At 43.8% G+C, this 57,671-nt stretch carries 42 protein-coding genes, 1 other RNA gene and 1 pseudogene; 16 read left to right on the top strand and 28 right to left on the bottom strand.

Features of this window, described 5'->3' with window-relative positions:
* Positions 1-342 precede the first annotated feature (342 nt).
* The 18 genes and pseudogenes from LZF95_RS19075 to LZF95_RS18990 form a co-directional block, all read right to left on the bottom strand.
* Complete coding sequence (locus tag LZF95_RS19075; protein WP_233756626.1) at positions 343-1,470, bottom strand: endo-1,4-beta-xylanase; 1,128 nt, start codon at positions 1,468-1,470, stop codon at positions 343-345.
* A 414-nt stretch (positions 1,471-1,884) separates the two neighbouring features.
* On the bottom strand, positions 1,885-3,006 hold the full coding sequence (locus LZF95_RS19070; protein ID WP_233756625.1) for an alpha/beta hydrolase-fold protein: 1,122 nt from the start codon (positions 3,004-3,006) through the stop codon (positions 1,885-1,887).
* A gap of 367 nt (positions 3,007-3,373) precedes the next feature.
* Positions 3,374-5,512, bottom strand: a complete 2,139-nt coding sequence (locus tag LZF95_RS19065) for an endo-1,4-beta-xylanase (protein ID WP_233756624.1) — start codon at positions 5,510-5,512, stop codon at positions 3,374-3,376.
* 18 nt (positions 5,513-5,530) lie between these two features.
* On the bottom strand, positions 5,531-6,559 hold the full coding sequence (locus LZF95_RS19060; RefSeq protein WP_233756623.1) for a DUF5627 domain-containing protein: 1,029 nt from the start codon (positions 6,557-6,559) through the stop codon (positions 5,531-5,533).
* Positions 6,560-6,614: 55 nt separating this feature from the next.
* Positions 6,615-8,372 (bottom strand): RagB/SusD family nutrient uptake outer membrane protein, encoded by a 1,758-nt coding sequence (locus LZF95_RS19055; protein WP_233756622.1) that lies wholly within the window; start codon positions 8,370-8,372, stop codon positions 6,615-6,617.
* 23 nt (positions 8,373-8,395) lie between these two features.
* Entirely contained in the window at positions 8,396-11,440 is a 3,045-nt protein-coding gene (locus LZF95_RS19050) for a SusC/RagA family TonB-linked outer membrane protein (protein ID WP_233756621.1), read from the bottom strand.
* A gap of 40 nt (positions 11,441-11,480) precedes the next feature.
* Positions 11,481-13,376 carry a RagB/SusD family nutrient uptake outer membrane protein gene (locus LZF95_RS19045; protein WP_233756620.1) on the bottom strand — a complete coding sequence of 632 codons (1,896 nt, stop codon included), beginning with the start codon at positions 13,374-13,376 and terminating at the stop codon, positions 11,481-11,483.
* A 13-nt stretch (positions 13,377-13,389) separates the two neighbouring features.
* Positions 13,390-16,836, bottom strand: a complete 3,447-nt coding sequence (locus tag LZF95_RS19040; protein WP_233756619.1) for a TonB-dependent receptor — start codon at positions 16,834-16,836, stop codon at positions 13,390-13,392.
* A gap of 154 nt (positions 16,837-16,990) precedes the next feature.
* Positions 16,991-18,019 (bottom strand): FecR family protein, encoded by a 1,029-nt coding sequence (locus tag LZF95_RS19035; protein WP_233756618.1) that lies wholly within the window; start codon positions 18,017-18,019, stop codon positions 16,991-16,993.
* 23 nt (positions 18,020-18,042) lie between these two features.
* Positions 18,043-18,726: an RNA polymerase sigma factor gene (locus tag LZF95_RS19030; protein WP_233756617.1), complete on the bottom strand. Its 684-nt coding sequence runs from the start codon at positions 18,724-18,726 to the stop codon at positions 18,043-18,045.
* Positions 18,727-18,980: 254 nt separating this feature from the next.
* Entirely contained in the window at positions 18,981-19,610 is a 630-nt protein-coding gene (locus LZF95_RS19025; RefSeq protein WP_233756616.1) for a pyridoxamine 5'-phosphate oxidase family protein, read from the bottom strand.
* Between the two features lie 37 nt (positions 19,611-19,647).
* Positions 19,648-20,568 (bottom strand): alpha/beta hydrolase, encoded by a 921-nt coding sequence (locus LZF95_RS19020; RefSeq protein ID WP_233756615.1) that lies wholly within the window; start codon positions 20,566-20,568, stop codon positions 19,648-19,650.
* A 211-nt stretch (positions 20,569-20,779) separates the two neighbouring features.
* Positions 20,780-21,649, bottom strand: a pseudogene (locus LZF95_RS19015) (alpha/beta hydrolase); the annotation flags it as partial.
* A gap of 52 nt (positions 21,650-21,701) precedes the next feature.
* Complete coding sequence (locus LZF95_RS19010) at positions 21,702-22,580, bottom strand: sialate O-acetylesterase (RefSeq protein ID WP_233756614.1); 879 nt, start codon at positions 22,578-22,580, stop codon at positions 21,702-21,704.
* Positions 22,581-22,601: 21 nt separating this feature from the next.
* Complete coding sequence (locus tag LZF95_RS19005) at positions 22,602-23,486, bottom strand: ThuA domain-containing protein (RefSeq protein WP_233756613.1); 885 nt, start codon at positions 23,484-23,486, stop codon at positions 22,602-22,604.
* Positions 23,487-23,655: 169 nt separating this feature from the next.
* Entirely contained in the window at positions 23,656-26,139 is a 2,484-nt protein-coding gene (locus LZF95_RS19000; RefSeq protein ID WP_233756612.1) for a glycoside hydrolase N-terminal domain-containing protein, read from the bottom strand.
* A 116-nt stretch (positions 26,140-26,255) separates the two neighbouring features.
* Complete coding sequence (locus LZF95_RS18995) at positions 26,256-27,266, bottom strand: zinc-binding alcohol dehydrogenase family protein (protein WP_233756611.1); 1,011 nt, start codon at positions 27,264-27,266, stop codon at positions 26,256-26,258.
* Entirely contained in the window at positions 27,263-28,309 is a 1,047-nt protein-coding gene (locus tag LZF95_RS18990) for an aldo/keto reductase (protein WP_233756610.1), read from the bottom strand. Before LZF95_RS18990 ends, LZF95_RS18995 begins: the two co-directional genes overlap by 4 nt.
* Before the next feature lie 408 nt (positions 28,310-28,717).
* On the opposite strand from LZF95_RS18990, the gene LZF95_RS18985 reads away from it, so the two are divergent.
* Complete coding sequence (locus tag LZF95_RS18985; protein ID WP_233756609.1) at positions 28,718-29,764, top strand: LacI family DNA-binding transcriptional regulator; 1,047 nt, start codon at positions 28,718-28,720, stop codon at positions 29,762-29,764.
* 67 nt (positions 29,765-29,831) lie between these two features.
* Here LZF95_RS18985 and LZF95_RS18980 read toward each other — a convergent pair whose 3' ends face one another.
* Positions 29,832-31,175 (bottom strand): Gfo/Idh/MocA family protein, encoded by a 1,344-nt coding sequence (locus LZF95_RS18980; protein WP_233756608.1) that lies wholly within the window; start codon positions 31,173-31,175, stop codon positions 29,832-29,834.
* Positions 31,176-31,686: 511 nt separating this feature from the next.
* On the opposite strand from LZF95_RS18980, the gene LZF95_RS18975 reads away from it, so the two are divergent.
* On the top strand, positions 31,687-32,859 hold the full coding sequence (locus tag LZF95_RS18975; RefSeq protein ID WP_233756607.1) for a sorbosone dehydrogenase family protein: 1,173 nt from the start codon (positions 31,687-31,689) through the stop codon (positions 32,857-32,859).
* 24 nt (positions 32,860-32,883) lie between these two features.
* On the opposite strand, the gene LZF95_RS18970 is transcribed toward LZF95_RS18975, so the two are convergent.
* The 3 genes from LZF95_RS18970 to LZF95_RS18960 all read right to left on the bottom strand — a co-directional run bounded on the left by LZF95_RS18970 (position 32,884) and on the right by LZF95_RS18960 (position 36,416).
* Positions 32,884-33,993 carry a hypothetical protein gene (locus LZF95_RS18970; RefSeq protein WP_233756606.1) on the bottom strand — a complete coding sequence of 370 codons (1,110 nt, stop codon included), beginning with the start codon at positions 33,991-33,993 and terminating at the stop codon, positions 32,884-32,886.
* A gap of 12 nt (positions 33,994-34,005) precedes the next feature.
* Positions 34,006-35,385, bottom strand: a complete 1,380-nt coding sequence (locus LZF95_RS18965) for an FAD-dependent oxidoreductase (RefSeq protein ID WP_233756605.1) — start codon at positions 35,383-35,385, stop codon at positions 34,006-34,008.
* A 467-nt stretch (positions 35,386-35,852) separates the two neighbouring features.
* The gene (locus LZF95_RS18960) at positions 35,853-36,416 is read right to left on the bottom strand and encodes a DUF3109 family protein (protein WP_233756604.1); all 564 of its coding nucleotides are present in this window, start codon (positions 36,414-36,416) and stop codon (positions 35,853-35,855) included.
* Between the two features lie 198 nt (positions 36,417-36,614).
* On the opposite strand from LZF95_RS18960, the gene rnpB reads away from it, so the two are divergent.
* Together rnpB and LZF95_RS18950 are read left to right on the top strand one after the other, a co-directional pair.
* Positions 36,615-37,038, top strand: an RNA gene (rnpB, locus tag LZF95_RS18955) — RNase P RNA component class A.
* Positions 37,039-37,054: 16 nt separating this feature from the next.
* Positions 37,055-38,212: a sigma-54 dependent transcriptional regulator gene (locus LZF95_RS18950; RefSeq protein WP_233756603.1), complete on the top strand. Its 1,158-nt coding sequence runs from the start codon at positions 37,055-37,057 to the stop codon at positions 38,210-38,212.
* Between the two features lie 210 nt (positions 38,213-38,422).
* Here the strand turns inward: LZF95_RS18950 and LZF95_RS18945 are convergent, their stop codons facing one another.
* Complete coding sequence (locus tag LZF95_RS18945; protein WP_233756602.1) at positions 38,423-39,418, bottom strand: acyl transferase; 996 nt, start codon at positions 39,416-39,418, stop codon at positions 38,423-38,425.
* A 67-nt stretch (positions 39,419-39,485) separates the two neighbouring features.
* Between LZF95_RS18945 and LZF95_RS18940 the strand changes: the two genes are divergently transcribed.
* Positions 39,486-40,157 carry a hypothetical protein gene (locus LZF95_RS18940; protein ID WP_233756601.1) on the top strand — a complete coding sequence of 224 codons (672 nt, stop codon included), beginning with the start codon at positions 39,486-39,488 and terminating at the stop codon, positions 40,155-40,157.
* A 67-nt stretch (positions 40,158-40,224) separates the two neighbouring features.
* On the top strand, positions 40,225-40,725 hold the full coding sequence (locus tag LZF95_RS18935) for a DinB family protein (protein ID WP_233756600.1): 501 nt from the start codon (positions 40,225-40,227) through the stop codon (positions 40,723-40,725).
* Positions 40,726-41,174: 449 nt separating this feature from the next.
* Here LZF95_RS18935 and LZF95_RS18930 read toward each other — a convergent pair whose 3' ends face one another.
* A complete protein-coding gene (locus LZF95_RS18930) occupies positions 41,175-43,589 on the bottom strand; it encodes a thiamine pyrophosphate-dependent enzyme (RefSeq protein ID WP_233756599.1) in 2,415 nt (804 codons plus the stop codon).
* 430 nt (positions 43,590-44,019) lie between these two features.
* Here LZF95_RS18930 and ald point away from each other — a divergent pair, with 430 nt between their 5' ends.
* On the top strand, positions 44,020-45,138 hold the full coding sequence (gene ald / locus LZF95_RS18925) for an alanine dehydrogenase (protein ID WP_233756598.1): 1,119 nt from the start codon (positions 44,020-44,022) through the stop codon (positions 45,136-45,138).
* 73 nt (positions 45,139-45,211) lie between these two features.
* Here ald and LZF95_RS18920 read toward each other — a convergent pair whose 3' ends face one another.
* Both LZF95_RS18920 and LZF95_RS18915 read right to left on the bottom strand, forming a co-directional pair.
* Positions 45,212-45,832, bottom strand: coding sequence for a LysE family translocator (locus LZF95_RS18920; protein ID WP_233756597.1), 621 nt, complete (start codon positions 45,830-45,832; stop codon positions 45,212-45,214).
* On the bottom strand, positions 45,829-47,379 hold the full coding sequence (locus LZF95_RS18915) for a GH3 auxin-responsive promoter family protein (RefSeq protein WP_233756596.1): 1,551 nt from the start codon (positions 47,377-47,379) through the stop codon (positions 45,829-45,831). The genes LZF95_RS18920 and LZF95_RS18915 overlap by 4 nt, the downstream gene beginning before the upstream one ends.
* A gap of 48 nt (positions 47,380-47,427) precedes the next feature.
* Between LZF95_RS18915 and LZF95_RS18910 the strand changes: the two genes are divergently transcribed.
* Positions 47,428-48,096 carry a YggS family pyridoxal phosphate-dependent enzyme gene (locus tag LZF95_RS18910; protein WP_233756595.1) on the top strand — a complete coding sequence of 223 codons (669 nt, stop codon included), beginning with the start codon at positions 47,428-47,430 and terminating at the stop codon, positions 48,094-48,096.
* A gap of 190 nt (positions 48,097-48,286) precedes the next feature.
* Here the strand turns inward: LZF95_RS18910 and LZF95_RS18905 are convergent, their stop codons facing one another.
* Both LZF95_RS18905 and LZF95_RS18900 read right to left on the bottom strand, forming a co-directional pair.
* Complete coding sequence (locus LZF95_RS18905) at positions 48,287-48,499, bottom strand: hypothetical protein (protein ID WP_233756594.1); 213 nt, start codon at positions 48,497-48,499, stop codon at positions 48,287-48,289.
* Between the two features lie 57 nt (positions 48,500-48,556).
* Positions 48,557-49,270: a hypothetical protein gene (locus LZF95_RS18900; protein WP_233756593.1), complete on the bottom strand. Its 714-nt coding sequence runs from the start codon at positions 49,268-49,270 to the stop codon at positions 48,557-48,559.
* A gap of 268 nt (positions 49,271-49,538) precedes the next feature.
* On the opposite strand from LZF95_RS18900, the gene LZF95_RS18895 reads away from it, so the two are divergent.
* The 8 genes from LZF95_RS18895 (at position 49,539) to LZF95_RS18855 (ending at position 57,546) form a co-directional block, all read left to right on the top strand.
* Positions 49,539-49,898: a VOC family protein gene (locus LZF95_RS18895; protein WP_233756592.1), complete on the top strand. Its 360-nt coding sequence runs from the start codon at positions 49,539-49,541 to the stop codon at positions 49,896-49,898.
* Between the two features lie 384 nt (positions 49,899-50,282).
* Complete coding sequence (locus LZF95_RS18890) at positions 50,283-51,704, top strand: sodium:alanine symporter family protein (protein WP_233756591.1); 1,422 nt, start codon at positions 50,283-50,285, stop codon at positions 51,702-51,704.
* A 502-nt stretch (positions 51,705-52,206) separates the two neighbouring features.
* The gene (gene pelA, locus LZF95_RS18885; protein ID WP_233756590.1) at positions 52,207-53,304 is read left to right on the top strand and encodes a pectate lyase; all 1,098 of its coding nucleotides are present in this window, start codon (positions 52,207-52,209) and stop codon (positions 53,302-53,304) included.
* A 132-nt stretch (positions 53,305-53,436) separates the two neighbouring features.
* A complete protein-coding gene (locus tag LZF95_RS18880) occupies positions 53,437-54,729 on the top strand; it encodes an erythromycin esterase family protein (RefSeq protein ID WP_233756589.1) in 1,293 nt (430 codons plus the stop codon).
* A gap of 122 nt (positions 54,730-54,851) precedes the next feature.
* The gene (locus tag LZF95_RS18875; protein ID WP_233756588.1) at positions 54,852-55,148 is read left to right on the top strand and encodes a hypothetical protein; all 297 of its coding nucleotides are present in this window, start codon (positions 54,852-54,854) and stop codon (positions 55,146-55,148) included.
* A 22-nt stretch (positions 55,149-55,170) separates the two neighbouring features.
* On the top strand, positions 55,171-55,935 hold the full coding sequence (map, locus tag LZF95_RS18870) for a type I methionyl aminopeptidase (RefSeq protein WP_233756587.1): 765 nt from the start codon (positions 55,171-55,173) through the stop codon (positions 55,933-55,935).
* A gap of 308 nt (positions 55,936-56,243) precedes the next feature.
* Positions 56,244-56,681 carry a VOC family protein gene (locus tag LZF95_RS18860; RefSeq protein WP_233756586.1) on the top strand — a complete coding sequence of 146 codons (438 nt, stop codon included), beginning with the start codon at positions 56,244-56,246 and terminating at the stop codon, positions 56,679-56,681.
* Between the two features lie 376 nt (positions 56,682-57,057).
* Positions 57,058-57,546 (top strand): hypothetical protein, encoded by a 489-nt coding sequence (locus LZF95_RS18855; RefSeq protein WP_233756585.1) that lies wholly within the window; start codon positions 57,058-57,060, stop codon positions 57,544-57,546.
* Positions 57,547-57,671: the final 125 nt, after the last annotated feature.

Genomic DNA, 57,671 nt, shown 5'->3' with positions numbered 1-57,671 from the left:
AATCATATTGCAATTGAAAATTCCAGAGGTTGAAAACTCTGACTAGATTATGAATCATCCCGATGCGACTCACTAGTTGATTTATCGGAACATAGCCTATGATTTGTCACTGGAGAGCAGCCAGGCTATAGGGTGCAATAGGTATGGTAATGATGCCGTGGGCCTGCCAGTAGGAAATCATGGTCTAAATAAATTAATCTAATCCCAGCCCACTAGTGGCCTTAATAAAAACAAGAGGCCCATTTTCTTTGTGCAAAACAGATACTTTGGGTTTGCAACAAAAACAGCGGGCCTCTCATGGAAACTAGTATATTGTCTTATCAGGTTATTAATATTATCCGTTCAATTTTTAGGTTGACTTTTTACCACACTGGCTATTTTTTCGATCACATCAGTTTTAGGATCCAGATTTCTGTCGAATAACAAAGGATAATTTGTCCTGCCACGAACCGGGAAATTGTTTAGCCAGCTGTTTCTATCTCCTAATCCCCAGAACGTAACTCTTGTAATCTTATCTTTATGCCTTTCATAAATCTCAAAGATATCGGCATATCGCTTGGCTAATCTGGCCTCTGCTTCCGGAGTGATACCATCTTTGAAGGGATTATACTCATCCGAATTGGCAAAGTTCATATTGAGATCCGCACCTTCAGCTCTCCTCGGTCTTGGAAGTACATCGACATCCAGTTCAGTGATCATCACCTTGAAACCAGCTTCGTGGATGTCAATAATTCCCTGCTCGATTTCTTCCAAAGTCGGGGTGTCAAGTTGATAATGTCCCTGCATTCCTATCGCATCCACTTTGATTCCTTCCGCCACCATTTCTTTGGCGAAGTCAAGAATCCCTTTACGCTTGGATGCTCTCCATACATTGTAGTCATTGTAGTATAACTCTGCCTCCGGATCCACCTCATGAGCCTTGCGGAAGGCGGCTTTCATAAAGTCCTTTCCGGCTATTTTATACCAATCGGACTCCCGATAAGACCCATCTTCATTAAACGCTTCATTGACTACATCCCAACCATGGATTTTACCCTTATATCTCCCTGCAACAGTTTCAATATGCTCCTCCATCCTGTTGATCAATGCTTCCTTTGACAGCTTTTCCTGATTCTCATCCACAAACACCCAACGCGGGACCTGCTGATGCCAGACTAGGCAATGGCCAATAGTGAACGCTCCTATTTTTTCACCCAGCGCGACATATTCGTCACCAAATTCGAAATTGTACCGATCTATTTCAGGATGCACCAATTGCCATTTTAGGCCATTTTCCGGGCTTAGACTATTGAAGTTATTCTGAATAACAGCATTGACTTTCTCATCAGAACTGTTCACTTGCCATGAGTTAAGTGCCACCCCGATGTGGTAGCTTCCTGAGAATATGTCTTTCAACCCCTCATTTTTCGGAGGATTGGCCGAAAACAGTAGGCCAAGTAATACAAAGGTAAATGAGCTTTTTAATATCATAGTTAAGATTATTTATAATGTATATCCGCTTTTCTACCAGTAATCAGGGTAAAGAATAATAGAATTTGGTTAACGCTAGCATTTAGGCCGCTTCGGTCACCCGTCTTCAGTCTTCTGTCTGGCTGAGCAAAGAAATTATGGCTACTGGCATCATTCCGTATATCCATTTTATTTATAGATTTGAATCAATTGGATTGAATTTTTCATGAGTGGAGCAGCTCCCAGATTCTCCTGTGAAATTATTTATTACGTATATCCGCTTTTCTGCCAGTAAAACAATAAAAGCATCATTGGATTCGGAAAACACTAGCGTCAAGGCCTCTTCGGTCTTCCGTCCAGTAAAGCAAAGAGAATATGGTTACTGGCATCATTGCGGATAATCACATTATTTATTACACCGGACTGATTTAACGATCATTTTGAAAACAACATGGGAGCCAACTCATATAAGCTCCGTCTCCAAGTCTGGAATTCATGGGCAGTACCTTCAGATACATAGGAGACGGCATTGAAACCGGCTTCTTTCAAGGCCGTGACCGCAGTTCTCACCCGGTCAGGGTTTTCCTTGCTTCCTGCACTAATAAAGATCAAATCCGGCTTAGGGGAGTCCTTCAATTCTTCGGGGGTATAGATTCCTCCACTGAGCAAAGCATAACGGGAAAAAACCTCTGGCCTGTTCAGTGTAATCGAATGAGTTTCCATTCCCCCCATAGAAAGTCCGGCCATAGCCCGGTGATCCTGGTCAGCAATTGTCCTAAAATTGGCATCCACATAAGGAATCAATTCATCTACCAGCACAGTCTGAAAGGGCTCGATTTTGAAATCTCTCAATCCTCCAAACTTCACTTCATTGGTCATCCCGTAGGTCATCACGATAAGAAAAGGATCGATTTTTCCTTCAGCAATCAGGTTATCCATAATGAGATTCGCATGCCCCTGATTGCTCCAGGCTGTCTCATCCTCACCCCACCCATGTTGTAGATAAAGCACAGGATACCGCTTGGATGATTCCGCACTATATCCCGGAGGAGTATAGACAAATGCCCTTCGAGAGGTATTGGTACTAGGTGATGGGAATAGAACTTGCTGAACATGGCCATGGGGAACATTCTTAAGCGCATAAAAGTCCTGGTCATGTGCGGGGATTTCTATGCCACTTTCCCAACGGGTAGAACCATAGTAATTTTGGGCACCGGGATCATTGAACACCCCTCCGTCTATGGTAAGGTGGTAGTAGTGAAACCCTTCGTCCATGGGGCCTGCCGTAGTCCCAGTCCAGACTCCCTCGGCATCCTTGGTGAGGTCAGTCCCTCCTCTACCCCCTAGCCCCAAACTCACATTGACACTTTGGGCATCCGGAGCCTCTACCCTGAACCGGGCATATCCCTGGGAATTTACCTGGGGGTACTCCTTACCCGGCTGGTTCTTGGATGAGGGCTTGAAATCCTCCTTTATCGGAGGGTTTTCCATCTGGGAATAGCATATTGAACTACTGAAAGTCAAAATGAAAATTAAAATAAATGGAATCTGTTTCATGGTTATTTAGGTTTTAGGTTTGATTTAAATGTGTTACATAGTTGTTTTTTTACTGAAAAAGCATTTTTGAATCTAAAGACGTACTTTTCAACATAAATTTACTTTATCTAATCTACTGATTTTAAATACTATAATTAAACAAAAGACATACTAAATCCTTTACCATTCTCAATAAAAACATTCATCAATTGGGGCTTCACAACGGAGATGAAAGAATAACTTTCTTTATTTATGAAATCTACGCTGATCTGCGTCTTTAGCTACGAAAAACCTGCCTGGACGACAGTCAGGTCTGCGGGAACTATTCTAGACTTTCAGAAAAAAGGCCTATGCACAGCATCCGTGCACAGGCCAGTTTCAAACCAAGCTACATTCCTTCAAGCCCTTCAGCAAATCCGGCGTAAGCAGGCTTTCTGTTCAGGTTGATATCCCAAAGCCCCTGTTTTTCCCCCGGAAGCCAGTTGGCATTATCCGGGCTATCGGTAACTCCCCAAACAGTAATTCCATAGCGTTGTGCCGCGGGGATATGTTCCGCATACATTTCTGCCACGAACTTGTACATCTCCCGCTGTAGCTGAAGTGCTTCTGAGGAAGGGTTGGTAGAGTTTACCCGCACGTCCAGCTCAGATACTTTGATCAGTTTTCCGGTTGCGGCCAGCATTTTGAACATGGAGACAATCTTCTCCTTGTCCGAATCTATGCTGATGTGCATTTGTGTACCTATACCATCCACCGTCACACCTTTGTTTTCGATATACTTCACATAATCGATCAACCCTTGGCATTTTTCCAGGCTATACTCCAGATTATAATCATTCACAAACAGAACATCATCAGGGTTCCCGTATTGCTCGGCCAGTTCAAAAGCCTTGACGGCATAATCCTTGCCAAGGTAATCTTGCCAAAAGAAGAGGTCGGCAGGCATATCAGACATACCGATTCCAGATTTAAGCTCAGAAGGATTAGCGTCATCCATTGGCTCATTCACTACATCCCAGGCTTTTACATAGTCCTTGGAGGCTGTCAGCATCCCCTCCATCCACCGCTCAAATTCCCCTGTAACAATGGAAGACTTCTCCTCCTCGGTTTTGGGTACCAAAGTAGTGGATCCACCTGTGGCCTCTGCGCTGCTCAGTACTACGTTGTCCAGATAGACTGTGCCGGCAAATTCCCCGTAAGAAATGACAAACCGCTGACGGTCAGCCGCTGTCACCATGGTAGTCAGTTGCACCTGTTTCCACTCCTTAGTCACCCCTACCTGTCCAAAGCCATTGGAAGAATAATCCGGGCTCTGGAGCTCAGGTCTGATGATGCCTTCCGCATCGCCTTTCACCCAGAATGACAATTTATATTCCTGCCCATTTGCCAGAGGTTCGGCAAGCTCATAAGCCGTCTGCACCTCCCAGAAACCTCCCGTAATAGAAGGGTTTGTGACGTAGAAGGCTTTGCCCGAACCACCAAAACCCATCCCATCCTCCGTGATGCCTCTACTGGAATCATTGCCCCAGCCACCCCATCCGGTACCGTTCTCAAAATCCCCGTCGGCAATCAAATTGCTGATCACTGGATCCCCGTTTGTATCATACACATATAGATTATTGATATCAATGGAGTAAGAGGAGGAAGGTATATAGCCGAAATTAAATTTCATTTTAAAAGAATCCCCTTCAAAATCGCTGACCTTAAATCTGATTTCCTGCCAGGAAATACTAGTTTCGAATGCGGTGCTATCCACTCCGGTATCCATCCAGTCGATTTCCGGGTTATTATCAGTCAGCCCTTCGAAAGTAATCCCGCCCAGACCAGGGGCATCAGATTTGACATAGACGATCACCTCATACTCCTTTCCCGCAATCACGGGAATAGCGGGAGTGATCAACTGTACGCTTTCAGGGGAAGAACCGGAACCTGAAGTAAGTACAAAGGCATCAGTACCCTCTCCCATTCCTTTTCCCAGTCCAATTTCCACATCTCCGGTAGTCTCCCAACCTTCCCATTCCCCGTTCATAGGTGCTGACAAGTCCAGATCATTTTTGAAAGGAGGTGAGACCACGATCAAAGGTTCTAAAAGACTGTTTAGATAGGTTGCGTTTTGGTTGGCATGCCAGACTAGGGTATGTCCAAATATACTTGTCCCGGCAGCCTTGGCCGCTTCGATAGTGGCATTCAGGCCTGAAAAATCCATATTTCCATTGGCTTGGACTATTGCGCCATGCTTCATGCCATAGCCGGCGGTGATCTCATCGAAGTTGCTGTTGATAAGCCGGTACATCACTCCCCTGCTTGAGTATTGGGACATTTCCACCGCACCCCCCAACTTGAAATTGGGATAGGCAACAGAGTCCACATAAGTGCGCAGTACTCCATAAGCATTCAATTCCTCTTGGGCAGCTATGCTTGCCGGCTTCTCCACCTGATAATTATCTGTTTCTATATGCTCCACGCACGAACCAAGTCCTGCTGAAATAGCTAAAACGCTAAAATACTTGACATACAATTGTTTCATGATTTTACTGCGTTTAGGTTAGTTGTTCATCAATAAAGGAGTGAAGGTCTCGAAACCAACTCCCCTGTCCCGAACCACCAAGGTATCCTTGGTTTCCACTTGCATCTCAGGTAGGTTGATCTGGTACTCCAGGTATAGCACATCTCTGTCCTGGTTTCCCCAGCTGTTCTTTTCTCCTTTGGAGATAAACTTTCCTGTCCCGCTTGCGGTATAACCGTTTCTCAAAGCGGAGACGGTACAGTTTCCGGCTTCATCGAAGGTCAAAAGCAGATCCGCAGGGATATTCTCCCCGTCTTCTCCAGGAAACGCAAGGGGGAATTCCACCTCGCTCATGGATATGGTATGAAGCGAATTGATCTCATCATTTACTACGAAGTCGGCGTGACGGACTACCGTTTCGTCCAAAGAGCCTCCGGGACTCTTGATCACATCCTGCCCCCTTCGCAGATAGTTTCCATGCCAAGGGTTCACATATTTCAAAGCATACAACACGAAATCCTTAGGCTGTACTGCCCAGTTGTTAGGATTATTTCTGTTCGGATTGTCTGCTTGGGGCACACCGGAAAGAATAGAATCTGCATTGTTGATCTGCGTGATTCTCAGAGGCAGCACATAGGTGTTTTTGATTGATTTGGGATCATTGAAAAACCCACTGTTCAGCTGGATCTCCACTCCGCCAGTCACTTCTCCTTTGGGGATTACAATGCTTTCGGCAGCCAACTGATAATATTCTGAAGGAAGAGTCTCCACCACGCTGCCATCTGTATCAAACATCAGCCCTTCAACAAGGCTCTCGTCCACGGTAAAATCCAGATGGACATCCTGAGGTGAGGAATATACCCCTCCCGTAGTGGCGACAATTTTAAATTTCCATTCGTTGTCCAAGGCTGTCCCAAAGATATCATCGCCCAAAGTCAATGTTCTTACCGGATACTGGTATGCAAAATAGACTGTCTGATAATCAAAGTTCGGGAAATCCCAATCTTCATTTTTACAGGAAAACAGGAACAGGCAAAGTGCCAATATTTTATAAGGAATGTATTTCATAGTTGCTTGTGATTAGGTTCATCAAAGGTGACCATCGTACTTAATTCTATCGTGATCACCATCCGTTATTTTGCTTGAGTTCGGAAAACTTCAAGGTTTCACTGTACGGAATAGGACCATAGATCATATGATCTTGGTACACCCTATTCTCCACATTCATCGGATCATGGTTTCCTTCCCGTATGGTGATACCTCTGGCAGTCTCAGTGAGATTAGCATTCCATCTCCTCAGGTCCCAGAACCTAAATCCCTCAAAGCTCAACTCCAGTCTGCGTTCATTGCGGATGAGTTCACGCATGGCTGCCTGGTCATTGCGTACAGATTCCAGATAAGGGTCTCCATTCTCCAACCCGATTCCGGCTCGTTGACGTATGGCCTTGATCACATCATAAGCGGAATATCCCGCAGTGCCTGTTCCGGAAGGACCATAAGCTTCGTTCGCCGCTTCCGCATAGATCAGGAAAATCTCGGTATATCTGATTCTCGGCTTTACATGCACTTGCTGGTTGGTAGAATTGGGATTGAGATTCACATCTTGGCGAAGAAGCTTGCGGAGGTAATAGCCTGTTCTTGTGGAAGTTTCCACTCTATTCAGCGCATCATTATTTCCTCCGTCTATAGCCGTAGTGATCACACTGTTATTAGGCCCGGCAGTGCTTCCGTTCACTACCACAAAGTGTCTCAGCCGGGGATCTCGACCTGAATAAGGGTCTTGGGGATTATAGCCACTTTCCTGTGCCCCAATAGGATACCCGTTCACCATAGGAAAAGCATCTACAAAATTTTGGGTAGGATTGATCAGCCCATTGCCAAATAATGTTGGCGGGTAGTTGTCCTGTTCCAGATTGTTGCTTGGTCCAATGGACGTCCTCCACAGGATCTCGGCAGGATTCACCCCTCCTCCCAGAGAATTTAGTTCAGATGTGTTGGTAAACCAGGTGACTCCATTCGGAGCCAAACCGCTTACCCCACCGATGGTGTTCAGGATGTACGCGGCATGATCCGCGGCCGTCTGCCACTTCTGTACATCGCCACTGGGATTAAATGCCGGACTGGCGGCGAGCAATGCCGCCTGAGCCATGACCGCACGGACAATTCTGCCAGATACCAGCTGTATGGCATCATCGCCAAATACCCTGTTGTATTGGCCAGTCCCGGCATTTTGATATTTAACTGGAATGAGAGAAGGATCGGTGATATTTCCCAAATCCAGGGGAAGTAAATCAAGGGCACGATCAGCATCAGCATATAACTGCGCCATACATTCCTCAAAGGTGTTCCTGGGCAGATTAAATTCTGATTCTACATTTTGGGATTCTGTCAATATGGGGACTCCTAGTAATTGTCCATCGGCCAGTCCGCCGTGCGCCTGCAGCAGATAATACATAAATAAAGCACGCAGTCCATAGGTTTCACCCTTCAACCTATCCACGAACATCTGGTTTACAATAGGGTCAACCGCAAAATCCACACTATCCACATCTTCCAGCATCACATTGAGGTATTGGATAGCTGACTGTGCGCTTGTCCACCGAGATACGGGATCATTATTCGAAGCCCATTGACCTGTGGCCATGTTTAGAAAACCGTTAGTTGGATTGCTGCTGACGGCATCATCTGTGGCCATTTCACTATAGGTCCAGCCATTGGTGGGAATCCTCAGATAAGCGTTGATCAGGAGACCCTGTGCCAGCCGAGGTCTGTCCAGCATATCCTCTCGTCCCTGTATGTTTTCTATGGCCGGCTCAATCAGATCCTGACATCCGGAAAATATGAGGAGCATGCCAAAGAATAATAATATTTTAGTATTCATGATTTTGAGTTTTTTGGGTCTTGTTAAAACATTGCCCGGATACCGAAATTGTAAAATCTCGTCTGCGGAGCACTTCCGATGTTCATTTCCAGGATATCCCTGTTTGGACTGATCGTCAACAGGTTTGATCCACTGACATAAGTGCCCAATTCCTTGATAAATCCACTACCCAGGATTCTTTGGGGAAAGGAGTAGGATAACTGTATTTTGGCCAGATCAAAGCGGTTGGTGCTATAAAGCCAAAAATCTGAATTCCTGAAATTGTTTGCTCCGTTGAGCGTAGTCAGTCTCGGAAAAGTAGCCGTATCCTGGGTTTCCTCCGTCCATCTATCCCGTACCACTGCAGAGTATTTATCATCAGCGTTTACCCAGAAATAATCATTGTTTTTCATGGCATAGGCGCCGCTTCTCAAGGTTCCCAAAGCGAAAACCGTGAAGTTTTTCACCTTGGCCGACACATGGAATCCCATAGTCAGGGGTGCTCCTGACCATCCACCCCTGCCCAGATAAACCTCATCCTGGGCATTGATAATCCCATCGCCATTCTGGTCTTTATACTTGATATCACCCGGCCTTACTTCACCAAATGCCTGTGTGGGAGAATTTTCTATATCATCAACCCCACTGAAGAAGCCTATACTTTCTAGTCCCCAGATCGCATCAAGAGGCATCCCCTGTCTGTTTTGGTAACTATCCTCAAAGTTTTCAGCTCTTTTGGAAGCCTTCGTATCGTAATACAATCCTGAAACTCCCACTGTCCAATCCACTTCGCCCACTTTCTTGTTCAGGTTGAGCTGAAAATCCACACCATTTCGGATATCGTTATTGTAATTCACATAGGGTATCCAGGATGATATGGGCCATCCTGTGACGAAGTAACTTGGATACAAAATGTTGTTCTGGACAAATAGCCCCGTCATCCTACTGGTAAATACAGAACCATTGAGATATATCAGCTTATTGAACAAGGAGGCCTCAAGTTCCAAACTTATTTCCTCTCTTTTAGGAAAAGTTAAATTGAGGTTCTCACCGCGGCGCACATCGGTACCCGTGTTGTTCAACCCGTCTTTCCACTCGTACCAAGACCCTTCGTCAGTATAGATAGGTTCGTACAGGTAAAAATCCTCTATATCCAAATCGGTGTTGAGAATACCTCCTGAAACGGAGACCCTTAGATCATCCACCACTGATGAGGATGACAGAAACTCCTCCCCGCTCAACCTCCACCCCAAAGACATGGTCGGTGAAATTGCCTTACGGTTTCCTTCGGGTAGTTTGGCAGAATGGGCCAGCGCACTGCTGAATTCAGCGTAATATTTCTGCTTGAAATTATAGGCCAGATACAAGCCCAGATTGGCATTGCTAACTCTATGATACATCGCTGACTCCGAAATCTGAAAGCCGTTTGCCAGTAACAAGGCGCTAACGTTGTGCTTCTCCTGGAATGTTCTCTTGTAGTTCAGTTGAGCGGAGAAGGAGACCGTCTGGCGAAACCAGTTATTATTAATGTTCTGGGTTCTGGAACTGGCATCCTGACCGTATTTGGTCAGGCTTTGAATCTGGTCAATCCCATTGTAATTCGTCCAAGAAGGCTGATACACCGCATACTCATTCTCAAATGACAGGTTGTAGGATGTATTGTAGTTGAGACCAAAAAGCGAGCTGAAGGACAAACCTTCCAACACATTTCTAAGATCAGCATCCACCCCGGCATTGAACTGGAACTGTCGGCTAGTGTAAGTATTGGAGCCACCAGCATAGATGTCCGCTATAGGGTTCTTTTGGTCTAGCTGTGTACCACCTAGCAGGTACTTTCCCCCAATCAGGTGGTCACTGGTCTGCACCAAATCCCAGGATGAATCATCGCCCTGTTCAATGTAATCCAGCGGAATAAGAGGTGCGAACCTGTTGGGTCTCAAAATAGTAGAGCCCTGCCAGTAATCAATATTATCTTCTCCAATACTATAAATGGAATTCACACCTCTGCTGTTGTAGAAAATCGCCGATGCATCCACTTTGGCAGAAATAAAGTCATTCAGGTTCAGATCGATATTACCCCGAACATTGAAGCGTTCATTGGCATTTTCCGCGGCTTGACCAAAATTGAGAACCGTACCCTCTGTCATAAAGCCCACGTTGGTATAGTACCTTGCAGTTTCATTTCCACCGGAGATTTCCAGGTTACCGTCATATCTGGCATAAGCCTCCTGCAGATAATCAGGAGAATAGTAATCCACATTTGGATACCTGTAAATGTTGTTTCCAGAGGAGTAATTGTAGATTTCATTTTCAGAATACAGAGGAGACAAACCATCATTGGTTCTTGCCTCATTATACAGGGTCATATATTCTCCGGAGCCTAGGTATTCAGGATAGGATTTGGGCGTATTCACCCCCGCATTGGTTCTTAGGGTGATATTTTGGGTATTGGCCACACCTCTTTTAGTGGTGATCATGATCACGCCCTTTGCAGCCCGGCTTCCGTAAAGAGCCACGGCATTTACACCTTTTAGGAAGGTCATCTGGGCTATTTCAGTAGGGTGCACGCTATCCACATCCCGTGGCACCCCATCTACCAGCACCAGTGAATAATTATTTCCCCATAAATTGCCATTGAACCCACTTACAAAAGCTTCCATTCTGTCAAGTGGATAAGTGATGTAGTTATCCTCAAGCACTTCAGGCATATTCACGTAGGAGATACCGCCTAAGAGATCCCTTTTATCCTTGGTTTGAAAAGCTACCCTCACGTCATCCCCTTCCAGATCTCCATAGAGTGTAATCTCTTCCAGGTCAGGTGTTGCTCTAAATAATCTGGTTTCATATCCTGGAGCCTCTACAGACAAATATGTATTTGCAGTTACCAGTAATTTCACTACTCCCAGACTGTCAGAAACAGCCGAGTAATCGTCTTCTGCGCTTGTGATGACAGCTCCTTGTATTGTTTTACCGATACTGGACTTCACCACTGGGTTAAGGTTTATTTTCAAGGTACTCTGTGCCATCAGCTCAAGCGGAAACACCACCACAGCGACACAGAATACCATCACTAGTCTAATATATTTCATTATGATTATTCATTTAGATGATAAAAAGTAATCGCACGCATTACCAGCCTGGATTCTGAGTCATTTCAGGATACAGAGACACATCAGATACTTTTAGTGGCAACCAGTAATGCCTTTCAGTAAATGGCCGCTCCAGAATGACTACCTCTCTGATGTTTGCCACTCGGTTTTCAGTAGGATCATCCACATTGAAATCCCCTACCCTGTCCAATTCTACCGATGTCTTGATAGTGTATGGGGCTTCTATCAGCAACATCCATCTTCGCAGGTCAGTAAAGCGGTGCCTTTCGAAGGCTAGTTCTACAGCCCGCTCCCGCCTCAGTTCAGGCAGAAAATCCTCCACAGATCCTGTGTACTTGGAATGCACATTGGCCATGCCTGCACGGTCTCTGATTACATTGACAGCCTCTATTGCTGTTTTACCGAAGGTAGCACTAGGTGCATTTGGGGAATTGTACCCCATCAGCACTGACTCGGCATACATCAGGTAGATATCCGCAAGTCTCATGTAAGGCACATTGATATGGAGAGAAGCACCCCAGTCGTATGCATTATCATACTTATTGGCTCTCAAAGGCACAAACTTTCTGCTCATATATCCGGTGCGGCTTCCGTTGCTCAGGTTTCTATAGCTGCCATTGGTAAACAGGTTGGCATATCTGTTTTGCTCTTCACTGGCATCCGGAATGGCTCCTTGGATCACCTTGACACCATCGAATGTGATATCACTATAAAATCTTGGATCCCGACCTTTCCATGGATAATTGGGATCATATCCGGATTCAGGGTCAGCTTTCGTGATATCATCCGGAAGCGGCAATCCATTGGCCATGCCATAATTGTCATGTACATAATTTGCCGTAGGCATAAACATAGTCGCATCTCCCTGGCTAATCAACAAAGGCATAAACTGCTTGGATATCTGGTAGTTACTTCCATTCGCCCCTGTGGTAGGAGCCCTGAACATCGCCTCGGTACCTCCTGGCATAGCCCAGTTTTGGCCAGTGGTATAAAACATATTGGATTTCTGCGCAAATGGCATGAGGGAATAAATTGTTTGCCCTGTTTCTACCAGTTGGAGTAACTCACCAAACACATCTGCCGCTTGCTTTGCATAATTCGTATCATAACTTTTGCTCCCGGAAGAAGTATAATTCATCAGCGGACTTGCGGCCCACAATAGGTTTTTGCCCAAGTATCCCAGTGCCATGGCCTTATTGATCCGCATGCTGTTTTTACCTATGGTCCTCTTCCCTACGGTGGTATCATCCCAGTCCAACGGTAGTAGATCCGCAGCCCTACGCAGATCCGCCGTAATTCTGTCAGCAGATTCTTTATAGGAAAGTCTGGGAAGTCTTAGCTTTTCATCGCTTGGAAGAACCGTGTCTATGTATGGCATACCGCCGAAATACTGGATCAGCTGAAAATGAAACCACCCTCTGAAAAACAAAAGTTGTCCTTCGATAAACCTTCTTTCCTCATCGGTGGCGTCCGTAAGACGATATAGGTTTTCCAAACCTAAATTTGCTTTACGGATCCCACTCCACGCCAATGGCCAAAGTGCTTTGGCATGATGACCATCAGTGGTAGAGGCATTTGCTTTGTCAAACCAGCCCACTCCGCCACCTTGCTCGGCTTGCCAAGCCCAGAAATTACCACGGTCAAAATTGTAGGAGACTGTAAAAGTCCCGGCTGTGGATTCTATCTCGTCTTCCCCAAAATTCCAGGCACTCACCCAATAGGCCAGCGTGAAATTTGGAATACAATGGTAGAGTTCTTCGGTGAATCCCTGGAAATTAGTGAAATTTTGAAAGGCGGTTTCTTCCGAAATGATGGAATCAGGGGATCTTTCCAGATAATCCTCACAGGAAGTGGCTGACAGGATAAGTACTGTCAGAAATCCGCACTTGAATATATTTTTTATAGAATTGTTCATATGGAATGCTAGGTTAGAATGAAACATTTAGGCCAAGATTGATCCTTCTTACCGTGGGATAAGCACCTGCAAAACCTGCTGAGGAGAAATTGGACTCCCTGTCATCCGGCATATCCGTCCATAGAAGCAAGTTGTTGCCGTTCAAATAGACCCTTAAGGTCTCTACACCTATTCTTCTCACCCAATCTCCATTGAACAGATAGGCGATTTCAGCATTTTTGAGTCGAAGATAGGATCCGTCATAAAGGTAGCGTTGTCCATTGCTATACCCCTGTAGCAACGCCCCCCATCTAGGCATAGGCGCGTCCGGATCCATATTGTCCTCAGACCAATAGCTTCCTTCTTCATATACTCTGTTGAGACGATTATTCAAACTGCTGAGTGGCACATCTCTGGTGACATTGTTCACCCCATAGAACTGCACATAAACACTTAGCCCCTTCCATTCTACCCCAATATTGGTACTGTAGGTATTCTCCGGTACTCCTGAAAAGCCAAATGGAGCCGCATCGAAGGAGTCAATCACCCCGTCCCCGTTGAAATCGAGGATATGCAATCCCCCTGGGAGCTTGAATTGGTCGTTTGCATTGTGCGGTGTACTGCCATACACATCATCCCATGAGCTATAATAGCCATTGCTGATATGCGTACGATACTGCCCGAGCTGATAGCCCTTGGCTTTCTGATAATCAACCTGCAGCTCGGGGTCATCTCTTTCCATCACAACATTCTCCGCATGGGTCATAGAAAAATCTCCCCACACACGAATTTGATTCCCGAAGGTATGGCTCGCCCCAAGGGTAAATTCAAATCCCTTGGTCACGACACGTCCTAAATTTGCCGCTGGGGCGGTGGTTCCATAGTAGCTGGGAATAGAACGGTCATTGGACATTAGTATATCCTTTCTATCGTCCTTGAAATACTCAAAATTACCGTTGATTAACCCATTGAACATATCGAATTCCACCCCGATATTAGTCTTATATACGGTTTCCCAATGTACTTCCGGATTTCCCACGGACGACTGTCTGTACCAGGTATAGGGGCTGTATTCCCCGCCTTCTCCTACGATCCCTAGTTGGGAACTATTTCCATAGACCCACTGGTCCATGAATAGAAACCTACCTCCGATATTGTCATCCCCGACCTCTCCATAGCTGGCCCTGACTTTAAGAAAATCCAAAAATGAAAGGGACTTCATAAACCCTTCTTCCGACAATACCCATCCTATACCTCCGGATGAAAAGAAGGCAAATCTATACTCTGGGGCAAACTTCTCAGATCCATTGTAAGCCCCGCTATAATCCAGAAGATATTTGTTCTTATAGTTATAATTGGCCCGGAAAACCCAATCTTCCCGATACGAGGGGATCATATTCCCAGTGGCATCCTGTTGACGGCTCATCAAGCCCATTAAGGAATAATTGTGACGCTCCGCTATACTTCCGGAGTAGTTCAGCTGAAACTGATAATATAGCCTTCTCTGGGCAGCATCCGGGCCATTCGTCACCACCTGTCCATCTGCAATTCCCCAGGTCACGGCTTCTCTAAAATCAAAACGGCTGTTACCATCCACATAATCATCATAAAGATGGGCTCCGGTCACCGGATCTATCCATTTCTGGAAGGGGGTATTATAAAGATCATTCACCCCTCTGTTAGCCTCGGTAAAAGAATTGTCCACTGCCAGTGTGCCTCGGAAATTCAGTCCCTTCAGGATCATACCCAAATCTTGGTTGAGGACGAAATTTGTGGAAAGCTGTGTTTTTGTCAAGTACTGGACACCACTTACCGCAAGTATCCTCACGGAATTCTCGGCTGCCACATCATCCGGTGCATATACTCCCCAGGCCCCATCTGAATAGACTGGCATAAACGCATCTGGTGGATTTGCATATGCCGCACTCCAGAAGCTACTGGAATTCCCTCCACCCCAAGGGGTTTTTCGGGTGCCGTATGATCCGCCCAGATTCACCTGCAACTGTGTGCTTGAGGTGAGCTGAAAATCCAGATTGCTGCGAAAGTTCAGGCGGTTATAATTGTACCCCGGTTCGTATCCCCGGTTGTTATCAAAACTTCTAAAGAGATCCCCTTCATTTTGGAAGTCAATACTGGCAAAATATTGGGTAAACTTAGTCCCACCTCTTATTCCTACATTGGCATTATATGCCATTGCGTAATCTTTGAAGAGAGTTTCCTGCCAATCTATATTCGGATAACGCTCCGCTTCCTCAAGACTTGAAGGAAATCTATACTTGGTCCGGGTATCGTAAGGAATGTAATCCGCCCATCCGGAGGGGTTTGCCGAAAGTTCATTTTCTATCGCACGGTTGCGGATCCCTATAGCATCGTACGCATCAAACTTACCTGGAAGTTTGGACACCAATTTCATCGTGGAACTTACATTGGCTGTGATCTGGGCTTTTCCTTCCTTGCCTCTTTTGGTAGTGACGATGATTACTCCGTTTGCACCCCTGGACCCAAAAACAGCAGTTGCCGAGGCATCTTTCAACACAGAAATACTCTCCACGGAAGCGATGTCCATGGTGTTGAAAAATTCAGGACGCTCCACTCCATCCACCAAAATTAACGGGGAGTTTCCATTCCAGCTGTTTTGACCACGGATCACAATCTGCGGGTTTTCCCCTCCTGGTACACCGGTACTGGCAGTGGTGATTACACCTGGAAGATTTCCTGTAAGTGCCGCACCCACATTGGACACCCCGCCCGTACGCTTGAGCACTTCCCCATTGGTTTGGGCTACCGCACCCACGATGGTTTCCTTCTTTTGCTCGGCGTACCCGACTACGATCACTTCATCGAGACTCTGGAGATCTTCCTCCAGCACAATATTGATCACTGTCTGATTCTGGACGACAACTTCCTTTTCCACAAAACCTATAAAACTAAAAACCAGAGTCTCCCCTTCATTTACCTGAAGTGTAAACTCCCCATCAAGATTGGTCGTGGTGCCTCTGGTGGTGTTCTTGATCCTCACTGTCACGCCAGGCAGTGCAAGTCCCGTGGGATCCAGCACCTGGCCTCTTACCTCTACCACAGCAATAGGTTCCGGTTGTTTTGGGGGGCTTTTTTTAGAGCCTTTTGTGATATGGATGTTGTCATCAAGCTGCACAAACTTCAGGTTGGTCTGACTTGAGATCGCCAGCAAGACTTCTGATAGAGGTGCATTTCTCTTCGACAAGTTCACTTTGAGCTCATCCACTGCGACCAACGCCTTATTGTAAGTGAATTGAAACCCGCTCTGGGTTTCCAGCTCAGTGATGACTTTATTTAGTGCGCTTTCCTTGAAATTTACGGTGACTTTAATCTCGGCCAGGCCTTTCAGTTGGGCATTACCGGTATTTGCCATCAGCACAGCTGTAAAAAACAGCTGAAAGAGGAACGCACACATAAAATATTTGGAAAGCATAATGATTTTCCTAAGTATTGATTTTTCCATACTTTTGTTTAAGATTTTAAGTGTGTATTACTTGAAATTTAGCCTTTGTTAAATTTGACGATTGAGGCAAAGGCTATAGGCAGAGGAGCATTAGCGATTCTGCCTATTTTTCTTTCAGCTGGTATTGGTATAAGTGTTTTCCATTGTTAGTAGGTTATGGGTTTGAAATTGTTACTGATTTGTTATCTATTGAGTACTTAAACTCGGAGGAGATACTTATGCCTTCCAAAACATGGTCTAAGGACTTATTATGATACCGGCCGGAATAAGACCATCCTTTTTCCACGTTGAGGGTGCTGTGGATAGTGACCCCAAACCAAGTTTCCAGTTTTTCTATGACCTCCGGGTAAGTGTTATCCTTAAAAATGAGGAGTTGGTCTTTCCAGCCAAGTGTTTCCAGCGGATCAAATCCGGTTTTGGATACCTCTCCATTCTTTCGCTTGATTAGCATTTCATTTGGCAATACCGTAATTACTCCACCGATAGAATCCGCTACCTCCACTTTTCCTTCTACCAGCGCAAGCTCAAAATCATCCCCGTTTTTCAGGTTAAAAGAAGTACCGAGTACTTTCACCTGACTATTGTCAATCTCAATGACAAAAGGACGAGTGGCATCTTTAGAGACATCGAAATAGGCTTCACCAATCATTCTTACGGCTCTGTGACCGGAACCAAAGCTTTGGGGATACTCTATTTTACTGGCAGCATTGAGGTGTACCGATGTCCCGTCAGGAAGTTTAAACCGGTACTTTTGCCCAGCTGGATTATCTACCGTAATCCAGGGAATGACCTCTGGCGTATCCTGCTCTTCTGATTTTCCTTTACTCAAGAAATCAACACCATAGATAGTTGAAAAAACCAAGAACAAAATCGCCGCGGTTTTGTGCCAGCCACTCCAGAGAAAATGCCTGCCATCAGTCCTGGCCTGATGGCTCTTTTCCACAATATCCTCATATAGGTCCATGTAAGCCTGGTCGGAGAGCACATATCTTTCCTTGTAATCGACCATGGCTATGATCTCGCGGGCTTTCTGTACCACAGGTCTTCTGGATGGATGGTTTTCTATCCATTTGAGCCAAAAATGGTTTGTTTCTTCTCCAGGATTCTTGACCCATTGAATAAAAAACTCATCATTCAAAAAATCCTCGATCTCAAAATCTATGTATTTACTTTTTTCATCCATGGTAGTGGTAGAAAGTGTGCTGGTTAGGCTTTCTTAACTTCAAATATTTCCTTCAGCTTCTCCATGGCACGATAGACCAAGGTTCTTGCTGTTTTCACTTCGTTGAAATTCATGATATCAGCGATCTCTTTATAGGACAGTTCTTCCTGATAGAGCATGATTATAGCCTGTCGCTGTCTCGAAGTGAGTTGGTTCAGTGCATTGGCTATTTCCATTTTTTGTTCTAAAGCAAATTCCTCATCTATCAACTTCGTCTCATGGGAGGTCTCGATGTAAAACATATTTTCATCTGGCTCTAAGGATATCAAAGGTGATTTATGCTTTTTCTGGTTTTTGAGGAATTTGAACAGCTCCCGGTGGAATACTGTAAGCAAATAGCCTTTTATGCGCTGTACCTCCCCAAGTTTGGCTTGGTTCTTACGTAAATCCACAAACATCTTCTGCAGGCAGTCCCGGATCAATTCTTCCTGTTTGCAGATCTGCATCCCGTAATTAAATAAGTCTGCGACGTACTTTCTGTAGATGTAATTAAATGCCGCCTCATCTCCGTTTTTAAAGGAGTTCCAGACTTCACGGTCCGATTTTTCGGTGTACACGATCATCACCTGACTATGCTGCATATACAGCATAGCTGGTTCTTCAGTGGTTTCAATAGGTTTATTATGGGTTTCTTTCATTTTGAACAGGAAGTAATCTCCACTCTTCATATATATAGAGTACTTTTTGAGGTCAAACAACCTCAAAATTTTAAATTATTTTTTCCTACACCTCAAAAAATCTTCTAGGAATAGGCAAAACCTCCATAAATAATAGGTTTTTATTGATTTTACAGAATAATGTTCCTCCGCAAAAACAACAGATAAACTCAGTTATTTTGAGGACCAACATGTTGGTTCCAACATGATACAGCAGCTTCCCGGAAATCTATTGGAAGTGGAAAAGGATGGCAAAACCGATTGTCTTAATACAGATTGGTTTTCTCATCACGCTTGATGCTATCATCCAATTCCTCATAAGAGATATCCAGCTTTCCATGATCCACCAGCACCTTGGCCAAGGATGGAATGTCGGTTTGTCCGGCAATGTCCTGTTCTGCCCATAACCTAGATCTGATTATGCACTTTGCACAGTGCATGAAAGCCTCCTTCACGCTGACAATAATGGCTAGAGCAGGCGCTTTCCCCTCACAGGAAAGTAGCTCCAGGACTTTTTGGTCGGTTACAATTCTCGCCTCACCATTCACTCTCAAGGTTTCCTTTACCCCGGGAATTAAAAAAACCAATCCCAGATGCGGATTTTGGATGATATTTCTCAAGGTATCCGCTTTTCGGTTTCCAGGTCTATCCGGGATAGCCAGCATTTTATCGTCCAGGATTTTCACGAAACCGGGAGGATCACCTTTTGGCGAAACATCAAAATTCCCGCCCAGATCAGAGGTGGCAATGGTAATAAATGGTGATTTCTCTATAAAACTTCTACAGTGGTCATCAATATGGTCGATGGTTTTCCTTGTCACTATTTCGCTGGGATATCCCAAAATCTCCCGAAGTTCATTCTCCGATGAAATTATATGTTCAAAAGTCCAATCCATGTTTTCTTGCTTTTAGGTGTTCGGTTATCTTCCAAGATCACTTTTCAAGGAAATCATTGACTTCCAGCCAATACATAAATGCGTCAAACCAGCGGTTACTCGTACGGTTAGGGTTGCCCAGACCGAATCCATGCCCTCCATTCTGATAAAGATGGAACTCGACAGGAATGCCGGCTTTATACCAGGAATCGACCACGCCAAACTGCCCTCTGAAAAGAAAATCATCCGTTGCGATTACATTGAACATGGGAGGAGCGTCCTTCGGAACTCCCACCGGCCCCATGCCACCATAGATCGGCCCTATAAAGGCCAACTTCATTGTGTTGGAATTAAGGGTGCAATGCATGGTCAATCCCGCTCCGGCAGAAAACCCTATCATTCCCAGACGACTGGTATCCACACCCCACTCTTCCGCCCTGTCCAAAATCATGGCATAGGCAGCCTCAGCATCCTCCAATTGATCCGAAAGAGTAAAAGGAACGGGAGCTGGACGTGCCGCAGCTTGGGAATCCGCAGGTGGAGTGGCTGCCGCAAAAGTCTGGTTCATAGTCTCTTTAAAATCATCCAAGGACTCCGGAGTGGGACGCAGACGGTATTTGAGTACAAATGCCGCTATTCCCTGATCGGCAAGTGCCTGGGCCACTTCCCAGCCCTCATTGCCCAGAGACAGCCATCTGAACCCTCCTCCAGGAGCGACGATTACGGCAGCACCTGTGGCCTTGTCTGGCTCAGGTAAAAATGGAGTAAGTGTAGCGGTAGTAATATTCCTTGCCATGGGATCACCCCATTGCTTAAACCAGGTTTCAGAAGCTGGTTGGTTTTCAACCCCTCCTGTGCCGAGTAGTATGGCATTAGGTTCTTCGGGGTTTTCTAAGGGATAAATAGTCCCATCCTGCGCTATGGCTGAGGAGGTGATCACCAAGCAAATTGCCAGGATTGAGGTTTTAAATAGGTTCATTGTATTTTGGGTTTTGGTATAAAATAGGTATAGGTACTTTTACTGTAAGGTCTGCACGGAAGAGACTAAGGCATCGTAAAGTGTGTAAAACACCGACCCCAACTCACTACGGGACAATCTGCTTATAGCAGAGCTTCAGCCAACAAAACAAAGAATCTGGCATCAGCATCATATTGAGCATAAGTGAGATTTATCAGTCTGTCGTGATTTCCAGTGGGCTGTATTTGTCAAACTTAGATTGATCCACAGGTTTGAAAAGCAGCTGGGAAAACATATAAAGCCCATTTTTCCAAACCTTGAAATCATGACCACCAGTTTCCAGATAATAGATATGCGGTACATCATTTTCTACTAAATACTCATGGGTGCGGGAAGAGAATCTGAGCAATCCATCGGCATCCCCACAGGAAATCCAAAGAAGCTTCAACATGTCCTTTGTCTTCTCAGGATCTGGCACTAGGACTTGCGGTTCCTTGGTATTGGGAGCGGAGGAAAAGCCTCCCACCCAAGCAAACATGTCCAAATTACCAAGGCCAAAATTCAGTGATTGTCCTCCTCACATAGACAGTCCGGCAATGGCTCTGTGCTCCCTATCAGTCAATACCGGATACTTCTTTTCAATAAACGGAATAAGATCATTGAGCAAATCCTGCTCGAAAGTCGCAAAGGCCTGCACTTTTTCAGGCTCCATAATATTTCCTCCGGCACTATCATCCTTCATCGCTCTACCATTTGGCATGACTACAATCATGGGCTCTAGCTTTCCATCCGCATAGAGATTGTCGAGAATTACCTCCGGATGGCCGCCGTTCAGCCATTCTTTTTCATCCCCCCCTATTCCATGAAGCAAGTAAAGCACGGGATATTTTTCTTTCTTGGAAAAGCCCGGAGGGGTATATACCAAGGCATTTCGATCATTTCCTACGGTTTTTGAAGGATAAGTGATGGTTTCGATTTTACCCTGCGAAATCCCATCTCTAGCTTGGTCAAAGCCCACGGGGGCTTCTTTTTCCAAATGCTGGGCATGGAGTTGCCCTACGCAGAATAACAACAGGAATAATAGGTTTTTTGAGCGGTTCATAGGTTTATAGGTTATTTTTTGGATTAAAATTTTCGGGTCAAAAACCCGGTATTTATTCTTTCATCAGCAGATGGGCCATTTGCTCCCCATAGCGGGATCCGAGTAAGCGATAACCGGCCGCGGAAAAATGCAGCCCGTCAGCAACAGCCTCACAATCCGCAGAGGAGATCACATAGGAATTAGGAATCAAAGCGGGCAGTGTCGCAATGATCGGGTTCATACTTGCGCACTTGCCTCCCTGCTCAGCACTTACCAGTTCACCAGCCAAAAACGGGACAGAATCCGGCGCCAACCCCAGGTCGCTTAAAAGATTATTATACACTCCTTGCACTTTTTTTGGCCAGGTTTCGTCACCGGTGTTGGATTCTCCCTGATGTAGCAGAATACCTTTGATCACACCGTCTTTTTGCGCGATCCTTGCCAGCTCAAGCAATCTTCCGTAAGGGTTTCCGTCATATTGGGCGATCATTCCTTTCATCCATCCGGGAGCTGTCGCCGCATAGGACTCATACCCGTCTTTCTCAAAAAGCTCGATTTTACAGCCTCCCACTGATACATTGATAATTCCGATTTTGATGCTGTCCGGAAGACTTGCTGCCAAAGTTTTTCCAAAATAATCACCAGGGGTAAGACCGGTATTGCAGCGACTGAGAGGAGGAACAGCTGGATACCAATTTCCCATTTCTCTGTTTAAGTCAGGGCAATCCACCGCCTGAAGTACCTGAAATCTATCGTTTGTCACTGTATCCTGATACTCAAACTTTGCATGGCCTTCCATATTGGACTGTCCGAAGCTGAGAAATATGTAAAAATTAGTATCTTGGGCAAAGCTGGTTGCCGTAAAAAAACAAGTTAAAAAACTTGTTGTAAGCAAGTTAAGCGTTCTCTTTATCCAATTTATGGACTTATTGGAAGGTAATGGGTTTATCATACTAGAGGATTTAAAGTTTATCTACTCATTTTCAATTATACCCAACATTTCATTTGGACGGAGACTATAATTTTCATTGTTAGGAAAGTCATCCGGCACAGGATAGGTCACCTTTCCGCTGGCCAACCATTCTGCAGCCCGGATCACAGTAGTCTGAAATCCCGCACATCTATAAGCTGGAGGGTAGGTTTCCCCTTTCCAAAGATGTCCCATACTGGAATTATAGACGTTTCCTTTTCCATACTTTACCACCCACTCTACAGGCCACATTTTTTTGGTATCTGTACTGTCATAAGCATAAGACAATACTTCCAGATTTTGGCCGGTGCCCCGGGGGTAGCTGTAAACCTCCGTGTTCACGGTTTTCCAGGATGCTGGATACCCCTCATTAATGGGGTGAGGATTCAGTATCTGTATGAGCGCGTCAAACCGATCTCCATGGCTCGTCCCTTTTCCCTCACCTCTAAGGTGTCTGACCAGTTGTTTTTGCTCGTTTACTTCCAGAGCAATCCCTGAATCCGCTGAACGCCAGCCCAGCCCGATCATCTTATCGTATTCCTTCCAGTGGGGAAAGGCGTTGTTGGCAGAATGAAGAATATACAAACCTCCGCCTTGCCTCACGTAGTCTTCCAGACTCTTCTGAGCAGGTTCAGGCCAGGTTAGCTTTAAATTATGGATATTGTTTGTGTTTTGAATGACTACAGCATAGGATTGGAAATCAGGATTCCATTCCTGCTTTTGCATACTATCCAATGGAACCGTAGTCACATCAACCTTAAACTTCCCACTACTTTCCAATATCCATCGGATCACCTCAGTAGTTTGTTTCCAGTCATGATTGCTGAATCCATCCACGATCAAGACTGCATGCTCAGCCTTACTCTGGGCAGAAAGACTCCCGTTCATAATTAGACACAAACCAAAAGCGATCAACGAAGAAAACCGCCTTACACAAAGCCTTGATGAATAAAAAGCTTTCTTGAATCCCATTATTGACCAGTATTATTTGTTTTCTGCTTACTCATTTCATACTTGTATTCTATTACGCATAGTAAGGACATGTTTTTACCAGAACTCATTCCCCTGCCACCAAGGTAACCACCTCTCCTGCCACGGTCTTGATATCATACAGCTTCATATCGCTAAGATCCACAGGAATAATATCAGCCTCTGGGGACACAATTGGATCGGCAGTGACTGGCACCTGATAGAAAGGGTTTGGGTTTTCACCTTTCGCATTCATTGGTTTATCACCGTTTGGCAGCCCCAGCGAGTTAGGCACTCTTACTCTCAAATTGCCTCCTATGGCCGATTTGATCACGACTTTTTCGATTTTTCCGCCTTCCCACTTCAGTTCCACCACCTCAAAACCTCCTTTAGCCCTAATTCCTGTTATACTGCCGTCTTGCCAAACATCTGGTAAAGCCGGTAATAGATGAATCTCTCCATTGGCACTTTGCACCAGCATCTCGGTAATCCCTGAAGTACAGCCGAAATTCCCATCAATCTGGAAAGGTGGATGCGCATCAAACAGGTTGTTGTAAGATCCTCCACCTCCTCGATTGGAACCTACAGGAGAAAGCTGGTTTTGGATCAGTTTATAAGCATGATTGCCATCCAGCATCCTTGCCCACCAATTGACTTTCCAGCCCATGCTCCAGCCGGTGGATACATCTCCACGCTGGATCAAGGTGTTTTTGGAAGCAGAATACAATTCAGGAGTACGAAGCGGGGAAATCTGATTGGATGGAAAAAGTCCGTACAAATGGGAAATATGACGGTGATGATCATTTGGATCGTCAATATCATCCAGCCATTCCTGAAGTTGTCCATGTTTCCCGATTTGCATTGGAGGCAATTGATCCCTCATGGCTCTTAGCGAATCCGCAAAAGACTGATCATTTCCGAGCATCTCCGAAGCCTGGATAACGGCACTGAATGCATCAAAAACCAATTGATTGTCCATGGTAGTACCTGCATCCAAAGAAGAACCTTCGTGTGCCGCAGGGGCATTTTCGGGTGATGTTCCAGGATTGACTACCAGCCAAGGCTTATCCGGATGCTCCACCAAGAAATCCACATAGAACATCGCCGCGCCTTTGAGTATGGGATAGATAGATTTCAGGTACTCCATATCTCCACTATATTGGAAGTGCTCCCATAGATGCTGACTTGTCCAGGCTCCGCCCCCGCTCCAGATTCCCCAGAATATGGCATCTACCGGCCCGGTGATTCTCCAGATATCCGTGTTGTGATGTGCCATCCAACCGCGTGCCCCATACATGACTCGAGCTGTTTCTTCCCCAGCCTCAGCCATTTCGGTGACCATTTTGAGGAATGGTTCATGTAGCTCGGCCAGATTGGTTTTCTCTGCTGGCCAGTAGTTCATCTGCGCATTGATGTTGATCGTGTATTTACTGTCCCATGGCGGGGACATTTCCTTGTTCCATATGCCCTGAAGATTAGCTGGCTGACCTCCCGGCTGTGAAGAAGAGATCAATAAATACCTTCCGTACTGATAATAAAGCGTGACCAACTGAGGATCATTTTCTGTTCTAAAGCTTTTTAATCGTTCGTCTGTCGGTAGCTTAGAGGCTTCTGTCTCACCCAAGTCCAGGGTCACCCTATTGAAGTACTTTTGATATTCTATCAGGTTTGCCTTTAGCAGGTCTTCAAAAGATTTGGTGGAAGCTTCGTCCATATTTGCCTCAGCCCTGGCATTTTCATCTCCAGATAGATCGAGGTAGTTGTTGAAATTAGTCGCAATGGAAACATAAACAGTGGCTTCGTCAGCGTCCTTGACAATAAGTGAATTGTCCGAAGAAGTGAGTACCCCCCCCTTGTTATTGATCTTGGTGAGGCTTTTGAATTTTACCTGGCCTTTTACCCCTTCATGATCCGTGGTAATGCCGGAGATAGTCAGTTCATTCTCTGGTCTTTGTTCGATAATCGCATTTGGCTGTGGAGTGGACATGGATGCCGTGAAAGAGATCATACCAGGCTTGCTGGCGGTAAAATGAACAGCGATTACATTGTCCGCAAAGGATGCGATGGCTTCGCGGGTATAAGTCACTCCATCTACGGTATAGCTTACTTTGGAAATCGCCTTTGCTAAGTCCAATTCCCTACGATAATCGGTAAATATACTGTGCCCTTCAAAAGCAATATTCAGATCTCCCACGGGCTGGAACTTTTGTCCATGAGATTTCTTGCTCTGGATGGTTTTCGCGGCCAGCTCCTCAGCCTCTTTTTGCTTTCCTTCGAAAATCAAGCGGCGGATCTCCGGCAAAGCTGCCAAGGCGTCCGGGTTATCATTTCTGTTTGGGCCGCCCGACCAAACGGTATGCTCATTGAGCTGGATAAGCTCATTTTCCACATTCCCATAGACCATGGCACCCAGTTTACCATTGCCGATCGGCAAAGCATCAGTCCACACATCGGCAGCTGGCTGCTTATACCAAAGTGTCAAGGGTGAGCTTTCCTGGGCTTTCACCTGAAAGGAAAAAGCTAGAAAGAGCAATACAAATAATCTTCTTAAATAATATTTATTACTAGGCATTTTGGGTTTGTTACTATTTTTCAATTCTATTTTTAAATAAATCCACTTTTCTATCTGTAAGGAGAAAACAGCAACACAGGCTTTGAGTCCCCCCATTTCGGCTTCATCCGTCTCCCTCACACTTCCACCAAAGCCTTGATCACCCCGGTTTCAGGATCTAGCCAAGACTGAAAATCATCTTTTACCCGATCAAACCTCACCCGATGAGTGATGTAGCTTTCCACTGACAATTGTCCTGAAGCCATAGCTTCCAACACCTGATCAAAGTCTTCTCTGGTGGCATTTCTGCTACTCATCAAAGTCGCTTCACGCTTGTGAAATTCAGGATGAGAGAAGGCAATTTCTCCTTTTTGCAAGCCTACCAAGACATAGTTACCTCCGTGGGCTATGTATTGAAATCCTTGATTTATGGCAGTCAAGTTGCCCGTGGCATCAATTACAACATCACAAAAGTCACCGTTTGTGATTTCCTGAATTACTTCATGAGCACTTGCTCCAGCTTTCACTACATGCGGTACTTTCCAGACATCCCTACAAAACTCCAGTCTCTTTTCATTGACATCCATCGCGATCACCTTGGCTCCGGCGATCCGTGCAAACTCCATTATACCCAATCCTATCGGACCCGCCCCGATCACCAGCACAAACTGTCCCGGCATCACTCCCCCCCTGCGAACTCCATGGGCACCTATGGCAAATGGCTCAGCCAATGCAAGTTGATCCAATCCCAGCCCATCTTTTTTCACCAAAGAAGAAACCGGCAAGGAGACAAACTCTCTCATGCCCCCGTCCTCATGAACCCCAAAAACACTGATTTTTTGGCAGCAATTGGGTTTACCATTTCTACAGGCCACACAGATTCCACAGCTGAAATATGGTATCACGGTCACCATGTCACCCTCGGATATTTCTTCATTTTCTTCGATTTCCATCACTTCCCCAACCAGCTCATGCCCTAGGATTCTTGGATAGGAGAAAAAGGGTTGCGTTCCTTCAAAAGCGTGTAGGTCAGTACCACAGATACCGATTCTTTTAATCTTCACAAGAGCTCGTCCCTCGGAAAGCTGAGGCTTTTCCGCGTCCAAATAGTCAAATTCACCCGGCGAGGTACAGCTTAAAATCTTCATTCTGCTTTATTCAATTTAAATTCTGATAAATAGTCAGCGATCAAGCCTAGTTCCTTACAGGCATCCCAAAATGAATCCCGAATGGGGCTTTCGCAAAACTCTGCATTAGCCTGGATTCTCTTAATCGAAGTAGAGTTGAGTGCCAAGGAATTTACTCCTGGCAGTTGAAGCGCAAATTGGATACAGGCATGTGCTGGATCGACTTCGCAGGATTTGCAAAGGCTAAAGAATTGCTCTCTCCATTTATATTTTTTTCGATTTTCCGGATCAGTTTCATTCATTTTCCTATAATCAAAATAATCCCCACCCACCAAGAATCCTGAATGGAAAACTGCTGAATTAATTATTCCCACGCCTTCCTTTTCCAGTAATCTCATAAATCCAAATAACTCCATAGGATGATCGTAAACAGTCATGCTGTTGGCTATCATTACCCAGTCGAGTGGAAAATGCCGATAAATCTTTTGAATCACCTTCCAATCTTTCGATCCAACACCTATTGCTTTCACCTTTCCAGCTTTCTTCAGTTCCTCCAATGCCGCATATCCTTCCAGAATATCCGCAAATCTCTTCTCATAATCCTTTGGAGAGTCCGACTGATTGAGATACTCATCAGGGTCATGGATGGAAACCAACTGTGCATCAAACCCTTTGAGCAATTCATTTCCCTCCTCAAAACAATTCAGAATTCCCTGATAACTGATCTCCTGAACAGCATCATAGGCAAGTTCCTTCCAAACATCCCTTTCAAAAGTAGGCTCCGTCCCTGTCAAAGGCGTACGTCTCCATCCCAGTTTGTTGCTGATCAGTACGTTGTCCTTTGGCACCTGCAAATCGTACAATGCCTGTCCTAATGTCTCCAAAGCTAAACCGGCGCCATATTTCCCGGCAGAATCGAAGACTATCCCATCGGGAAAGAAATCCAAGGAAGCCATCACCAATTCCAGTTTTTGCTCATAAGGAGTAGCATCGTAAAGATTTCCCAGACTACTTGTGCCTATAATCATTGAAGGCGTATATATGCCGGTTTGTCCTAGTTCCATATTTGATTTTACTTCGAGCAATTGTTGTTTCGGGATTTTGTGCGGCAAAACCCGACTTATTCAAAACAATCAACCAATATCATAAATCTGGGTAAAAGTATATTGGTCAAACGTTTGACCTGTCAATTCAATCTCAGGTCTAAAAATCCGGAGGCTTTCATGTGTTTGTTTTTGATTTTTATAGGTCACATGGAATCTCGCAGCGATTATAATCATGCCAGTGTGTGACTTTTTAGTCATGCTCGATTTCATGTGTTTATAATTGATTTTTATAGGTCATAACCTGTCCCGTGACGAAGGAAACGGGATGGAATGCCCCGAAATGATCATTCCCCTGTGTGAGGAGCCATTCTCATGGGCATTTCATGCATTTATACTAAATTAGTCCTGACAAGCCCCCTAAAATGAATGAAAAAGAAAAGAACCAGCATCATTGATATTGCCAATGCACTCGATGTGACGCCCTCCACCGTATCGCGGGCGTTGAACGGAGGTGGTAAAGTCAGTGAGAAAAAAAGGCTTGAGATTATTTCCCTGGCCAAAAAGCTGGGATACAGACCCAACCCCATTGCAAAAAGTCTCTTGGATAACCGTACCCACACCATAGGTTTGATCATTCCCGAATTTACCCATCATTTTTACAGCTGCTTGCTTGCGGGAATAGAAAGTGTCACTTCACAGGCAGGATACCAGCTGCTGATCTGCACTTCCAATGAAAAGCAAACGCAGGAAATCAAGTCCACCCAAACACTTTTAGATGCCCGGGTAGATGGAATACTTGCGACCATCTCCAAAATGAACGACAAGTTTGAGCATCTGCAGGAAGTTATGGACAGTGGGACTCCACTGGTTTTGGTGGATAGATATACAGAGGAACTGGATACCCCATATGTAGTCTCAGACGATTTCAACGGTGCCTTTTCTGCGGTGGATCACCTGTGCCAAATTGGCTGCAAGGATATCCTTCACCTGAAAGGCCCTGAAAACCTATCCACTACTTTCAACCGATTTATGGGCTATAAAGAGGCACTTCGAAAGCATAAGATCGAATTGAAAGAGGAACTGGTTCTGGAAAGCGGCAACAAGGATCTAGTGGAAAAAATCAGGTTTTGTCTGACAAATTTCCGGGTGGATGGGGCATTTGCCTACAGTGATTACCTGGCTTTTGAGATATATAAGGTAGCGAGCAAACTTGATATTCCAATCCCGGAAAAACTATCAGTGATCGGCTATGCGGATGAGCCTATTTCTTCCTTTATACATCCTACCTTGAGCACAGTGAACCAACAGCCATTTGAAATGGGAGCGCTTGGGGCGATATACCTGCTCAATAAAATCAACAACCCGGATATCAATATGGAGATCAAATCATTACAAACCAAACTAATGATCAGGGATTCATGTCTAAAACCAAAGCTTCTAGATGAGCAAGAAGTAATAAAAGAGGTATTTTAACTTGAAACCATCAAAAAAGCCTGTCAGAATCATTTCCGACAGGCTTTTACATGGGGTATGCCGTGTATTATCCCAAATCAGGCAACTCGAAACCAGCTCTATATTCCCGGGTCAGCATGGCATCTGCCTCCGGGTCATTGACAAATTTCTCTGATGCTGGGTCAAAGTCCAGCACACGTCCCAGCCTGTAAGCGATATTCCCTAAGTGGGCCAAACCTGAAGAAAGATGGGCGGTTTCTACCGGGCCATTCAGCAAGGTTTTATCATGCTTTCGGACTGCCTCAATGAAATTGGCAAAATGTCCGTCGGTTCCTCCAGCTCCTCTGTCCATACCTGAAGCGGCTTCTCCCCCATCATCTCCCGATTTGCCCGGCGTACGGTCATTGCCCAGAAAGGTCTTATACTTATCATATCCATCAACCACCAGATACCCCTTGTCCCCATAGAAAATATTTCCAACTGTCGCCCCATCCTCAGCATTGGTGTACCATGGACGTACTTCAAACTGGATGATCTTATTCTCCTCAGGATAGTTATAGATTGATGTCAGTACTTCAGGCACTTGCTTGCTGTCATTCCACAGGTATTTCCCTCCCATGGAAGTGATTTTGGTCGGGAATCCTACATCGAGCCCCCACATACAAAGGTCTGTTTCGTGAATCCCCTGATTACCTACATCACCGTTGCCATAGTCCCAGTGCCAGTGCCAGTTGTAATGCACAAGGTCACGGGTAAATGGCACTTTGGGAGCAGGCCCCGTCCAAAGGTCATAATCCAAACCCTCCGGCTCCGGGGAAACACCCTTAATCCCTATATCTCCACGCATTCTAAAGACCAGCCCACGGGCCATATAGACTCTGCCTATATACCCATCTCGCATTAATTCTATAGCCTCCTGCACCGCAGGGGAGCTACGTAGCTGAACACCATGCTGAACGATCCTGTCATACTTTTCAGCTGCCTGGATCATCTTACGCCCTTCAGAGAGATTATGAGAGCCTGGCTTCTCCACATACACATCCTTGCCCGCCTGGCAAGCCCAAATAGTAGCAAGTGCATGCCAGTGGTTCGGAGTGGCGAGACTTATTACGTCTATATCTTTGTCATCCATCACCTTGCGGAGATCTTGCTCTAAGGCCACGTCTTTGCTGTACTTGTCTTTAAATGCCTTCTGCCCTTCCTTCAACAGTACCATGTCAGGGTCACAAAGCGTGGTTACCTGTACATCTTTTTGAGCCATGAAGCTCTGAATATGGTTTTTACCTCTACCGTTGATGCCTAATACCGCTGCATTGATCCGATCATTGGCACCAAATGCGGAAGCTGGTATGAATGTCGGCAAAACCATGGCCGCTGAACCTGCAACTGCCGTTTTTTTCAGAAAAGTTCTTCTCGATGATTCTATACTCATTGTCTATGATTATTAGGGTTGTAATTGAAACTCAATTTATTGAAAAAATAGGCAAAAACCCTATAAAATTACACCTATAAACAAATTGAAATCATTAACCGCAAAAAAAACAACTGATAGCCAAAGTAAATTTCTTAGCTAAATTTATTTGATCACACCTAATGTTTTTACTTAGAGCGTACCGAAAAACGCCAGTAATAGATCGATAGCTATTAATTTAAATGATTAGCCCATTTTTCATGCGAACGGTTTTTCAGCATAGGTTCTTGTCCATACATCAGAAAATCCCAAAATCGGGACTTTCAAGCGGATCCTACTTAGTGGGATTTAACTTTTGATTAAAAAAAATGGATTCTCATTTCCAGAATCATCGAAAAAGAACCCAATAATCCATACCTAGCCCTTTCTATCCCGTAAAGATTATAGGCAATGAATGATTGTATCTGTTTGCCCAAGATATCGAGTACTTTAATAGAACCTAGTTACCAACAACCACTAGCCCTACTGCATCATGAAAATCTATTACAACACCCTATTATTGGTAATCATGGGAAGCCACCTAGCTTGCTCCCAGAACAATCAACCTGATATTCCTGCTCCAACTGGCAGCATCATAGTAAAAGAAGCCTTTCCCGAATTATCTTTCACCCGACCGGTGGATTTCCAACATGCAGGTGACAATTCCGACCGTCTCTTCGTAGTGGAGCAGCGTGGAGTGATTTCAGTTTTTCAAAATGAGGAGAAAGTGGAAGAAAAGGTTGAATTCCTTAACCTCGAAAGCAAAGTAGATGATTCTGGAAATGAGGAAGGACTATTGGGACTCGCTTTCCATCCTGAATATGAAAGCAATGGTTTTTTCTACGTCAACTATACAGCATCCAACCCGGACAGAACAGTAATCTCTCGATTTTCTGTATCCTCCAATAACCCTGAGCAGGCTGACGCTTCCAGTGAACTCATACTTCTTGAGTTTGACCAGCCGTACTCCAACCATAACGGTGGTCAAATCTCATTTGGTCCCGATGGCTATCTTTATATAGCTGTGGGTGATGGCGGAAGTGGTGGTGATCCACAGGGAAATGGCCAAAACAGAAAAACACTGTTGGGCAGTATTCTACGAATAGATGTCAACAAACAAGATGGCTCGGTTAATTACTCTATTCCGGAAGACAATCCATTTGCTGATAACACAGAAGGTTTTCGTGAGGAAATTTACGCCTACGGCTTACGAAATCCCTGGAGATTTAGCTTTGATTCGTCCAATGGCGACCTATGGACAGGAGATGTGGGACAGAATAAATACGAAGAGATCGATATTGTGAAAATTGGGGGCAATTACGGATGGAATACCATGGAGGGCTTTCACTGCTACAATTCGTCTGATTGTAGTACGGAAGGCTTGGAAATGCCTATCTGGGAATATGATCGGTCCCAGGGGGATATTTCCGTTACTGGCGGATTCGTTTACCGCGGCTCTGACATTCCAGGACTAGTGGGCAAGTATATCTATGCGGATTATGTTTCAGGGAGAATCTGGAGCCTGGATGCCATGAATCCTGACTCTCCTGTCAACACCGAACTTTTGGACACTGATTTCCCTGTTTCGTCATTTGGGATTGATCAAAATCAGGAATTATATATCTGCGGATTTGACGGAAAAATCCACAAGCTTGTGCAGGAATAACAAAAACCAGGACATTCCTTCAGTTTATTGACCGGAGTTGCTCATGTATTCCTCAGCTTTTTTGGCCAGATATTTATTCTCAGATGAGGCAATTTGCTGTACAGAAGCAATGGTTTTCCGGTCATTTATCCCCTTGGCTTTATAAATATCCAAAATACCGGCGATGATAGGAACCTCGTATGCCGGTAGGTTTATGTTTAACTTCCCCACCACTTCAGGTAAAAGGTAGTCGGCATCTTTGAGCAAGGCCAATGTTTTACTCTTCATCCCAAAATCAAAAGCCTGGAAGTTATCCATAAGCTGTATCTGTAACTCTTCATCAAGCAAATCCTCTGGCACTAAGCTGTTGAGACAGCGTGCTGCGATCCCAAAATCCTCAGTCCCCATCAAATCCATTAAAATATCCTTTGACTTTGGGAGTTCCGAAAGACGGCCACGCACCCTTTCAATAGCCCAAACCTTATCCTGGTAAGGCGCCTTTGTGAGTATGTCTTCCACATACTCATCATCCATGGCTTCATCTGTCCAGGCTTCCACCTCCGCCTGACTACTGCCATAGACCAATTCATAAATAGTGTAGGTGGTATAAGCCGATCCTTGTATTACGTATTCCAGCACATCTTTAGCTGTAGCTCCACTCATCCCATCCACCTTGTATAGCGCAGCTTTGTTTTTTGCGGCGATCTGGTTGTAAGTAAATTCCCCAAGCGGAAGATCAGGGTCAGAAAGCAAACTGTTTAGCCTGATATATTCTTCCTCAGTAAAGGGCACATGGTCATCTTTGCTCAAAAACTCATTATCGGGTAACTCAAACCCAAGGTACCTGCCTGTAGGGTTCCAATAAAGTGTGATATTGAGCGTCTTGCACTGGTCATCATAGCAGACTCCAGTATTTACATTTCTAGAATAGTACACCGGAAAACCATCTTTGGAAATGTATTGGTACAAGGTTACGTTCCGTTTTTCCACCTCGTCATAGATCTCCTTGTTGTGTATTTTTGCCACAGGAAAATCCAAGGTCAATTCATTCTGGTATTTTATATTCCTGCTATCCTTTACTCCATACAAAAAACAACTTTCAATCCCCCCAGGAAGGAATAAGAACAACGAGGAGAATAAAAACAATTTAATCATTTTGGTGTTTATTTAGCTTTTGGAAGTTTTAGCTGCAGGAGGCACAATACCTCCGTGCGTTTCAATAAGCCTTTTTAACTCAATCATATCCAACTCTGCAGGAGTAACACCCCTCTCGATCGCCAGGGCTGCTGCTGCTCCTGCCGCCTGACCCATCGCCATACAGGATGCCTGAACCCTAAGTCCAGAATTAGCCAACTGGTCACTACAGATACTTCTTCCGGCAATCATGAAATTCCTGCTCCTCTTAGGGATCATTGCCCTCAACGGGATCGTAGGTACTATGCCCTCTGCCAGTTGCTCAGGTACAACTCCTTCATGGGTATGTAAATCTACCGGATAATAGGAGTATGCTATCGCATCAGGATAAGTTTTCCCGGTAATATAATCTTCATAACTGATTCTATACAAGCCATCTATCCTATAGGTTTCGCGAACACCTGTTTCGGTACGCATTTCTTCAATTCTTATATTTCCCAGTCCTGGTTGCTTTTTCAAAAACCTTAAATGCTTAAGCAAGGACTCTCTTCCTTTTATATTTGCCAAAGTATGGGTCTCAGATGTGGTGGAATCAGCTCCGAGTATATGCTGTACATTGTCCCCTTTCTCCTTGAGTAGGGCAATAATATTCCCACGGAATTCTCCCCGGATCAATTCCCCTCTGTCTATCGCCATTTCATATGAAACCTTAAGCCTTTCCAAATCCAAGTCTTCAAACCTATAACCTCCCAATGTGAACATTAGTGTCCCAGGTTGTGTCACTTTTTCCTTAAACAAATCAAACCCAGCTATAGAGGCTGCCATGGCATTCCCGGAAGCGTCTATGACCTGTTTGCATTTGATCTGGGCTCGGATCCCTTTTCCCACCGTCTCTACATACCAGTGGTTATCCTTGAATTCCATAGAAGTGGGGGTCTCGTAATAGCGCAGATCCACACCGGCTTCCAGGCATTTTTCCTCTAAGAGAATTGCATAAAGAGCTGGATTTATCCTTATTTGATGCTTCCAATGCTCTCTGCCATGCGGTAGTGAGAAATTGGGCATGGAATCTCCATTTAATTCCACTGCGTTTTGGATCAATTCCCAACCTACTCCACTGATTACCTGCTTACCCCAGGCAAAAAACAACCCTGGAAAGGCTACTCCGGCAGTAGTAATAGTCCCACCCAGTTGACTTTGGCATTCTACTAAGGTCACTTCATGTCCGGTCCTTCCGGCCTGAATAGCCGCAATAGAGCCAGCTGTACCTCCACCAATTACCAGAATCTCTGTTTCGAGTTTTCTATCCACTGTTTTATAGGGGGGGTGAAGTGCCTCTCCCTTTACAAGTCCGCTTGCGGTAAGTCCAACAGATAGTGCTCCTATAGTGGATAATACATCTCTTCTCTTCATTTTCTATCTGGATTTGTAGATAACAATGATTGAATTCCCAATATCAACCCTATAAAATTCACTGCTAACATTTATATAATCAAGGCATTCATAAAAACGTCAACAACAAATCAAAAACTATCATCTTGAAATGATTCACCCTTTTTTCATGCGGACCGTTTTTCGGCAGATCCCAATTACTACCGCAACTCTTGCGCTTGCGTGAACATAAGCTGAATCAATATCCCCATGAAGAATTAGGTTAGAGGTAATAATTTTTAAACCAACGTTTTTTGGAGGATATATAGTATGGCTACGACCAACTCCATACCAACTAATTCCGACCAGATTCCATCCATCAGGGAAAAAGATCGCGGAACTACCATTAAATCTTTTGAAATAAATGCCTGAGGCTTAAAAAAATACAGTCACTTTGATCAAAGGTTGATAACACATTATCAGTGGCATTTAAAAAGCACTCAGAATTATCAGCCCTCAATTTCATTTACAAGTTCTGCGTACCAAGCTTCACCATATTTTCTTATCAGAGCATCCTTCAGGAATTTGTAGATGGGTACTTTCAGACTGGATCCAAGTTGGCAAGCAGGATCACATATATGCCAGCGGTCATAGTTAAGTGCATCAAACTGATCATATTTGGTGACACGGATTGGGTACATGTGACAGCTAATTGGTTTTTTCCATGAAATCTTCCCATCGAGATAGGCTTGTTCTATTCCGCATTTTAGAATCCCCCTGTCATCATACAGCGCATAGGCACATTCACGGTTATCTCCTATGGTAGGTGTGCCTTTGTCCCCATCTTTATCTATCACCCAAGTTCCCTGCTTGGCAATCACTTGTCGGCCTTCCTCGGTGATGTAATCTTTAACAATCGGGTAAATATCCTCGATGATCTTGGTTTCCTCATCTTCCAACGGCGCACCTGCGTCTCCTTCCACACAGCAGGCCCCCTTGCAGGCCTCTAAGTCACAGACGAAAAAATTCTCTTTAATATCGTCTGAAAGCACAGTATCCCCTACTATTATCATGGTCTTCTTTATTAGACGGCAAAGTTAAGCAATCAAATGCTAGGCATTGGGCTCCACAAAGGCTTTTCTTCGAATTCTTTGGAACAAGATGAACCAAAAGACACAGAAAACGAACCACTTACAGAATCGCATTTTATGCTTTACTGGCTTTAAGGATATTTATCAAAACCGATCGCCGGATTTTACCGTACTTTGCACCGTGCAAGTCGTCTTGTCGCTGTCCTTATTTATGAGGAGAGAGGAAAGTCCGGGCAACATAGAGCGCCATACTTCCTAACGGGAAGGGGGCTGACTGGTGACGGTCAGTCCACAGCCAGTGCCACAGAGAATATACCGCCATTTGGCATCGGAGCTCGCTCCGATCTTGTCGAATGGTAAGGGTGAAAAGGTGGGGTAAGAGCCCACCGTCCCGGTGGTGACATCGGGGGCAAGGCAAACCTTATGGGTTGAAAGATCAAATAGGTTCCGCACCGGATTCAGTTCCGGGAAAAGTTGCTCGCTTTTATGCGGAATGGGTAGATCGATGGATCCCGATTGCGAAGTCGGGGCTAGATAAATGACAAGAAACCAATTCTGAAAAAAGAAGCGGAAACAGAACCCGGCTTATAGACTTGCACTTTTTTATTTATATTGAACCTATGTCAAAAATACTGATCATTGATGACGAGAAAGTCATCCGCGCCACGTTGCGAGAAATTTTAGAATACGAGAAATACAGTGTCACTGAAGCTCAGGACGGGGAAGAAGGCCTGGCAAAGTTACAGGAAGAGGATTACGACCTGGTACTCTGTGATGTCAAAATGCCCAAAATGGATGGCATAGAAGTTCTGGAAAAAGCTAAAGCGCTGGAAAAATCCCCCCAATTTATCATGATCTCTGCCCATGGGAGCATAGAAACTGCGGTGGAGGCTACCAAAAAGGGTGCATTCGACTTTATCCCCAAGCCTCCAGACCTTAACCGTCTATTGCTCACCGTTCGCAACGCACTGGAGAAAAAGGAACTCGTCACTGAGACTAAAGTGCTAAAAAAGAAACTTTCCAAAAAACTGCACATGGTGGGAGAGTCCGCTGCGATCCATCAGGTAAAAGATACTATAGAGAAAGTTGCCCCTACTGACGCACGGGTACTGATCACCGGGCCTAACGGCACGGGAAAAGAACTGGTAGCCCATTGGGTACATGCCAAGAGCAATAGATCTTCTCAGCCATTTGTTGCGGTCAACTGCGCCGCCATTCCTTCGGAATTAATAGAAAGTGAGCTTTTTGGACATGAAAAAGGTGCTTTCACATCAGCCCATAAACAGCGGCAGGGGAAATTTGAACAAGCTCAGGGAGGCACCTTGTTTCTGGATGAAATCGGCGACATGTCACTTTCTGCACAATCAAAGGTACTACGGGCACTTCAGGAAAACCTGATCAATCGGGTAGGGTCTGATAAAGACATAAAGGTAGATGTGCGGGTGTTGGCCGCTACCAATAAGGATCTGAAAAAAGAAATTGAAGAAAACAGATTCAGGGAGGATTTATATCACAGACTGAGTGTGATACTGATCCAGGTACCGGCGCTGAAAGACCGTAAGGAAGACATACCGCTCTTGGTCAATAAGTTTCTGGATGACATAGCCCAGGAAAATGGCGGCGCTAAAAAAACCATAAGCAAGGCTGCCTTGGCAAAATTACAGGAGTACCCTTGGACAGGGAATATACGTGAACTTAGAAACGTAGTAGAAAGACTGGTGATTCTGGGAGAGCCTGAAATCAGTCTGGAGGATATAAAAAAATACGCTGACTATTAAGTCAGCGTATTTTTTAGCTGTTGGCGTCCTGGGAAGAAGGAGCCTTGGCGTATGCGGGACAAGGCTTACTGGAAGCACATGCTCCCAAGGCTAATATACCGATCAATAATGCTGCAGTGGCTAATTTTTTCATGTGTTTATAATTTGATTTTAGTATGCTCTCTTTAATTTTTCCAGTTCAAATATGTCCAATTAATCCTTACCTAGCAATTATTGCACCAAGAGGTTACAGCCCCGGATCTCACTGTTGTCAAATCTTCCCAACACCTCCAACCTACCGGATTCGTCAAACCGCCCCAAATCCTGGGTCTCAATAAAAGCACAAGAATGGAAATTTGCCAGATCAATCACGTTGATCCCCCCTTGTGACCTGCTGGAGACAGCAAGCGGATCATTCACATCTCTGAGTATGACGCGCATTGCATTTGGTAAGATATATTTCCCCTCACCTTTGGAATAGGCCTGGGACATAAGTTCTGTCATACCATATTCGGAATGGATGGTGTCCACACCAAAAAAGGGCTTCAGTACCTCGTGTACTTCCTCTCTGATCATTTCCTTCCTCCTCCCCTTCATCCCGCCGGTCTCCATTACCAACAGATTGGAAGGAGGCGAAAATTTTTTACCTGATTCGGCCAAATCCAGCAAAGCAAACGTGACACCCAATAGAAGAATTTTACGATTATCTCCAGCAAGAAGCTCCATCTTTTCAAGCAATTCCTCCTGATTGTACAGGTAAAACCCGGAATGCTCAGAATCACTTTCGCGGATAAAATGATTAGCCATACTCACCAGACTGCTTCCTTTTCTCTCCAGATATGCAGGCAAAAGTGCCAGTACATGATACTCTTTTAAAGCCCCATATTCCTCTTCAAAAAGCTGCTGCGCATGTTCCAGATACCATTCCTCAGACCAGAAATAATGCCTGCTGGTAATCATGCCTGTGGTACCGCTGCTAGAGAAGTACCCGGGAAAATCAGCTTTCTTTCCTGAAATGACTTCGTGGTCTTTGAAGAAGCGGATCGGCAAAAAAGGAATCTGATCCAAAGATTTTACAGCTTGCGTTTCTATTGACCTAGCCTGAAGATATTTTCCGTAAATTGGATTGGCTTGGGATTGGAATTGAAAAAGTTCCAGTGCAAGAGGTTCGAATTCTTCCGGCTTCAAATTTCTTAACCTAACTGAAAAACTTTTAAAATCCTGCATCGTTTTATATTTTGCATCAAGCAACCAAAGATTTGGTATAATTTGGTGGTAAATTTACCTTCACCCTATGCGTTTAAAAAGCTATTTTGGAATATTCTTTTTGCTGGCCCTCGCTGCTGCCTGTATCAGTCCACCGGACAATTACCCTTCCGTACCTAAAATCACCTTCGAATCCATCGAATATGTCCCTACCACAGGTTCAGATTCCCTGATTATCGGTGTTGATTTCCAGGATGCTGAAGGAGACTTAGGTTTGTCCGGTACAGACAATGCCCCCCCTTTTCATGAAGTTGACTACCAGCGTGACGCCAACGGTAATCTCATCACCTATGCCAATAGACCTGCGGAAGCACCGTCTTACAACCCTAGGGATTGGGTGGTAAGACCTCTGATAGGAAACACTACTGTAAATGATACCATTTGGGTAGTCCCTAACCCCAACCAATACAATATATTCGTTAAGTTTTTCATCAAGAGAAACGGACAATTTACTGAATACAGATGGGAAGATCCTCCTTTCTATACCACATTTAATGGTCGTTTTCCCCGCATGCTGACTTCGGATGTGGGACAAGCAGTGGAAGGAAACATTAGGTATGCCATGCTATCCACAGGCTGGGAAGCAATTTTCAGAAACGATACTATAAGAATTGATGTATCGATTCAGGATAGAGCACTAAATCGAAGTAATGAGGTATCAAGCCCGGAAGTAACGCTCTCTCAAATAACTAGAAGGTGAATTTTGTAGTATTGTAAAGTTATTTTTTATCCTATCCGGCTCTAGTTCATTGAACTAAAAACAGCAAATGGCTAATACAAACAGGAAACTAGTTGAATACATAATTCAGCAGCTTTTGGAATTGCAAAATGGAAAACTTTGGATGGGCGACAATTTTCAAAGGAAAACCGACTCCATAACTGAGCAACAAGCATTCACAAAGCCATCACTAACCTTACATAGTGTTGCTGAAATAGTTGCTCATCTTACCGCTTGGAGTGATGATTTAATCCTAAAAATCAGGGATGGGACAGGTAAACTCCAGGATAACGATGATCGAAATTGGCCTGACAATGACATTCTCAAAAAACTGGGATGGAATGAGATAAGACGAAAATACCAAGATAGTATCTCTCAAGTGATCGTTCTACTAAAGGAAAAAGACGACTCTTTTTTAACTGAAAAGTACTATGATCAGGACTTCAAAACCGAATTTGATTATTCATTTGTTATTAATGGGATACTTCAACATAATATTTATCACTTGGGTCAAATGGGTATTATAATAAAGCTTGTAAAAGAAAAATGAAACATACTACAACCATCGCTAAGGAAACATGTGGCGGATAACGGGTTTCCGCCCGGTTAGTCCTTCGGAGTTACTTTCGTCTCAGTAGACTGGAACAACTCTGAAAAACCCACATATCCCTTGGCCTTGGCTCGATTTTACCGGAGAAAGCACTTTTCTCTACTAATTTTTATTGTGGAATAATATTGCCCGATTACATGAAATCAAGCCTGCCTGGGGCAGGTTGGCATACCATATCCGGTTGGTCTCTCTCACCAATGACGTGTTTGGGAATTGTGATGAATGTAGCATCGCTTTAGATCTCGACCCGCCGCGGCGGGTCGAGATGACATTACAATATCATTCCGATTTTGTGCGGTTGGTAACTAAATATCAAGTCTCCAAATGATGGATTATTAAAAAAAGCCCTGCATCTGAGGGCTTTTTACTGTTATGATTTTTTACATTTTTTATAAAACCGGATATTTTTTAGGATTTACCTCACTCATCATGGCATAAACTTTCTCCACCACATCCTCTACACTTGGTTTGGAGAAATAGTCCCCATCAGATGAATAGGCCGGTCTGTGGGCTTTGGCTGAAATAGTCTGAGGCTCAGAATCCAGATACCTGAACATATCCTGTCCTTCTATCACTTGCTGCATCATAAAAGCTGATCCTGCCCCAGGCACATCCTCATCCGCAAAAATCACCCTATTGGTCTTTTTGATGGACTGCCCTATGATTCCGTGCACGTCAAACGGCAACAAGGTCTGCACATCCAGCACTTCTATTTCTATACCGATTTCAGCAAGCTCTTTTGCTGATTCCATCACTATTTTGCACATGGATCCATAAGTAACTATGGTCAGGTCTTTCCCCTCTCTCAGAATTTCAGGTTTCCCCAGTGCAACAGTATATTCCCCGAGATTTTCCGGCATTTTTTCCTTCAACCTATAACCGTTCAGACATTCGATGACAATGGCTGGCTCATCAGATTTCAGCAAGGTATTGTACATGCCCGCGGCTTGGGTCATATCCCTAGGCACACATACAACCATGCCCCGAAGACTTGAGAGGATCATTCCCATAGGGGAACCGGAATGCCACACCCCCTCCAAGCGATGGCCTCGGGTGCGCACGATCAATGGCGCTTTCTGCCCCCCTTTGGTACGGTAGTGAAGACAAGCCAGGTCATCCGAAAGCATCTGCAAACCATACAATAAATAATCAAGGTATTGTATCTCAGCCAAAGGTCTCAATCCTCGCAGTGCTGTGCCTATCCCCTGACCAATAATGGTACATTCTCTGATCCCAGTATCACTCACCCTCAGCTCTCCATGTTTTGCCTGCAGTCCCGCAAAAGCCTGATTCACATCTCCTATTTTCCCTACATCCTCACCGAAGGTGAAGAACCGGGGGTCTTTGGCCAGTGTGTAGTCGAAATAGGACTGCAGAATCTCCCTTCCATCCACCAATGGTGATTTTTCAGTATAGACCGCAGGTACCTCCTTCACATTCAATACACTCCACTGCGAGTGGCTGTAGAGATGACTGTTATATCTGTCCACATTTAAGTGTGACTGCTTATCATACCACGCTTTTAGGTTTTCTTTTACTTTAGCTGAGTCAAATCTCAACAGCAAAAGTGCCTTTCGTACAGCGAGAACCACATCTTTCCTAATTGGATTTATAGTCTTGGACAGTTCTTCCGCAAGCTGGTTGATGATTACCTTTCTGGTACTATGTTGTGCGGCATCTCTCAAAAGCGCCACCGCTTCATTCAGTTCTTTTTTGATTTCACTCGAAAACATTGTCCAGGCGGCTTCTTTCTCTTGTCTCACCTGAGCCTTGGCTTCGGCTTCTATTTTATCCAGTGTATCAGCATTGGCAAGCTCATTACTTAGGATATACTCCCTAAACTTGCCTAGACAATCCCATTCTTTCTCCCACTGAAGACGCTTTGCGTCCTTATACCGCTCATGCGAGCCAGATGTAGAATGCCCTTGGGGCTGTGTCATTTCAAGTACGTGGATCAATACCGGCACATGTGAGGTTCTGGCTAGATCCCCTGCCTCCACATAGGCATGCATCAAGGCTTCATAATCCCAGCCATTTACACGGATAATCTCTATCCCTTTCTCAGTATCCGTCCTCTTGAAACCGGCCAAGACTTCAGAAATACTACTCTTGGTGGTATGAAACTCATTGGGCACAGAAATCCCATAGCCATCATCCCAAACTGAGATCACCATAGGCACCTGCATCACTCCGGCGGCATTTATTGTTTCAAAAAACATCCCCTCTGCAGTAGAGGCGTTTCCGATAGTTCCCCAAGCGACTTCGTTTCCATTTACTGAAAATTTGGTCAGGTCCTTCAGCCCTTTGTTTTCCCTAAAAAGTTTAGAGGCGTAGGCCAAACCCAGAAGCTTGGGCACCTGAGCCGCAGTGGGCGAAATATCCGCTGCGGAATTATACATTTTAGTCAGATCCTTCCAGCTCCCATCCTCATTGAGCGACCGTGTCGCAAAGTGACCATTCATCAGACGCCCTGCACTTGCAGGCTCTGCTTCTACATTGGTATGTGCGTAAAGTTGGGAGAAATACTGCTGTACAGTCAATTCCCCAATGGCAAACATAAATGTCTGGTCCCTGTAATATCCTGAGCGAAAATCCCCCAGTTGAAAAGCCCTTGCCATGGCTATCTGAGCGATTTCCTTCCCGTCTCCAAAAATCCCAAATTTGGCCTTACCCATAAAAACCTCCTTCCTACCCACAAGAGATGCATGCCTGCTGATCATGGCGACCCGAAAGTCTTCAAGCACAGCTTCTTTAGAAAGGTCTGGAAAATTCAGGGTTTTAGGTACTGATTGAACTTCTGACATAAGGTTAATTTACTAAAGTTATCCGGGTTTTGTTTTGATGATCATTTGAATCATTCAAAAATAGCCAAATCCAATTTCTATACAAATTTCGGTATTATTATTTACCGATCAAAAATTCCGAAAAGACCATAATCAAACATGCTAAACAGAATTAAATTTTGATTATAAATTAATTAAAAAAATTTAAGGCTGAATAACCCTAAAATATCATTGATTTGACCCGATAATTAAGTCAAAATGCCCCACCAAAATTATCAGTGCTTAAAATCCATATTTTAAAATTTAAAACATGATTACAACTATATACAGAATTTAATTCTGATTTAAATGTTTTTCCCAAAGCACACCAAATACTATTCGCTGTTTTGCTAATCGATACCCTCCCACATGCTATATTTGCCGGCAAGTTTACTAAACCCATATACAAGTCATGATTATAGGTGTTCCGAAGGAAATCAAAAACAACGAAAACCGTGTAGCACTCACTCCTGCCGGTGCAAAAGAATTGGTAAAAAGAGGACATTCCGTTTACGTGCAGCACACTGCCGGTGAAGGGAGCGGATTTCTGGATGAAACTTACGTAGATGCCGGTGCTACGATTCTTCCTACTATTGAGGCGACTTACGAGATCGCTGAAATGATTATGAAAGTAAAAGAGCCGATAGAACAGGAATACAAACTGATCAAAGAAAACCAACTGCTGTTCACCTATTTTCACTTTGCCTCTTATGAGCCGTTGACCAAAGCAATGGTTGCCAGCAATTCAATTTGTCTTGCTTACGAGACTGTGGAAAAAGCGGACAGAAGCCTTCCTTTATTGGTGCCGATGTCTGAAGTAGCCGGGAGAATGGCGGTGCAAAAAGGGGCTAATTATCTGGAGAAACCACTGAAGGGAAGAGGTATTCTTCTTGGTGGTGTACCTGGTGTACTTCCTGCCAAAGTACTGATCCTTGGTGGTGGTATAGTAGGGACCCAGGCAGCCTGGATGGCCGCCGGGCTTGGAGCGGACGTGACTATTATGGATGTCTCTCTACCTAGAATGAGATATCTCGCGGACGTAATGCCCGCCAACGTGAAGACGATGATGTCCAACGAGTTCAATGTACGTAAAATGATCACTAACCATGATCTGATTATCGGAGCGGTCCTGATCCCAGGTGCCAAGGCTCCCCACCTGATCACCCGTGATATGCTAAAAGAAATGCAACCGGGAACTGTATTGGTGGACGTGGCAGTGGATCAGGGAGGATGTATAGAGACTTGTAAACCCACCACTCACCAAGATCCTACTTACATCATCGATGACGTGGTCCACTATTGCGTAGCGAATATGCCTGGTGCTGTACCTTATACTTCCACATTGGCATTGACGAACGCCACGCTTCCTTATGCCATCCAATTGGCAGATAAGGGATGGAAAAAAGCCGCACAGGACAATCCTGATCTTGTACCTGGTCTGAATATCATCCATGGAGATATTGTATATCAAGCAGTGGCAGAGGCTTTTGATATGGACTATACACCTGTGATAAAATATTTGGCAGACTAAATTCAGCTGAATCTCAATAGAGAGACCTTCAGATATTCATTTATCCTGAAGGTCTTTTTTTTGGAAAACCGCACTATCCAGCAGCAAACCAAAACAAGCGAATTCCGAAACCGATCATGGCAATCCCAACTGCCTTATTTAGCCAAAACATAAAGTGTACAGTTACAAAGCGTGAAAGCTGTTTGGCTATAAATGCCTTGATTAGATCTATGCCGAACACGGTCAATAGAATGCTTGAATAATAAAGCCAAAAATCCACCTTCCCAAAACCTGCCTTGAGATGGACCAGACTAGCGATGGATATCCAAAACAACAACACAAAGGGGTTGATGCCATTGATACTAAATCCTTTGAGGAAAGCACTACGCTTTTTTGGTCTGATCTTCCTGTCTTGGATTTTGATTGGTTTATCCAGCTTCCTTTTCAGCAAATAACTGACTCCAAAACCTATCAAAATAGCCCCTCCCACATATCCCAATACCTCTTCAAAATAAGTGGCCTCAGCCAAAAACCGGATTCCAAAAAATGTCAGCAACACATAAAGCGCATCACTGGTCAAGATCCCCAAAGCTACCACTGCGGCATAGCGGAAGCCCTTTTCCAGACTACTTTGGATAAGTGTGAAAAACACAGGGCCAATCATGACAGACAACAACAGCCCCATGCTCACACCTTCCACAAGGGCTTCTCTCACAACTCAACTTCTTTTTTAGTCAGAAAATCCAACCATTTCGCTGCCTTGTCCCCTTTCAGTACTCTGGGAAACTTATGCTGCCCCCCTTCTTTGCCCTGCTCCTTCATCCATTCATAAAACAGGGAAGACGGTAATACGGTCACTTTTATTTGCTTTAACGCATGGTTTCTCTCTACGGCATAATCATCATTCAGGGCTTTGAGATGTAGATCCAGTGTTTTTCGTAGCTTCTTAGAAGAAACTTCGGTCGCACTGCCTATAAACCAGTGATGGGCAAATAGGCTCCCATGCGGCACGCCCAATACAGTAAATTCCCGGATATTCATATCCAGCTCTTCGGCCGTCAGCTCTATAGCCTTGTTCATATTGTCCACGGAAAGATGCTCTCCACACAGACTCAGAAAACTCTTGGTTCTGCCCGTGATGATAATCTCGGATTCCTCCTTAGACACAAACCTTACCACATCACCGATCAGGTAGCGCCATGCCCCCGCACAGGTAGTGATCAGTAGTGCGTAATCTTTTCCTTCTTCTATTTCATCTATTTTCAGCGTCGAGGCATCCTGCCGGATATTTCCTTCCTCATCAAAATTCCGATCATCAAAAGGCACGAATTCATGAAAAATCCCATTGTTCAGCACGAGGCGCATGGATTTCCTGTTGGGCAGAGCCTGGAAGGCCAGGAACCCCTCAGACGCCAGATAGGTCTCCAAATATAACAAGGGCTTGCCCAGCAGTTTCTCAAAGCCCTTCCTATAAGGTTCAAAAGAAACTCCCCCGTGTACAAAAATCTGCAGATTGGGCCAAATATCATGGATAGTGTCAACCTGATATCGTTCTATGATTTTCTCTATCAGAATCTGCAGCCATGCCGGCACGCCTACGATAATCCCTATATCCCATGATCTGGCTTTTTCTACAATCTGGTCCAACTTGTCTCCCCAGTTTTTGCTTCGTGATATCTTTTTCCCCGGCTTGTAAAAGCGCTGAAACCAAATAGGCAATCTCCCAGTTGTAATCCCGCTGAGATCTCCAGAGAAATAGGTACCGTTAAATTCCAGGTCAGTACTGCCCCCCAACATCAGGATACCCTTGGTCAATAAGGATGCGGGCAAATCATATTTTGATAAGGAAAGGATTTGTCGTACGCCTGTCCTGCGGATGGCTTTGACCATATCCTTGGTAATGGGGATAAACTTTGAAGTAGCTCCAGAAGTACCACTACTAAGGGCAAAATGACGTACTGGGCCAGGCCAGGTGATGTTGGGTTTTCCCTCGAGTAATTTATACCACCATTCGTCGTGGATACGATTGTAATCATAGATGGGCACTTGGGACTTGAACCGCTCATAAAACTCCCCCTCCCCCCAGCGAAAGCCATTCAGGATTTTTGAAAAGTCATACTTCCTGCCTATCTCAGTATCAGCTGCATGAATCAGTAATTTCTTTAATTCCTGTCGCTGAAGCTCCAATGGATGTGAATACTCCTGTTCTAAACTCTCTCTCAGGCGTATGCCTTTTTTTAGCAAAGTACTGATGATCGCCATATCTTTGTTTTGGGCCTTTTGTAAAAAAGTAAAGCATAAAAATAGAAAATGGATATCAAAGCCAACCTTGAAGCGATAAAAAAAACATTCATAAATCAGCACTGCCGTCTAATCGCCGTCAGTAAAACGAAGCCACTATCCGATTTAAAAGAGGCTTATGCTGCGGGAATCCGTGATTTTGGCGAGAATAAGGTACAGGAACTTCAGGCTAAACATCCAGAAATGCCCGATGATGTCCGCTGGCACATGATAGGACATTTGCAAAGCAATAAGGTCAAACACATAGCCCCTTTCATCCATCTGATTCATGGGGTAGATTCTTTCAAATTACTTCGCGAGATCAATAAACAGGGAAAAAAAAACGGCCGGACAATCTCTGTTTTACTCCAAATCCACATAGCCCATGAGGAGAGCAAATTTGGATTCGACAGAAATGAACTGGAAGAGATGTTTGCCAGTCCGGATTTCCCCCTACTTGGCAATGTCCGAATCCAGGGGCTGATGGGAATGGCTACTTTTACCTACGACACAGAGCAGGTAAGGCGAGAGTTTAAGACTTTAAAAAATCTTTTTGAAGAAATCAAAAACCGGAAGCTTCCTGGATTTGTGCAGATGGAGCACATATCCATGGGCATGAGTGGGGATTACCTCATCGCTCAGGAAGAAGGAAGCACGATGGTGAGAATCGGGTCGGCGATATTTGGCGGAAGAAGTTAGATCAGTAAGCAATTCACGCTTATCACCTCAACAAACCATAGTGGATAGGGCTATCTGCCTCGGGCAGGCTGGTTACAGGCTGGTTAAAAACATCAGCAACAAACGGTCAAAATCCAAAAAACAACAATCAAGCCCAGGACATGATCTGATCCTGCGCTTGGATTGATAGTATTCCATTGGTTAATATTCATCATTCATCCTCCATAGAGCCTGAATGCAGTTTGCCCCCACTTCTGAGGATCAGGTAACCCGCTGTAATTCCTAAGGCTATTCTTAGCGCAATATTGCGCTTGGTCACAGCTAGAGTCAATACATAAGACCCTGCGATGAGTGAAGTCAGTCCCTCAGAAAAGTCTGCCACTCTTTTGAGTCCTGAAATCCTATCGTGCTTTTCATGGTTCATATCCTTGTTCTTTAGATTAATCTATATCAAGTTAAAGTAATTTCCATAACTGTACAATCAACAGGCAATCCCACGGGTAGATGATAAATTTAAGTTGGTGCTGGTAAGTTGGCAACAGCGGATTTTTGTATCCACCCCTTTTGCATGAAAGAGACTCTGTAATGCCCGTTCATAAAATTTGGCGCTGTTACTCCCCAGGTCTCCATTCTCATTGTCGATTTCTATGGAATCTATGTGGGCAAAAAAACGGGTAGGAACCAATTTAGAGATCCATTCAAAGTCTCCAGGCTGGATTTTCCCTAAGCACACTTTTTTACCTAAATACCTAGCCCACGTTGCCGAAAAAACCATATCCTCAGCAAATATATTCTCATCACCTGGATGCTTAGCCCTGTCTAACGATTGCCTACATAATTGAATGTTATCAAAATGGTCACCATGACGGAAAATGAAGTGCTCAACTATTTCCGGCAGCCAGTGTTTCGGGGCTTTCCCGCATATTGTTTTCATTGGGAAATTATCAAAGCAAAGCTCTAAATCAAAGCTATCAGCCAGTAAAGGAATAAGCCAATCGTATCCTCTCATCCCTTTTTTGGTATTAAACTCAATACAATCAACCCCTACTTTCAATTGCCTGATCCCGACAGATTTGAGTCTTTCTACTTCGTGAATCACCCGCTTTCTGTTCCTGATCGGAAACCATAAAATTTTCTCTTCAATTAAATTATTCTGAGAAAAGGTGGCATTTTCTGGGTGTGGGTCTAGTTTCATTGGAGTACAACATTAAGGTGGTCAATAGCTTTGTGTTTTCTGTTTAGCAACCAAAAAATTCACCAAACTAAAAAACCCTCCTTATTGCCGATAAACGAAGATTATAAACCTTAAGAGTGTCTAAAAAAGAGTCAAAAATTACTCAATCTGAGGAGGCAGGTTGGGAAATAACAGAAGTACGATGGCTGTATGTTCAACACTTTTAGTATATTTTTACCTGGGATTCAATTTCTCAATCTTATTCAATTTCTCAATTTTAAAAACCACTATGCTTGATATCAGCCGCTTGGACCATGTACTTATCACCATTCCTCCCAACACACGGGAAGAAGTGAAAGACTTTTATACCAAAAAGCTGCTACTGGATGAAATCCCGGGCAATCATCCCAATGGAGCCATCTGGATTCAGATGGGTGACGTGGAGCTGCATATCCGCGAGGAAGATGTACATCAGGACAACTCTGCCCGGCATCCCGCATTTGTGGTGAATAATTTAGAAGGGACAATAGCTTTCCTACAAAGTATCGACATCAAAGTAAGCTTCTCCTCGATGATTGAAGGCCGTAAGCGCTGTTTTTTCAGAGATCCTTGGGGCAATAGGTTCGAATTGATAGAATTCATCCAATAAAAATTGGGAGATAGGGACAACAAAAAGTTTGACAATCTCAACAATAAGTAAGCGTTTTTCACGACTACCCAATTTTCGAACGCTACTGACAAGAAAATACAGTCATTTTAAACGAATATTCTGCTATAATCCCTGAATTTTTACTTTCTTCGGGTCAATTTTAAACCTGACAGATCAATTCTTCCTGAAATTCTGGCTTTTAAAATCAATGAATGAAATCGAGCCTGCAGGCAGGGATTCCATATGGCCTTTAAAAGACTAATTATAATCATTATGAAATCAAGCATGTCGAAAACGACACACAGAGGGATGATTATTCACCATGCGACCTGCCTGCCGCAGGCAGGGATTCCATCTGACCATTAAAAAACAAAAAATAAACAGATGAAAGAAATAGTAGAAGCTATCAACGCGGTAGTCTGGAGTAATGCATTGATCTTCCTTTGTCTTGCGGCTGGGGTATATTTCTCATTTGCCACCAAATTCCTTCAGGTGACTTACCTTAAAGAAATGATTCAGCTCCTTTTTAAGGGAGAATCATCTAAGGAGGGAGTATCATCCTTTCAGGCCTTTGCGATAGCCATCTCAGGAAGAGTGGGGACGGGAAATATCGCCGGAGTAGCCACAGCTATTGCCATGGGAGGCCCTGGAGCCATTTTCTGGATGTGGGTGATTGCTTTTTTAGGAGCCTCATCCGCCTTTGTAGAATCCACCTTAGGACAAATTTATAAGGAGGTGAATGATGGGGAATACCGCGGAGGGCCTGCCTATTACATTGAAAAGGGAATTGGGAAGAAATGGTATGCGATGCTTTTTGCGTTTGCCACAATCTTGGCCACAGCTATCTTTATGCCCGGAGTGCAGAGTAACAGTATCGCATTGAGTATGGCAAACGCATTTGATTTGCCGGTCGTCTGGACAGGGATTCTGGTCACTTCGCTTCTGGCCTTAATTATTTTAGGAGGAGTAAAAAGGATCAGTAAAGTAGCGGAAATAGTCATTCCCTTCATGGCGGGCGCTTATATTCTAATGGCCGTGATCATCATTACTCTCAATATCACAGAAGTACCTGCAGTTTTTGCTTTAATCTTCAAATCAGCTTTCAACATGGAGGCTGCCTTTAGCGGAGTGTTTGGCATGGCTATAGCCTGGGGCGTCAAAAGAGGCATTTACTCTAATGAAGCCGGACAGGGAACAGCCCCTCATGCGGCTGCGGCAGCTGAAGTAAGCCACCCTGTGAAACAGGGCTTGGTACAGTCCTTTTCAGTATATGTGGATACGCTTTTTGTCTGCACATCTACCGCGCTTATGATTTTATTCACCGGACAGTTTAACGTAATCGATCCTGAAGAAGGTTTTTTGGTCGAAAACCTTCCCGGCGTTGCATTCGGGCCAGAATACACCCAGTTTGCAATAGCCTCACAATTCCCTTCTCTTGGGGCTGGTTTTGTGGCGGTGGCACTGCTGTTTTTTGCATTTACCACGATCATGGCTTATTACTATATCGCAGAGACCAACCTGAGTTATTTGATCCGAAAGACAAATAATCGATGGGGAATATGGGTTCTGAGAATTGCTATCTTGATAACCACTTTCTATGGCACCATCAAAACCGCAGAGATGGCCTGGACCATGGGTGATATAGGAGTAGGCCTTATGGCATGGCTGAACATCATTGCGATCATCCTGCTCCGCAAGCCGGCATTCAAAGCTTTGGCAGATTATAAAAAGCAGAAAAAGGAAGGCAAAGACCCAGTTTTTGTGGCCAAGGATGCTGGTATTGACAATGCCGATTTCTGGAAGTAAGTAAAGTAAAGCGGCTTTGTTTTAACCGCGGAGTTCACGGAGAATTTCGCGGAGCACGCAGCATTAAGTTGTCCTGCTTCTCCAGAAGCCGGACTTTATCTATCGAGGTTAGTCGCAAACTATTTTAGCAATAAAGATTTACGAAAAGGGCACTGCTAATTATATAATTTCTTTAATTGCTGGCACTAGAGACCTGAAAGTCCGTCATATGTCAGTCCAGCTGGGTCAAAAAACAGGCAAAACTCACGTGAAGCTCTGAAAGAGCAAAATCCAACTTATCTAGATTTTGAACCTACGATCAATTGGAGCCAAATGAAACCGTTCGTGTGACACGAACAGGGGCGCATAAAATCACATAAAGCACTGAAATATAGGAGTACTAACACTCTTTATCAAAGACAAGTAAAATACGACTTTTATGAATTTGTGGTAGTAGGATTTTCCTGCGCATCGGTAAATTACCATCTTAGCCTAACAGAAACCTCTATACTTGACTAGCCCCATGAAACCTTACCTTTTTATAGCACTGTTTTTATCACTAACACTTACCACTGCTTTTGCTCAAGAGACTAACTATCTCAGCATGAGCTGGAAGGATGTGGCTACCAAAATGCCCGAAAACTGGTATGGCTCAGAAGAAGCAAAAGCAGTGGCTGAGAATGTCCTGATAGCCCAAAAGGATATCGGTGGATGGGAGAAAAACAAAGCCTATCATCTGGAGTTATCCGAGCCAGAAAAGGCGGAAATCAAGGCCGGTAAATCTAAAACAGGGGCAACTTTTGACAATGACGCCACCATCACAGAATTGAAATTTCTGGCCAAAGTATATGAACAGATCCCGGATATCCGCTACAAAAGGGCTTTTGAGAAAGGTTTGGATTACATCATTATCTCCCAGTACGAGAATGGCGGATGGCCCCAATTCTATCCCCCACGCACAGGATCTGTATCCTACTCTGCCCACATCACCTACAATGATAATGCTATGGTGAACACCATGAAGTTTCTGAGAGAGATTTTTTCAGAAGACAAAGCTTTTTCAGCTTTGAATCTGTCTCCAGAGCTGAAAACAAAAGCCAAAAAATCATTTGATGCAGGGATAGCCTGTATCCTTAAAACGCAAATCATCGTAGATGGCACTCCTACCGTCTGGTGTGCCCAGCATGATGAGAAGACACTTGCTCCTGCTAAAGCCCGCTCTTATGAACTTGCATCTTTCAGTGGTGCTGAATCTGTAAGGATTGTCCAATTGCTGATGGAGCTGGAAGATCCTTCGGAGGAAGTCATAGCCTCCGTAGATGGTGCTGTCCACTGGTTTGAAACCCACAAAATCGAGGGAATCAAACTAGAAACAGAAATCGACGAAGATGGAGACAAGAACAGGGTGGTAGTTTCTGATCCCGCTGCCTCTCCCCTCTGGGCACGCTTTTATGACCTGGAAACCGAAAAACCCATCTTCTCTGACCGGGACGGGATCAAAAAGAATTCAATGGCAGAAATAGGCCACGAACGTAGGAACGGCTATAGCTGGTACACCAATGCTCCTTCAAAAGTGCTGAAAAATTATCCGGAGTGGAAAAGGCAGGTGGAAGGGAAATAGCTAAAAAGCCAATAATTGTTGTAGGCTTTTCCATTTTTAGTTTAGCTCTTGTTAAAAAAACTCAAATTCATCGATAAAGAACTGCCTCAGTGAAATTGATTTCTAATTTGGTACATCCACCACCAAATACTAATGAGAATCATTCTACTGACAATTTTATTTTCTATTTCCCTTGATCTTTTTGCCCAAGAAGAAGAAGAAACTATAGCATGGATTAATCAAAAAGCTTTAAAAATTGAAGATGCAGACCCTGATACTGAGCTAGTAATTTTCAAGGACAATGTTCCACTCAAATTTGCTGAAGCGAGAATATTTGGGTTTGGTGAAGCTTCCCACCATGGAAAGGAATTTTTTGATATAAAGGCTAAATTCTTCAAGTACTTAGTAAAGAACCAAGATGTAAAAGCTTTTATAATGGAGGAAGCCTACCAAACGGAAGCAGCTGTAAATGAATGGATAAGCGGTGGAAAAGGTGATATTATTGAAATAATAGTAAATTTTACCTTAGCACCTTGGCAATGCTTAGAAGTCGTTGATCTTTTGAAATGGATACGGGAATACAATTTAAGTAGGCCAAACAAAGAACAAATCCGATTCTATGGTATGGATATCCAAAGTGGAAATGACATTCATTTAGAAGTACGTGATTTTGTAAGCACTCATAAAATTCCTGTAAGTGAAGAACTTCTTGCAACTGCAGATAGTTGCTCAACAGTTGGCTATAGTGAAACACCAGATTGGGCAGGAAATCAAATCCCCAGGCTTAAAGAAATTGAACAAATCATAGTAGATTTTCAAACCAATAGTGGGAAGAGCTCTAATCAAGAATTCACTTCAATTATAAGATCTCTGAATTACCTAATTAAACACACAACTTATTTAGAAAACCGCAAAAGTGAAGTAAGGGATTTGAAAATGTTTGAGAATGTAAAATGGTTAGTAGACAATGAAATCAATAATGGCAAGGCTTTTATTTGGGCTCATAATGATCATGTGAACAACCTAACCTTCAATTACTACGGTATGCCTTGGGTAAATCTAGGCAGGCACCTAAAAGAGCATTATAAAAGGGACTATTACTCAGTAGGTTTTGATTTTGGTGTTGGGACACTCCCTGGTGCAGTAATCAAGAAAAACAAGCCTATTTATTGGGAAAGCCACACGCTTACTAAGCCATTTCGAAAAACATATGCGGAAACGCTTATTAAGGCATCTAATGACATTTACTTTGTTGACATGAAAGAGGCCGTAAATAGCGACCCCACAAACTTTTTTGATACAGAAAACAGACAGTTAGGTCTTGGAGGCCCAGGTTATAACCCTAAAAAGAAATACCTTATTACTAAAAAATTCTCAGAAATGTTTGATGGAATAATCTTCGTCAAGCGTATTTCAGTACCTAATTATAATTTGGATAATGATTGAGAATATTTAAAAACTGATGAGAGAATACGTATTTTAAGGAGCCCAATACGCATCTTACTGAATTTCAAAGAGAAAAAGGATAAAATCCATATAGAATGTAGGTACTAAATGAACAGAAGACTATGAAAAATAATATCATATTAATGCTAGCTGTTTCTTTAGCGATATTATCCTGCAATTCTGATGACCAAGATATTATAAAAACCGATAATGGGAAAATCTGGCGTAGTGGTGGCTTATATTATTGCGCAGAACAAATACACCTTGATAATGGAGACACTTTAATCGTAAACATCAAGGATGTGATCAACTATATAGGAGGAGATAGAGTGACTATTAAATATAAAGAACTAGACAGAAACAAAAACTGTTCGTATGGAATCAATTGCCAGATAGTCGAGCTTAAGAAAATAGAATAAAGATCCGTAGAATCAAATAAATATGTCCATCACCAAAGAATCAGAACTTATAGGAATGAAAAAAATCAGTGAGGTAGTGGGAACTACACTGAAACTGATGACTGAATATGCTAAAGTGGGAATGTCCACCAAAGAGCTGGATGAATATGGAGGTGGTATTTTGAAAAGCTATGGAGCTAAGTCTGCTCCTTATGAAACGTATGGATTTCCGGGCTATTCCTGCATAAGTGTAAATGAAGTAGCAGCTCACGGGATACCTTCGGAAAAGGTGTTGCTGAAAGAAGGAGATTTGATCAATATTGATGTGTCCGCCGAACTCAACGGATTTTGGTCGGATAACGGTGGCTCCTTTGTGCTTGGAAAGGATATCCACAACCATCAACCGCTGGTGGATGCTTCCAAAAACATTCTTCGCAAAGCCATAAATGCGATAAAGGGCGGAGTAAAAATCGCTGATATTGGCTATTTGATAGAAACTGAAGCCAGAAAATCAGGTTATAGAGTCATTAAAAACCTGGCTGGTCATGGGGTAGGCAGAAGCTTGCACGAGGAGCCATCAGATATTCTGAATTACAGGGTGAAATCCAACCGGGAACGGTTTAAGAAGAATACTACCGTAGCCATAGAAACTTTTATCTCCACCCATTCTACTATTGCAGTTGAGCGAAATGATGGTTGGACACTGGTTGGTAATAAAGGCGGATATGTGACCCAGCATGAGCAGACAATTTTGATCACAGATGATGTTCCGGTTATTCTGACGGAAGTAAATGGGATCTGGGGTTAATAGGCTTAAAATTGATATAATCGAGAATTTACATGTATATTTTCGGTTATAGTCGAGAATTTACACATTTTCAATTCATGATTTCTCGACAGATTGAATCAGAATTACGAAAAAGAATTCATCAAGGAAACAGCAGCAAAATATATTGACTTATTGGAAAAATCATTTGTGATTTTTCGATTGAACTCATTTAGCAGGATTATACGTCGGGAGCTTAAAAAAAGTCGGAAAATATACTTTTGGGACAATGGAGTGACTCAGCGGTAGGTTTGGATACTGGAAATATTATTACCTAAAAAAGTACAACTATGGCACTAATCAATCCTCACATCAATTTCAATGGAAATGCAGAAGAAGCATTTAATTTTTACAAATCTGTATTTGGCGGGGAATTCGCGAACATCACGCGTTTCAAAGACATTTCCACCCCTGAAAATCCGATAGCAGAACATGAGGCAAACAAGATCATGCACATTGCTTTACCCATCGGAAAAAATGTTTTGATGGGCAATGATGTCCCTGAACGAATGGGCCGGGTAAATGAAAATGAAAACAGGTCTAAAATAGCTGTCAGTGCAGAAAGCAAAGAAGAGGCTGAACGGATTTTTACCGGACTTACAGTTGGTGGAAGTATAGAAGTCCCAATGAATGAAAGTCCTTGGGGTTCCTTTTTTGGAATGTTCAGAGACAAATACGGGATTGAATGGATGGTGGATTTCGATCCAAAGCACAAAGGAACAGTATAAACCGGCACTAGCTCTTCGAGGTTTGCAATCCCGAAGGGCTATCCTGGGATTTCCAAATCCATACTACATGCTCCCGTTGGCGCTTTTGGATTGAAAATATTCCAATCGAGATTTTACATGTTTCTGGAATGAAAAGCCCCTCCAAGACAGTTGTCGGTACAGCATATCCTGAAACTGAATTTTGGGATTGTCCATAGAGAGAATTCTTTGGAAGTCGACCCAATAAAGGGAATTCTGACAAACTGAAGTTTCCGGAAAATATATTCAACACATAGCTAATGACCTGCACGAAATTATTAATTTAGGTCAGTGAAGTCCAGAGAACTGGACACAACAGCTATTAAGTGTAAGTAAATAATTTGTTCTTCATTGATAAATGAAGAAAATTTTCACCCTTAGCATTCTACTCATTACAAGTCAGCTTCTGTTTGCTCAGGAACTCCCAGTTTTTCTCAAAGAAAGAATTGACTTTTGTAATTCGAATTTCACAGAGGATAAAGCAATTCTACTTCGAAAAGAGTTAAATGACCTTGAAAATTACTTTGTGAGAAAAGATCTTTTAGCTGATAAATCCGGGATCAGTTACTACGCTGTATATGAAAAAATAGCCAAAGAAAATGACCTTCATTTTGAAATCGACACATCTTTCGATTTGTTAGAAACTCTTGAATTTCAAGAATATACAACTTGCTTTTATAAAGTTTTAACTTCTGAACAACTATCCCAATTGAATTCTAAACACTTAGAAGCTGCGGAGAAGATAGCAGAAGGTAATGATAGTAATATTACTCCGGGAATAGTCGCTCAAAAAATCATTAATAATCTCGATGCAAGTGATTTTGATCTAGAGTTTTACAAAGTGTGAGACTGTAATCTAAACTCTGTCTAAAACTTTGAATTTTAGTTAAAGTTTATAAGATAGAGCAGTATGAAAGAACAAGAATCAGCATTCAAGAAAAAAGTATTAGAGCAGTTTTTATCAGGGGAGAA

Origin of the sequence: Algoriphagus sp. AGSA1 (assembly GCF_021390545.1) — a bacterium.
Lineage (GTDB): Bacteria > Bacteroidota > Bacteroidia > Cytophagales > Cyclobacteriaceae > Algoriphagus.
The sequence above is the reverse complement of the archived record's forward strand: the minus strand, read 5'-3'. Positions and strand labels throughout refer to the sequence as shown.

What these genes read in the sequence shown, in the direction of transcription:
- LZF95_RS19075 (WP_233756626.1), bottom strand. Translation starts at nt 1,470, where the DNA reads ATGATATTAAAAAGCTCATTTACCTTTGTATTACTTGGCCTACTGTTT.
- LZF95_RS19070 (WP_233756625.1), bottom strand. Translation starts at nt 3,006, where the DNA reads ATGAAACAGATTCCATTTATTTTAATTTTCATTTTGACTTTCAGTAGT.
- LZF95_RS19065 (WP_233756624.1), bottom strand. Translation starts at nt 5,512, where the DNA reads ATGAAACAATTGTATGTCAAGTATTTTAGCGTTTTAGCTATTTCAGCA.
- LZF95_RS19060 (WP_233756623.1), bottom strand. Translation starts at nt 6,559, where the DNA reads ATGAAATACATTCCTTATAAAATATTGGCACTTTGCCTGTTCCTGTTT.
- LZF95_RS19055 (WP_233756622.1), bottom strand. Translation starts at nt 8,372, where the DNA reads ATGAATACTAAAATATTATTATTCTTTGGCATGCTCCTCATATTTTCC.
- LZF95_RS19050 (WP_233756621.1), bottom strand. Translation starts at nt 11,440, where the DNA reads ATGAAATATATTAGACTAGTGATGGTATTCTGTGTCGCTGTGGTGGTG.
- LZF95_RS19045 (WP_233756620.1), bottom strand. Translation starts at nt 13,376, where the DNA reads ATGAACAATTCTATAAAAAATATATTCAAGTGCGGATTTCTGACAGTA.
- LZF95_RS19040 (WP_233756619.1), bottom strand. Translation starts at nt 16,836, where the DNA reads ATGGAAAAATCAATACTTAGGAAAATCATTATGCTTTCCAAATATTTT.
- LZF95_RS19035 (WP_233756618.1), bottom strand. Translation starts at nt 18,019, where the DNA reads ATGGATGAAAAAAGTAAATACATAGATTTTGAGATCGAGGATTTTTTG.
- LZF95_RS19030 (WP_233756617.1), bottom strand. Translation starts at nt 18,726, where the DNA reads ATGAAGAGTGGAGATTACTTCCTGTTCAAAATGAAAGAAACCCATAAT.
- LZF95_RS19025 (WP_233756616.1), bottom strand. Translation starts at nt 19,610, where the DNA reads ATGGATTGGACTTTTGAACATATAATTTCATCGGAGAATGAACTTCGG.
- LZF95_RS19020 (WP_233756615.1), bottom strand. Translation starts at nt 20,568, where the DNA reads ATGAACCTATTTAAAACCTCAATCCTGGCAATTTGCTTGGTGATCACC.
- LZF95_RS19010 (WP_233756614.1), bottom strand. Translation starts at nt 22,580, where the DNA reads ATGATAAACCCATTACCTTCCAATAAGTCCATAAATTGGATAAAGAGA.
- LZF95_RS19005 (WP_233756613.1), bottom strand. Translation starts at nt 23,486, where the DNA reads ATGAACGGGAGTCTTTCTGCCCAGAGTAAGGCTGAGCATGCAGTCTTG.
- LZF95_RS19000 (WP_233756612.1), bottom strand. Translation starts at nt 26,139, where the DNA reads ATGCCTAGTAATAAATATTATTTAAGAAGATTATTTGTATTGCTCTTT.
- LZF95_RS18995 (WP_233756611.1), bottom strand. Translation starts at nt 27,266, where the DNA reads ATGAAGATTTTAAGCTGTACCTCGCCGGGTGAATTTGACTATTTGGAC.
- LZF95_RS18990 (WP_233756610.1), bottom strand. Translation starts at nt 28,309, where the DNA reads ATGGAACTAGGACAAACCGGCATATATACGCCTTCAATGATTATAGGC.
- LZF95_RS18985 (WP_233756609.1), top strand. Translation starts at nt 28,718, where the DNA reads ATGAAAAAGAAAAGAACCAGCATCATTGATATTGCCAATGCACTCGAT.
- LZF95_RS18980 (WP_233756608.1), bottom strand. Translation starts at nt 31,175, where the DNA reads ATGAGTATAGAATCATCGAGAAGAACTTTTCTGAAAAAAACGGCAGTT.
- LZF95_RS18975 (WP_233756607.1), top strand. Translation starts at nt 31,687, where the DNA reads ATGAAAATCTATTACAACACCCTATTATTGGTAATCATGGGAAGCCAC.
- LZF95_RS18970 (WP_233756606.1), bottom strand. Translation starts at nt 33,993, where the DNA reads ATGATTAAATTGTTTTTATTCTCCTCGTTGTTCTTATTCCTTCCTGGG.
- LZF95_RS18965 (WP_233756605.1), bottom strand. Translation starts at nt 35,385, where the DNA reads ATGAAGAGAAGAGATGTATTATCCACTATAGGAGCACTATCTGTTGGA.
- LZF95_RS18960 (WP_233756604.1), bottom strand. Translation starts at nt 36,416, where the DNA reads ATGATAATAGTAGGGGATACTGTGCTTTCAGACGATATTAAAGAGAAT.
- LZF95_RS18950 (WP_233756603.1), top strand. Translation starts at nt 37,055, where the DNA reads ATGTCAAAAATACTGATCATTGATGACGAGAAAGTCATCCGCGCCACG.
- LZF95_RS18945 (WP_233756602.1), bottom strand. Translation starts at nt 39,418, where the DNA reads ATGCAGGATTTTAAAAGTTTTTCAGTTAGGTTAAGAAATTTGAAGCCG.
- LZF95_RS18940 (WP_233756601.1), top strand. Translation starts at nt 39,486, where the DNA reads ATGCGTTTAAAAAGCTATTTTGGAATATTCTTTTTGCTGGCCCTCGCT.
- LZF95_RS18935 (WP_233756600.1), top strand. Translation starts at nt 40,225, where the DNA reads ATGGCTAATACAAACAGGAAACTAGTTGAATACATAATTCAGCAGCTT.
- LZF95_RS18930 (WP_233756599.1), bottom strand. Translation starts at nt 43,589, where the DNA reads ATGTCAGAAGTTCAATCAGTACCTAAAACCCTGAATTTTCCAGACCTT.
- ald (WP_233756598.1), top strand. Translation starts at nt 44,020, where the DNA reads ATGATTATAGGTGTTCCGAAGGAAATCAAAAACAACGAAAACCGTGTA.
- LZF95_RS18915 (WP_233756596.1), bottom strand. Translation starts at nt 47,379, where the DNA reads ATGGCGATCATCAGTACTTTGCTAAAAAAAGGCATACGCCTGAGAGAG.
- LZF95_RS18910 (WP_233756595.1), top strand. Translation starts at nt 47,428, where the DNA reads ATGGATATCAAAGCCAACCTTGAAGCGATAAAAAAAACATTCATAAAT.
- LZF95_RS18905 (WP_233756594.1), bottom strand. Translation starts at nt 48,499, where the DNA reads ATGAACCATGAAAAGCACGATAGGATTTCAGGACTCAAAAGAGTGGCA.
- LZF95_RS18900 (WP_233756593.1), bottom strand. Translation starts at nt 49,270, where the DNA reads ATGAAACTAGACCCACACCCAGAAAATGCCACCTTTTCTCAGAATAAT.
- LZF95_RS18895 (WP_233756592.1), top strand. Translation starts at nt 49,539, where the DNA reads ATGCTTGATATCAGCCGCTTGGACCATGTACTTATCACCATTCCTCCC.
- LZF95_RS18890 (WP_233756591.1), top strand. Translation starts at nt 50,283, where the DNA reads ATGAAAGAAATAGTAGAAGCTATCAACGCGGTAGTCTGGAGTAATGCA.
- pelA (WP_233756590.1), top strand. Translation starts at nt 52,207, where the DNA reads ATGAAACCTTACCTTTTTATAGCACTGTTTTTATCACTAACACTTACC.
- LZF95_RS18880 (WP_233756589.1), top strand. Translation starts at nt 53,437, where the DNA reads ATGAGAATCATTCTACTGACAATTTTATTTTCTATTTCCCTTGATCTT.
- LZF95_RS18875 (WP_233756588.1), top strand. Translation starts at nt 54,852, where the DNA reads ATGAAAAATAATATCATATTAATGCTAGCTGTTTCTTTAGCGATATTA.
- map (WP_233756587.1), top strand. Translation starts at nt 55,171, where the DNA reads ATGTCCATCACCAAAGAATCAGAACTTATAGGAATGAAAAAAATCAGT.
- LZF95_RS18860 (WP_233756586.1), top strand. Translation starts at nt 56,244, where the DNA reads ATGGCACTAATCAATCCTCACATCAATTTCAATGGAAATGCAGAAGAA.
- LZF95_RS18855 (WP_233756585.1), top strand. Translation starts at nt 57,058, where the DNA reads ATGAAGAAAATTTTCACCCTTAGCATTCTACTCATTACAAGTCAGCTT.